Source organism: Cohnella fermenti (assembly GCF_004801405.1).
Lineage (GTDB): Bacteria > Bacillota > Bacilli > Paenibacillales > Paenibacillaceae > Cohnella > Cohnella fermenti.
Map to the genome: position 1 here is coordinate 1 of NZ_SSOB01000055.1, position 57,217 is coordinate 57,217.

General features: G+C 60.8%; 44 protein-coding genes. 10 read left to right on the forward strand and 34 right to left on the reverse strand.

Annotation, left to right across the window (positions count from 1 at the left end):
* Positions 1–729: 729 nt before the first annotated feature.
* Together E6C55_RS29030 and E6C55_RS29035 are read right to left on the reverse strand one after the other, a co-directional pair.
* Positions 730–1,209, reverse strand: a complete 480-nt coding sequence (locus E6C55_RS29030) for an RrF2 family transcriptional regulator (protein WP_136373336.1) — start codon at positions 1,207–1,209, stop codon at positions 730–732.
* A 151-nt stretch (positions 1,210–1,360) separates the two neighbouring features.
* Positions 1,361–2,581, reverse strand: coding sequence for an MFS transporter (locus tag E6C55_RS29035; protein WP_136373376.1), 1,221 nt, complete (start codon positions 2,579–2,581; stop codon positions 1,361–1,363).
* A 213-nt stretch (positions 2,582–2,794) separates the two neighbouring features.
* Here E6C55_RS29035 and E6C55_RS29040 point away from each other — a divergent pair, with 213 nt between their 5' ends.
* Positions 2,795–3,787 (forward strand): acrylyl-CoA reductase family protein, encoded by a 993-nt coding sequence (locus E6C55_RS29040; protein WP_211093668.1) that lies wholly within the window; start codon positions 2,795–2,797, stop codon positions 3,785–3,787.
* A 57-nt stretch (positions 3,788–3,844) separates the two neighbouring features.
* Here the strand turns inward: E6C55_RS29040 and E6C55_RS29045 are convergent, their stop codons facing one another.
* From E6C55_RS29045 to E6C55_RS29080, 8 genes are all read right to left on the reverse strand, one after another.
* The gene (locus E6C55_RS29045; protein WP_136373338.1) at positions 3,845–4,549 is read right to left on the reverse strand and encodes a queuosine precursor transporter; all 705 of its coding nucleotides are present in this window, start codon (positions 4,547–4,549) and stop codon (positions 3,845–3,847) included.
* A 206-nt stretch (positions 4,550–4,755) separates the two neighbouring features.
* Entirely contained in the window at positions 4,756–6,147 is a 1,392-nt protein-coding gene (locus E6C55_RS29050) for a hypothetical protein (RefSeq protein WP_136373339.1), read from the reverse strand.
* A 16-nt stretch (positions 6,148–6,163) separates the two neighbouring features.
* A complete protein-coding gene (locus E6C55_RS29055; RefSeq protein WP_136373340.1) occupies positions 6,164–7,741 on the reverse strand; it encodes an ABC transporter substrate-binding protein in 1,578 nt (525 codons plus the stop codon).
* A 100-nt stretch (positions 7,742–7,841) separates the two neighbouring features.
* Positions 7,842–8,753: a carbohydrate ABC transporter permease gene (locus E6C55_RS29060; RefSeq protein WP_136373341.1), complete on the reverse strand. Its 912-nt coding sequence runs from the start codon at positions 8,751–8,753 to the stop codon at positions 7,842–7,844.
* 23 nt (positions 8,754–8,776) lie between these two features.
* Positions 8,777–9,751, reverse strand: coding sequence for an ABC transporter permease (locus E6C55_RS29065; RefSeq protein WP_230986909.1), 975 nt, complete (start codon positions 9,749–9,751; stop codon positions 8,777–8,779).
* 105 nt (positions 9,752–9,856) lie between these two features.
* Positions 9,857–11,515, reverse strand: coding sequence for a cache domain-containing sensor histidine kinase (locus E6C55_RS29070; protein ID WP_136373342.1), 1,659 nt, complete (start codon positions 11,513–11,515; stop codon positions 9,857–9,859).
* 55 nt (positions 11,516–11,570) lie between these two features.
* Positions 11,571–13,217, reverse strand: coding sequence for a response regulator transcription factor (locus E6C55_RS29075; RefSeq protein WP_136373343.1), 1,647 nt, complete (start codon positions 13,215–13,217; stop codon positions 11,571–11,573).
* Positions 13,218–13,265: 48 nt separating this feature from the next.
* Positions 13,266–14,270, reverse strand: a complete 1,005-nt coding sequence (locus E6C55_RS29080) for an alginate lyase family protein (protein WP_136373344.1) — start codon at positions 14,268–14,270, stop codon at positions 13,266–13,268.
* A gap of 466 nt (positions 14,271–14,736) precedes the next feature.
* Here E6C55_RS29080 and E6C55_RS29085 point away from each other — a divergent pair, with 466 nt between their 5' ends.
* Positions 14,737–18,978 (forward strand): glycoside hydrolase family 9 protein, encoded by a 4,242-nt coding sequence (locus E6C55_RS29085; protein WP_168735932.1) that lies wholly within the window; start codon positions 14,737–14,739, stop codon positions 18,976–18,978.
* 115 nt (positions 18,979–19,093) lie between these two features.
* On the opposite strand, the gene E6C55_RS29090 is transcribed toward E6C55_RS29085, so the two are convergent.
* Positions 19,094–20,839: a glycoside hydrolase family 13 protein gene (locus tag E6C55_RS29090; RefSeq protein WP_136373346.1), complete on the reverse strand. Its 1,746-nt coding sequence runs from the start codon at positions 20,837–20,839 to the stop codon at positions 19,094–19,096.
* 177 nt (positions 20,840–21,016) lie between these two features.
* On the opposite strand from E6C55_RS29090, the gene E6C55_RS29095 reads away from it, so the two are divergent.
* Together E6C55_RS29095 and E6C55_RS29100 are read left to right on the forward strand one after the other, a co-directional pair.
* Positions 21,017–22,270 (forward strand): WD40/YVTN/BNR-like repeat-containing protein, encoded by a 1,254-nt coding sequence (locus tag E6C55_RS29095; RefSeq protein ID WP_136373347.1) that lies wholly within the window; start codon positions 21,017–21,019, stop codon positions 22,268–22,270.
* A gap of 66 nt (positions 22,271–22,336) precedes the next feature.
* Positions 22,337–24,928 carry a LuxR C-terminal-related transcriptional regulator gene (locus E6C55_RS29100; protein WP_136373348.1) on the forward strand — a complete coding sequence of 864 codons (2,592 nt, stop codon included), beginning with the start codon at positions 22,337–22,339 and terminating at the stop codon, positions 24,926–24,928.
* A gap of 11 nt (positions 24,929–24,939) precedes the next feature.
* Here E6C55_RS29100 and E6C55_RS29105 read toward each other — a convergent pair whose 3' ends face one another.
* Together E6C55_RS29105 and E6C55_RS29110 are read right to left on the reverse strand one after the other, a co-directional pair.
* Positions 24,940–25,485, reverse strand: a complete 546-nt coding sequence (locus E6C55_RS29105) for a chromate transporter (protein WP_136373349.1) — start codon at positions 25,483–25,485, stop codon at positions 24,940–24,942.
* A gap of 31 nt (positions 25,486–25,516) precedes the next feature.
* On the reverse strand, positions 25,517–26,158 hold the full coding sequence (locus E6C55_RS29110; protein ID WP_136373350.1) for a chromate transporter: 642 nt from the start codon (positions 26,156–26,158) through the stop codon (positions 25,517–25,519).
* A 275-nt stretch (positions 26,159–26,433) separates the two neighbouring features.
* On the opposite strand from E6C55_RS29110, the gene E6C55_RS29115 reads away from it, so the two are divergent.
* Complete coding sequence (locus E6C55_RS29115; RefSeq protein WP_136373351.1) at positions 26,434–27,636, forward strand: ROK family protein; 1,203 nt, start codon at positions 26,434–26,436, stop codon at positions 27,634–27,636.
* Between the two features lie 114 nt (positions 27,637–27,750).
* Here the strand turns inward: E6C55_RS29115 and lspA are convergent, their stop codons facing one another.
* Positions 27,751–28,209: a signal peptidase II gene (gene lspA, locus E6C55_RS29120; protein ID WP_168735933.1), complete on the reverse strand. Its 459-nt coding sequence runs from the start codon at positions 28,207–28,209 to the stop codon at positions 27,751–27,753.
* Positions 28,210–28,447: 238 nt separating this feature from the next.
* On the opposite strand from lspA, the gene E6C55_RS29125 reads away from it, so the two are divergent.
* A complete protein-coding gene (locus E6C55_RS29125) occupies positions 28,448–29,887 on the forward strand; it encodes an O-antigen ligase family protein (RefSeq protein ID WP_168735934.1) in 1,440 nt (479 codons plus the stop codon).
* 91 nt (positions 29,888–29,978) lie between these two features.
* A complete protein-coding gene (locus E6C55_RS29130; RefSeq protein ID WP_136373354.1) occupies positions 29,979–32,594 on the forward strand; it encodes an S-layer homology domain-containing protein in 2,616 nt (871 codons plus the stop codon).
* A 75-nt stretch (positions 32,595–32,669) separates the two neighbouring features.
* Here E6C55_RS29130 and E6C55_RS29135 read toward each other — a convergent pair whose 3' ends face one another.
* The 11 genes from E6C55_RS29135 to E6C55_RS29185 form a co-directional block, all read right to left on the reverse strand.
* Positions 32,670–32,900: a hypothetical protein gene (locus tag E6C55_RS29135; protein ID WP_136373355.1), complete on the reverse strand. Its 231-nt coding sequence runs from the start codon at positions 32,898–32,900 to the stop codon at positions 32,670–32,672.
* Positions 32,901–33,014: 114 nt separating this feature from the next.
* Positions 33,015–33,584 (reverse strand): GNAT family N-acetyltransferase, encoded by a 570-nt coding sequence (locus E6C55_RS29140; RefSeq protein ID WP_136373356.1) that lies wholly within the window; start codon positions 33,582–33,584, stop codon positions 33,015–33,017.
* 473 nt (positions 33,585–34,057) lie between these two features.
* Positions 34,058–35,131: an ABC transporter substrate-binding protein gene (locus E6C55_RS29145; protein ID WP_136373357.1), complete on the reverse strand. Its 1,074-nt coding sequence runs from the start codon at positions 35,129–35,131 to the stop codon at positions 34,058–34,060.
* Complete coding sequence (locus E6C55_RS29150) at positions 35,128–35,937, reverse strand: ABC transporter permease (protein WP_136373358.1); 810 nt, start codon at positions 35,935–35,937, stop codon at positions 35,128–35,130. Before E6C55_RS29150 ends, E6C55_RS29145 begins: the two co-directional genes overlap by 4 nt.
* On the reverse strand, positions 35,934–36,737 hold the full coding sequence (locus E6C55_RS29155; RefSeq protein WP_136373359.1) for an ABC transporter permease: 804 nt from the start codon (positions 36,735–36,737) through the stop codon (positions 35,934–35,936). Before E6C55_RS29155 ends, E6C55_RS29150 begins: the two co-directional genes overlap by 4 nt.
* Entirely contained in the window at positions 36,727–37,797 is a 1,071-nt protein-coding gene (locus E6C55_RS29160; RefSeq protein ID WP_136373378.1) for an ABC transporter ATP-binding protein, read from the reverse strand. The genes E6C55_RS29155 and E6C55_RS29160 overlap by 11 nt, the downstream gene beginning before the upstream one ends.
* A 276-nt stretch (positions 37,798–38,073) precedes the next feature.
* Positions 38,074–38,955, reverse strand: a complete 882-nt coding sequence (locus tag E6C55_RS29165; protein ID WP_136373360.1) for an ROK family protein — start codon at positions 38,953–38,955, stop codon at positions 38,074–38,076.
* A 224-nt stretch (positions 38,956–39,179) separates the two neighbouring features.
* Positions 39,180–39,668, reverse strand: coding sequence for a C40 family peptidase (locus E6C55_RS29170; RefSeq protein ID WP_230986910.1), 489 nt, complete (start codon positions 39,666–39,668; stop codon positions 39,180–39,182).
* A 212-nt stretch (positions 39,669–39,880) separates the two neighbouring features.
* On the reverse strand, positions 39,881–40,855 hold the full coding sequence (locus tag E6C55_RS29175) for an AraC family transcriptional regulator (protein ID WP_136373362.1): 975 nt from the start codon (positions 40,853–40,855) through the stop codon (positions 39,881–39,883).
* A 68-nt stretch (positions 40,856–40,923) separates the two neighbouring features.
* Positions 40,924–41,994, reverse strand: a complete 1,071-nt coding sequence (locus tag E6C55_RS29180; RefSeq protein WP_230986911.1) for a Gfo/Idh/MocA family protein — start codon at positions 41,992–41,994, stop codon at positions 40,924–40,926.
* Between the two features lie 97 nt (positions 41,995–42,091).
* On the reverse strand, positions 42,092–43,258 hold the full coding sequence (locus E6C55_RS29185; RefSeq protein WP_136373364.1) for a Gfo/Idh/MocA family protein: 1,167 nt from the start codon (positions 43,256–43,258) through the stop codon (positions 42,092–42,094).
* Positions 43,259–43,874: 616 nt separating this feature from the next.
* Between E6C55_RS29185 and E6C55_RS35495 the strand changes: the two genes are divergently transcribed.
* The gene (locus E6C55_RS35495; RefSeq protein WP_378050191.1) at positions 43,875–43,961 is read left to right on the forward strand and encodes a putative holin-like toxin; all 87 of its coding nucleotides are present in this window, start codon (positions 43,875–43,877) and stop codon (positions 43,959–43,961) included.
* A gap of 190 nt (positions 43,962–44,151) precedes the next feature.
* Here E6C55_RS35495 and E6C55_RS29190 read toward each other — a convergent pair whose 3' ends face one another.
* Genes E6C55_RS29190 through E6C55_RS29210 form a run of 5 tightly spaced genes read right to left on the reverse strand, consistent with a single transcriptional unit; the run spans position 44,152 to position 50,119 of the window.
* A complete protein-coding gene (locus E6C55_RS29190) occupies positions 44,152–45,168 on the reverse strand; it encodes a zinc-binding alcohol dehydrogenase family protein (protein ID WP_136373365.1) in 1,017 nt (338 codons plus the stop codon).
* Positions 45,169–45,183: 15 nt separating this feature from the next.
* Positions 45,184–46,128 (reverse strand): aldo/keto reductase, encoded by a 945-nt coding sequence (locus tag E6C55_RS29195; RefSeq protein ID WP_136373366.1) that lies wholly within the window; start codon positions 46,126–46,128, stop codon positions 45,184–45,186.
* Complete coding sequence (locus E6C55_RS29200; RefSeq protein WP_136373367.1) at positions 46,128–47,681, reverse strand: UxaA family hydrolase; 1,554 nt, start codon at positions 47,679–47,681, stop codon at positions 46,128–46,130. Before E6C55_RS29200 ends, E6C55_RS29195 begins: the two co-directional genes overlap by 1 nt.
* A gap of 3 nt (positions 47,682–47,684) precedes the next feature.
* Positions 47,685–49,292 (reverse strand): tagaturonate reductase, encoded by a 1,608-nt coding sequence (locus tag E6C55_RS29205; protein WP_211093669.1) that lies wholly within the window; start codon positions 49,290–49,292, stop codon positions 47,685–47,687.
* Positions 49,286–50,119 (reverse strand): amidohydrolase family protein, encoded by an 834-nt coding sequence (locus tag E6C55_RS29210; protein ID WP_136373368.1) that lies wholly within the window; start codon positions 50,117–50,119, stop codon positions 49,286–49,288. The genes E6C55_RS29205 and E6C55_RS29210 overlap by 7 nt, the downstream gene beginning before the upstream one ends.
* Before the next feature lie 148 nt (positions 50,120–50,267).
* Here E6C55_RS29210 and E6C55_RS29215 point away from each other — a divergent pair, with 148 nt between their 5' ends.
* A complete protein-coding gene (locus E6C55_RS29215) occupies positions 50,268–51,140 on the forward strand; it encodes a helix-turn-helix domain-containing protein (protein WP_136373369.1) in 873 nt (290 codons plus the stop codon).
* Positions 51,141–51,393: 253 nt separating this feature from the next.
* On the opposite strand, the gene E6C55_RS29220 is transcribed toward E6C55_RS29215, so the two are convergent.
* The 4 genes from E6C55_RS29220 to E6C55_RS29235 form a co-directional block, all read right to left on the reverse strand.
* Entirely contained in the window at positions 51,394–52,374 is a 981-nt protein-coding gene (locus E6C55_RS29220) for a Gfo/Idh/MocA family protein (RefSeq protein ID WP_136373370.1), read from the reverse strand.
* 406 nt (positions 52,375–52,780) lie between these two features.
* The gene (locus E6C55_RS29225) at positions 52,781–54,016 is read right to left on the reverse strand and encodes an IS110 family RNA-guided transposase (RefSeq protein WP_136373371.1); all 1,236 of its coding nucleotides are present in this window, start codon (positions 54,014–54,016) and stop codon (positions 52,781–52,783) included.
* A gap of 607 nt (positions 54,017–54,623) precedes the next feature.
* A complete protein-coding gene (locus E6C55_RS29230; RefSeq protein ID WP_136373372.1) occupies positions 54,624–55,574 on the reverse strand; it encodes a methylenetetrahydrofolate reductase in 951 nt (316 codons plus the stop codon).
* Positions 55,575–55,752: 178 nt separating this feature from the next.
* A complete protein-coding gene (locus E6C55_RS29235; RefSeq protein WP_136373373.1) occupies positions 55,753–56,664 on the reverse strand; it encodes a LysR family transcriptional regulator in 912 nt (303 codons plus the stop codon).
* Positions 56,665–56,744: 80 nt separating this feature from the next.
* On the opposite strand from E6C55_RS29235, the gene E6C55_RS29240 reads away from it, so the two are divergent.
* Positions 56,745–57,050: a hypothetical protein gene (locus E6C55_RS29240; RefSeq protein WP_136373374.1), complete on the forward strand. Its 306-nt coding sequence runs from the start codon at positions 56,745–56,747 to the stop codon at positions 57,048–57,050.
* The last annotated feature ends 167 nt before the right edge of the window (positions 57,051–57,217 follow it).

Genomic DNA, 57,217 nt, shown 5'->3' on the forward strand with positions numbered 1-57,217 from the left:
TTAAACGACTCTGTTGCCAGCTTCGCTCCAAGACTCGCTATTGGTGGCGTGGCTTCGCCTTTTCCAAGCAGGGTTTCCACCTGCTAAGTTACTCAACCTATGCTCGGTCGCTCTGGTTTTTCACATAAAATTCGGCAACCAGCGAGTTCGGCGGGGCGGTGGGATCGACGCGGGCGATAGGGAAGGTGGGGCTGGTGAGTTTGGTGAACTCAGTAAGTCCGACGGGGGCGGTGAGTTTGGCGGGGGCGACGAGTTCTATAAGGTGACGGGTCCAGCGAGTTGAGTGTTGGCGGGTTCGGTTGGTTTAGTGAGCTTGGCGAGTGCGACGAGTTGGTCGGTTTGGTTGGTTTTGGCTTGGTACGGTTGGTTTGGTTAGGTCGGTAAGTTTGGCGGATTCGATTGGTTTGGTTGGTTTGGTTGGTTTGGTTGGTTTGGTTGGTTTTGGTTGGTTCAGTTGGTTCGGTGAGTTTGGTGGGGCTGCTGGTTCAATGAGTTTGGCGGGTGCGATGGGCTCGGTTGGTTCGGTTGGTAGGGTAGGTTTGGCGAGTTCGGTTGGTTTAGTGAGTTTGGCGGTTGAGACGAGTTCGATGAGGTTGACGGGTTCGGCGAGTCCGGTTGGTTCGGTTGGCTCGGTTGGCTTGGTTGGTTCGGCGAGTCCAGTTTGTTTGCCAGGCTGGAGAGTTCGACAGGTTCGATGGGCGCCGCTGCGGAATCAAAAAAGAGAGTCCCTCAGGACTCTCCCCTAGTCGCCAGCTCGCAATCGGCGTAAACTTTCTGCACGAGATCGGCGATTGTTTTCTTCTCCAGGAGCTCCATCATGAGTTGCTCCGTCTCCCTCATGATCGTGCTGAACGCGCCCTTGATGTCGGTGCCGATCGCTCCGTTGGCGGTGTCCATCAGGCCCGTGCAGAGCGGCTCCGTCATCTCCAGTGCGCGATACACCTCGGCGAGCGTGATGCTCTCGGGGGACTTGCGCAGGTAGTAGCCGCCGTCCCGCCCTTCTCTCGCTTCCACGATATTCGCCTTCGCCAGCTTCGCCAGAATTCTTCGCATGAGCGTCGCTTCCGTGCTGATCTTGAGGGCGATCTCCCCGCTCGGGCAACGGACGTCGTTCCGGGCGTGATGAGCGAGATAGACAAGCGACTGCAGCGCGTAGCCGAACCAACGCGGTGTCGCAATCGACGCCGTCGCACACTTATCGTTCCTCATCGAACCGTCCTCCATTCCCGAGTCCGTACGCCGCGGCGCAGGTCTGTTGCTTCTATTGGCTTCATTATACCTTAACGCGGCCGAATATTCGATTCCCAATTGCTCTTGGGCCGCCGTTCCGATATTGCCGTTCCCCAAACCGCCGTTGCCGTCAGGCCCGCTTCCTCCTGTCCGACGGGAGCAGCAGCGCGAGCAGGCCGATAAACGGAAGGAAAGCGATGCTGCGCATGACGTCCGTCATGCCGACAATATCGGCCGCCTTGCCGAGCACGACGGCTCCGATCGCCCCCATGCCGAACGCGAGGCCGGTCGTCAGGCCCGAAGCGAGGCCGACCTTGGACGGCATCAGATGCTGCGCGTAGACGACGGCGACCGAGAAGCCCGACAGCAGAATAAAGCCGAGCACCGCGATGTCCACGTATGCCCACGCAAGCGGCAAGTACGGCAGAGCGAGCGAGAATGGGATCGCTCCCGCGATGGAGAGCACAATCATTTTTTTAAGACCGATCCGGTCCGCGAAGACGCCGCCGAAGTAGGTGCCGAGCACGCCGGTGATGAGGAAGATAAAGACTGGCACCTGTGCTTGCCGAGCCGTCAGGCCATAATGGTCGATCATAAAGAACTGGTAATAGTTGCTGATGCCCGTATGGTACCAGGAGCGGCCGAATACGATGAAGACGAGCAGCGCCATCGCCCAGGCGACCTGCTTGCCCGAGAGCGACAAGGAGGAGGAGATCGTCTTCTTGCCCGCCTTCCTCTCGCCTTGCTCCCTGAGCCTCGACTTGTACCACGGAAGAATGCAGATCAGCATGGCCGCGATGGCCGCAGCCGCGAACAGGCAGCCCCACAGCGCGCCGATCTGGCCGAGCGGGACGAAGATGGCAAGCGCCATCAGCGGGGCGAGCGAGCTGCCCGTGTTGCCTCCGACCTGGTACACCGATTGGGCGAAGCCTCGGCGGTTGCCGGCCGCGAGGTAGACGACCCGGGAGCCCTCGGGATGGAAGATCGCCGAGCCGAAGCCGATGAACATCGCCGCGACGAGCACGTACCAGAACGAGGGAGCGAGCGCGATGCCGACCATGCCGAGCAGGCTCAGCACCATCCCGACCGTCATCAGATAGGGCTTCGAGCTGCGGTCGGTGAACGAGCCGACGACAGGCTGCAGCACCGACGAGGTCATGTTCAGCACGAAGGTGATCCAGCCGACTTGCACGTAGCTGAGATGAAGCGATTGCTCCAGCACGGTGTACAGCGCGGGCACGACCGCCTGCATGGAATCGTTCATCATGTGGGAGAAGCTTACCGCAAGCAGAACGGGCATTACCGTAAGCGTCGCGGCGGCCGCCGACCGATTCGCCTGGGAAGTTGTCATTGAAGTCATGTCTGGCCTCCGATTGCCGTGGCGCCGAAGCGCCGATCCGAATTCAAGTCAATAACGCTAAGTGTAGAATCGGATTGTTCATTCGTCAACAGTCAATCCCTAAGACAACCGGGAGGATCGGCGAACCCCAGCATCTTGGAAAACAATTCCGACGGGAGTATGATGAAGCGGACAGGTACTTGCGATAAGGAGGAGATGGACGAGATGGAGTCTTATCTGGCCTTGACGATCGATTGGCAGGAGTCTCTGCTGAAGTCGGAAGTGCGGGAATACCCGAGCGATCGACTGCCGGACGGAGAAGTGACGATTCGGGTTGCCTGCTCGGGAGTGAACTACAAGGACGGGCTTGCCAGCGTGCCGAACGGGAAGATCGTTCGCAGCTATCCGCATATTCCCGGCATCGACCTCGCCGGGACGGTCATCGCTTCCGCGAGCCCGAGGTTCCGCGAAGGAGACGATGTGCTCGTCACGGGCTACGGCCTCGGCGTCACGCATCCCGGCGGCTTCAGCCAGCTCGCCCGCGTACCGGCGGACTGGGTGGTGCCGCTGCCGCAGGGGCTGACCGCCTTCGAGGCGATGGCGATCGGAACCGCGGGCTTCACCGCGGCGCTCTCGGTGTCGGCTCTTGAAGCGAATGGCTTGCGGCGAGACTCAGGCCCCGTTCTGGTCGCCGGAGCGACCGGCGGCGTCGGCAGTTGGGCGGTCGCGCTGCTGGCGAGGTCCGGCTACGAGGTCGTCGCCAGCACGCGCAAGCGCGAGGAGATCGGCTTCCTGAAGGAGCTCGGGGCGGCGGAGATCATCTCGCCCGAGGAGCTGCTGCTCCCTTCCGGGAAGCCGCTCGGCTCCGAGCGCTGGGCCGCAGCCGTCGACCCGGTCGGAGGCGCCTACCTGCCGTCCCTGCTCGGGACGATCCGGTACGGGGGCGCGATTGCGTTAAGCGGCTTAACGGGGGGCGTCTCGTTCGACGGGAGCGTTATGCCGTTCATTCTGCGGGGGGTGAGCCTGATCGGCATCGACTCGGTGCTGTGCCCGATGGAGAAGCGGCTGGCCGCGTGGGAACGTCTCGGCGGGGAGTGGCAGCCGGGCTCCGTCGCCGAGACGATCGCGCACCGCATCTCGCTGGCCGAGCTGCCGGGCGAGCTGCAGCGCATTCTGCAAGGGCAAGCCCGGGGACGCGCCGTCGTCTCGCTCCTATGAATGCAGCAATCCCCGCCGGGACGTTGCTCCCTGGCGGGGATTGCTCTTAAGCACGGATTAGGCCGATGTAGAGGTTGAAGCCGCTTCTTCCTTGAACTTGAAGCTTCTTGCGATATAAATAACAGGCGTGGAAGCCGCCGAGATGACGAACTTGAGCACATACGTTGTCAGCGCGATCTCCCACCAGACCTCCCACGAGTATTCGCCGATGAAGGCGATCGACGTGAAGACGAGCGTATCGACCAGTTGGCTGAGCATCGTGCTCCCGTTGTTCCGAATCCATAGCTGGCCCCGTCCCGGATAGGCCTTCTTCAACCGGCTGAAGATCTTGACGTCGAGGAACTGACTAATAAAATAAGCCGCCAAGCTTCCGAGCGCGATTCTCGGCATGAGCCCGAAGATCGTCTCGAGCGATTCCTGCGCGAAATCTTCCGTTCCCGGTTCGAACACGAGCACCATCTGCATCAGCACGAGCGACATCAGCATCGTGAAGAAGCCGAACCAGACCGCCTTCCTCGCTTCCTTCTCGCCATACTTCTCGTTGAGCAAGTCCGTCGTCAGATAGATCGACGTGTAGATCGTATTGCCGAGAGTCATCGCGATGCCGAACATCTCGATGTTCTTCACCACCTGAATGTTGGCCAGAACCGTCGCGGCTCCGATCCAGGCGTACAAGCCGTTTTTTCCCAGCAGCCGATAGCAGGCCAGGAAGAGAGCGAAGTTGACGATAACGAACAACACGCCCCAGGTCAAATTAAACATGCCAAATACCCTCCTAGTTTTGATAACGCGGGATGGTTACGAACCGCGGCCCGAGCGCTGCCGGACAATGGAATGAATTATAGCACAAATTGGCGGAACGTCCAGCGCTAAGTTATGGGTATTGGCATTGATCCGAAGGGGCGGGGAGGGAGGTCAAGCGCTCCCCTGTTCGCGGGAACGGCCGCATCGCCCGGCCGTCCGCCGCATCAACTGCGCTTGCGCAGCACAAGCCGGAGCTTCGTCTTGGCTCCCGAGAGGGCAAAGCGCAGGAACACAAGCTCGCCGCCGATCAGCCTTGCGTCCACCTCCGCCTGCGCCTCTGCCTGCAGTTCTGCCGCCGCCGCTGCGATCTCGCACGACTCGATCTCATAGCCGGCGAGGTCGTCCCAGTAGGCGAGGCCGAACGGGATCGGCTTCCAGATGCCGATCTCGTAGATCAGCTCGATTGTCGTCGCGGTCCGCTCGTACCGGGTGACGAACAGCGGCGGGATCGGCTCCGTGAACTCGCTGCTCATGTCCCACTGGCCGACATAGCTGCGCAGCATCCGGGGCTTGCATTCCCCTCTGACGAAGGCCATCTGGCACCGGCTGTCGTAGTACAGGAAGGTGTCCGGCCACGGCCCCAGGCCGACGCCGCCAAGTGTCATCGTATAGTCGTTGAGAGCCGGGGCGAACGGCTTGTCTCGGGTGAGCATGTAGACCGGGGCCGTCGCGGCGGCGTTGTGCGCCTTGTAGCGGGCGACCGCCTGCGGCAGTGTAGCGAGCGTGGCTCCCGAGCCGGCGACATAGGCGAAAAACAGGTCCAGCATCTCCGCGCACGCCTCGACGTCGGCTGCCGGGAATACGGCGAAGCGCTCGCCGTATTCCATCTCGTGCCCTTCCTGCTGCTGCAGGAAAAACACTTGCTCGTTATGCTCCGTATTGTCCATATACTCGTCGAACAATCTTTTCCAATACTCGATGTTCTGTCCCGTACACAGCCCCGCGCGCAGCACGTCGTTCGGGTCGGTCGAGTACAGCACCGGGCTGCCCGTATGATAGGTCAGATGGAGATCGCGCGCCGTCCATTCGAAGGCGACGACCTGCCCGCGGCCGGGATGCGGCACCTTGTAGCGGCTGCCGTCCACGTACCAGGAGCCCCAGGGGATGCCCTTGTGCGTGATGCCGTCCCACCAGACCTGTTCCCAGCAGTAGCCCCACATCCCCTCGAAGCCGAGCTCCTCGAGCGTCTCGATCACTTCGTTATAAATCTTGCCGCGCCCGGCGATCTTGGTCTGCGCCCACGGGAACGTCTCTTGAAGCAGCCGCCAATCGCTCGCCAGCGTCTCCTTCAGTTTGTCCTTGGACATCCCGGCATCCTCGATAAAGAACGGGCACTGTAAAATAACGTCGTCGCCATAGGCTTCGTGCCACTCGGAGATGCGCGCCGCCAGCACGGGGATCGAGCCGCGGTTGACGATCCAGGTCACGGGGATGCCGTGCCGGTGCGCGATGGCGGCCGTCCGCTCGATGCCTTCGACCGCCGTCCCCCGTCCCCATGGCGTATCGTAGTGGGAAGCGTAGCTGACAAAGGTGTAGATCAGATTCCGGGGGTTCAAGCGCGCTCACCTCAACCTAGTTTTTGTTCTGCTGCAGCCAGGCGTCGATCTGGCTCTGCAGCTCGTCGCGCACCTTCTCGATGCCTGCGGACTTCAGCTTCGCATTGCGCTCGTCGATCAGCTTCGACGCATTCGGCACCGCGCCCGTGCCGATCACCTTGTACTCGCCGACGATCGTCGTCAGCTCGGCGATAATATCCTTGACGTTGGAATCGTCGAACGTAAAGCCGAGCAGCGGGAACCGCGTAGCGTCCCGGTTAAACTGCTTCCAACTGTCGTACAGATCGTCGGGCTGCCCCGGCTTCAGGTAGTTGAGGAACTGGTTGCCGAGCACCCAGAAGAGCGCGGTGTCGCCATAGCCGGAATCCGCGATCGGCTCGATGCGGTTGTCGCTTATCTTGGTGTAATGCTTGTTCTCGATGCCGTTAACCAGCAGGTTGATGACATACGGGTCCGTGTGCAGGATGTTCAGCACCATCATCGCCCGCTCCGGATTCTTGGACGTTCTGGAGATGGAGAGCATCGAGCCGGTGGCGAGGTCGGTCGTGACGATCGGCTCCTCGACGACATGGGACACCCAATCGTAGCCGTCGGCGATCTTCATCTCGATATCGGCGCCCGGCTTCCAGACCGTCGTCTGCATCCAGATCTTCCCTTGCTTGCGGAGATCGGCGACATTGGTCGTCGTCGTCGCGACGTCGGCGTTGGTGTAGCCTTTCTCATAATAGCTGCGGAACATCTCGGCGTCGGCCTTGTTCAGATCGACGATATCCTGGTCGATGACGGTCTTCACCTTCATGTCCTGCGACTTGTAGTCGACGAAGAAGGTCGGCATCTTCTCCGGCGTCGGGCCGATCGGACGGTAGTTCGACTTGGTCTCGTACTCCATGAAGCTAAGCGGGCTGGCCGTCATATAGTTGTTGATCATGCCGGGCTCCGCTTCTTTGATCGTCGCGAAGTAAGGCTCCAGGTCTTCCATCTTGTTGATCTGATCGATCGGAATGTTGTACTTGTCAACGATATCCTGGCGGAAGGTGAACGCCTTGCCCTGGGTGATCTCCTTGTCGGTCGGGATCGCATACAGCTTGCCCTGGAACCGGGGCGCCTCCAGGTACAGCGGGCTGCTGAGGGAGTCCTTGATGCCCTGGCCGTATTGATCGAGCAGCGAATCCAGCTCCAGGAAGGCGCCTTTGGTGACGTTCGCGGCAAAATCCAGCCAGGAGGCGGTGAAGACGAGGTCCATCTTCTCCCCGGTGTTCATCATCAGCTCGGTTTTTTTCTTGTAGTCGCTCGGCGCGATCGGCTGCAGCGTCACCGTCGTATTGATCTTGTCCTGCAAATACTTGTTAAGCTCCTCCTGGACAACCGCATCGTCCTTCTGCGGCTTGCCGTAGTACACGATCGAGACGTTGTACGGCTCGAGCTTGGACGCCTCCGGGCTGGCGGCGGGAGACGACGGGGCGGCGGTGCCGGACGACGATGACGAAGGTGCGGGAGACGAGCTGTTCGCATTCTTCTCTCCGCTCGAGCAGGCGGTCAGCGCTGCCGACAGTCCGATGACCATCGCGAGCATTGCAGTAGTATGACGCTTCATGGAATAACCCTCCTGTAGTATCTATTGAATTTATCAAACGGGATATATAAAACGGCTGCCAGATCCGGTGCACTCGGCCGGCCGCCGGCCTTGCCGCTTGTTAGCCCTTGACGGCTCCGACCGTCAAGCCTTTGACGAAGTACTTCTGGAAGAACGGGTACACGATCAGGATCGGTCCCATCCCGATGACGGCAAGCGCCATCTGCAGCGATTCGTTGGGCAGGTTGCGCAGCAGCTCGGGGTTCTGCAGGGACAGGCTCATATTGTCGCGCACGTACTGGACGTCGTTGAGCACCCGCATCATCAGGAATTGCATCGGATATTTGGCTTCGGTGTCGATATACAGCAAGGCGTTAAACCAATCGTTCCAGTACGCGATAGTAGAGAACAGCGCCATGGTCGCCATCACCGGCAGCGACAGCGGCAGCACGATACGGATAAAGATCAGCATCTCGCCCGCTCCGTCGATCCGGGCCGACTCGATCAGCGCGGGATGAATCGTTGTCTGGAAGAAGGTGCGCATGATGATGACGTTAAACGGAGCGATCAGCAGCGGCAGAATAAGCGCCAGGTACGAATCCTTCAAGCTGAGCATCTGCGTATAGACGATGTACCGGCTGACCATCCCGCCGTTGAACAGCATCGTAAAAAACAGGAAAAACGTAAAGAACGTGCGAAGCGGATAGTCCCGGCGAGAGAGCGGGTAGGCGTACAGCGCCATCAGCAGCACGCTGGCCAGCGTCCCTCCGACCGTAATGCCGATGCTCACGCGGTAGGCGGAAGCGATCGTGTTGAAATCCTCGAACAAGGTATCGTAAGCGACGCTTGACCAGCGGCTCGGGAAGAAGCTGTAGCCGTTATCGATCAGCGAATCGTTGTGCGTAAAGGAGACGATGATGACCAGCAGCACCGGCAGCACACAGGCCAGCGAGAACAGAACGAACAGCGTATTCAGCAACACGTTGGATAGGGGCGAAATCCGGTTCTCCCGGCGGGATACTCTGACTTCCATACGAAAAAAACCTCCTGTCTGCTCTAGAACAATGCCTGCTCCCGGTCAATCTTGCGGACGGCGCCATTGGTGAGCATCACAAGGACAAAGCCCAGCACCGACTGCACCATCGCCGCGGCGGACGAACGGCCGATGTCGTTCAATTGCGTCATCACCCGATACACGTAGGTATCGACGGTATCCGTGACCGGGTAGAGCATCCCCGAGTTCATCGGCACCTGATAGAACAAACCGAAGTCCGAATTGAAGATATGGCCCATGTTCAAAATCGTCATAATGATGATGATCGGCCGAATCGTCGGCAGCGTGATATGGATGATCTGCCGCCACTTGGACGCGCCGTCGATGACCGCCGCTTCGTAATATTCCGGGTCAATCCCGGCGATGGCCGCGATGTAGATGACCGCCCCGATCCCGACGCCCTTCCAGGCGTTGACGAAGGTCAGAATAAACGGCCAGTAGGTCTTGTCCATATACCAGGAGATCGGCCCGTGGCCGAGCGGCTGCAGAACGGAGGTGTTGATAAAGCCGATCGTCGGGTGCAGGAAAGCGTAGACCAGATAACTCACGACGACCATCGACAAGAAATTCGGCATGACAAAAAAGGTTTGATAGCTTTTGGCCGCGAGCTTGCCGCGAAGCTCGCTGAGGGCGATCGCGATGGCGACCGACAGGACGAGATTGAGGGTCATAAATACGAGGCTGTACGACACGGTGTTGCGCACGATTCGCCACATGGACCCGGTGTTAAACAGAAACTTGAAGTTGTCGAAGCCGGACCACGGACTGTGCAGAATACCGTCGATGTAATTGATTTTCTTGAAGGCGATGAACAGCCCGAACATCGGCAGATAGTTATGCAGCACGAGCAGCACGGCCGCCGGCAAAATCATCAGCGTTAAAAAACGGGACTTCCAGATTTCGCGCCACAGCTTGCGGCTTCCGGTCCTCGTCCCGATCCGCGCATCGCGCCGGGGAGATACGGACGCATCCCTCACTTGCTCCACTCCTTTCTCTTATGAAGCAAGTATAAGACAGCGCCCCCCGCAAAACGATGATATATCCTAGGTTCAGGATGATGCATTCCGGCAAACGTCGGCCCGCTATTCCCCCGTCCGGACCGGCATCTCGATCGTCGCCGACAGCCCGCCGCCTTCGCGGATACGGTAAGCAAGCCCGTAGGCTTCGCCAAAATGCAACTGAATGCGCTGGTGGACGTTGCGGATGCCGTAGCCCTTGTCCTGCAGCTCGCCGCGCACGATCAGACGCAGCTTCTCGAGATCGACGGGGATAAAGCCGTTGTCCTCCACCGTCACGCGCAGCGTCTCTCCCTCGCGTGCGAGCCGCACCCACAGCATCCCTTCGCCGTCCATGCTCTGAATGCCGTGGAAAATCGCGTTCTCGACGAGCGGCTGAATGATCACCTTCGGCACCAGACATTGCTCCACGCCCTCGCCGACGTCCCAGCTCACCTCGAACGTCTCGGGATAACGCTTCATCTGAAGCCGAATGTAGGCGCCGACATGCTCCAGCTCCTCCGCCGCCGTGATCATCGTCCGTCCCTTGCTCAGGCCGATGCGCAACAGCCTGGACAGATCCTTGACCATCTCCCCGACATCCCGGTTGCCGCTGCCGATCGCATACCAATAGATCGAATCGAGCGTGTTGTACAGCAGATGAGGCGTGATCTGGGAATGGAGGATGGACAGCTCCTGCTCCTTCTGCTTGATCTGCATCCCGTAGTTCTCCTCGATCGATTGATCGAGCCGTTCGGTCATACGGGTGAAGGCATCGTACAGCAGGCCCAGCTCATCCGAGCGGAACCGGGTCGGGCGCCGGCCCAGATCGAACGGCTTGCCCGGCTCGTACAGCCGTGTGAACGACACGAGACGCCCAAGCGGCTTGACGATATCCCGCAGCAGATACAGCAGAAACAGCAGCACCAGCAGCAAATAAATCGCCAGGCTCGCCATAATCGTGCGCTGGAACGCTGTCTGATTGCCCATGATCGACTGAACCGGCACTTGGTAGACGAGCCGCGTATGGAAGACCGTGTCGTACGACACGGCAAAGAGATCGCCGCTTTGGCGGCGATCTTCGTAGGCGTAGCCGGAGTAGCCGCCGGCCAGCTTGCCCGGCAGTGCCGCGGCGTTCCATTCGTCCGGCCCGTCCTTGATCAGCAGTTCGCCCCCTTCGTCGAGCAGGAAGATCGTCGCTCCTTCGGGAAGCTGGACGGAGATCAAATTTTTGGCGAGCAGCACCTCAAGCTTGGATACCGAGAGGAAGCCGATCGACTCGCCGTAATTTCTCGGATTGAGGATCGCGCGGGTGAACGTAATCGTAGGCTGCCCGCTGTCCGAGAGTGCCGTCTGGACGATGCCCGCTCCCTTCTCCTCCAGCGCCCGCGCCCCCCAGGAGGGGACATTGTTCGTGTCGAGGAACACAATTCCCCTGCTCCGATACAGTCCGGCGGCAATGGCCGTATCGGCCCCCTCGCGCAGATACAGCGTATACAGGGTGCCGTCCGACGACCAGCGATCGAGCAGCGTATCCGCCTCGCTCTGTTCGCTGACGCTGTCGATATGGGTCCAGAATGAGAATTGCGCGGGGTTGCTGAAGAAGTGGTTGTCCAGAAAAGTCGCTGTCTTGTCTCTGACCGACGACAGCGTATTCTCCATCGTCACATGGTTCTGTTCCACCAGTTGGAGCATCGTCTTGCCGACCTCGTCCTTGATCGTCTCGGCGGTGCGGACAGCCGACACCCAGCCGACGAGCAGAAACGGGCCGATAATGAACAGGCCGAACGCCGCAATCAGCTTATAAGGAAGCTTCAGGTTGATTCCCCCTGACGTCTTTGCGATAATCTGCGGGCGAGATGCCGGTCAGCCGCTTGAACATGCGGCTGAAGTGCTCGGGCGACTGGTAGCCGACCTTGTACGACACCTCGTACCGCTTCAGATCGGTCGCGGCGAGCAGGCGTTTGGCCTCCTCGATGCGGATGCGGGAGACATAATCCCATATATTCTGGTTCGTCTCCTTCTTGAACAGATAGCTGATATAGGCGGCGCTGAAGTGCACCTCGCCCGCGATATCCTGAATCTTCAGTTCACAGTTGCCGTAATGCAAATCGATATAGGCGATAATCTGGGAGACGACGGTCCGGTTCTGCTCGTCCTGGCGCGTCTGCAGCAGACCGGCCAGCTCGGCCATATAGCTCTCCAGCCGTTCGAGCTTGGCATCGGGCGCCAGTCCGCGGAAATAAAACTCCGGGTCGAGATGGCGCATCGTCTCCCCGCCGCCCGGTCCGTAATCGAACAACAGGCCGTACAGCCGATACACGAGGATGCCGAAGCAACTGTGGAACAGTCCCTCCGAGCGGAGCAGCAGGCCGAGCGAGCGGCAGGCATCGCGCATCGACTCCGCCGCCAATTCCTCTTCCTCGCTTCTCAACAGAAGCGCCAGGCTGTCGACCTTGCCCGCCCATTCCATCATCCGCACGCTCTCGAGCGCGGCCATATCGGCATAATAATGGAAGGGATTGTCCGGATGCAGCCGGCTCCATTCCAACGCCGCCTCGGCCTCCTCCATCAGCCTGGGCAGCAGCGCGAGGTCGGTGCAGAGCGTGCTCATGCCGACCGTCGTCTCGACGTTCAAGTATTGCTTCAGGTTCATAACGATCGTCTGCCCGATCAGGCTCACCCGCGAGTTGGCCTGCCGGCCGGAATCGCCCGCTTCGGAAGCCTCAAGCTGAATGACGCACACAAGCCGGCTGCCGAAGCCCTCGAACGCCACGCCGCACCAGTCGGACAGGCTCTCCTCGAGAATGTTGACGGCGGCGTACTTGAGCAGCTTGCGGTCCTTGCGGGGAATCATCTCGTTGTGCAGCCCGCCCCGGCTCAGCACCAGATTGACGACCGCGACCCCGTAGCTGCAATCCGCCTTCAGCGAGCCCCCGATCTCCCGCAGCAGCTCGCGGTAATCCCGCTCCCGCAGATTCCTCTCGGTGACCAGCTCCATAAGCGCCTCCTGCCGCCTGCGCCGGGGATCGTCGTCGGCGGGAGACGACTGCCGCATCGTCCTTTGGCCCGCTTCTTTCTTCTCCCGCAGCGCCTTGTCGACGACCCGGATCAGCTCGTCCAGTTCGACCGGCTTGATCAGATAATCCTTGGCGCCGAGCCGCAGCGCCGTCTTGGCGAACGCGAACTTCTCGTAGGCGGAGATGACGATGACCGGCAGATGCGGCTGCTCCAGCAGGATCGCCTCCATCAGCTCGATGCCGTTCATCATCGCCATCTGAATATCGGTGAGCACGAGATCGTAGGCGTCCATCCGCAGGCAGTCCAGCGCCTCGAAGCCATTCGAGGCGGCTTCCACATGCGCGATCGGCAGCCCGGACTGGAGGAGATGGCCGCGAATCCCCGCACTGACCCGCGGTTCGTCGTCCACAACCAGAATTTTGTACATCCGGCACACTCCCTTTCTGCCGCTTCGGCATATCGAAGCAAGCTTGAGCTAGATCGTGGGGAAGCGGATATGCTTCAGCAAGGTCGGATACACCCAGGCATAGGACAAATAATAGCCGCTCGCCGGGTTGCGATGTCCGACAACCGGACGATGCGGCGCCGCGAACCGTTCATAGTCGGCATCGGCATAGATCCCCGCCATCGCCTCGTACAGCTCTGCCGGCCAAGTATCGGGCGCCGGAGCCGGGACATTCTGCTCCGGCGCGAACGGCCACTCGTCCGCTCGGCCGTCCACGTAATGGAACAGCCGATCCAGCGCCCGCTTCAGGCTTCTGCCGCGCGGGGATTGCCAGCGGTACAGATCCTCTCCCGTCACGTCGCGGATCAGCCCGGCTGCCGCCGCGCTCGGCGCGAGCGCGAAGTAGTGGTACCACATTCCGTTCGCGCCGCGCACCGTCTCCTCCGGCAGGAACCCCTCCTCGTCGAGCGAAGCGTCGAGAAACGCCTTGAGCTGCTCGACCTCCGACCGGAAAGCGTCCATATCCTCCAGATAGGCATAGGCGGTCAGTTGCGCAAGCAAGCTCCAGTTCCACCAGTTGTTGCGTCCGGGGATGCCGTCCCAGGCCGGAAGACATACGTCCGTTAGCCAGCGGGCCCAGGCCGCGCGGCGCGCGGCCGTCCAGCCGTCGAAGGGCTTCAGCAGCAGCGCGGCCCGCAGCAGCCCTGTGCCGAGATAGGCGGACACCAGCGGCCCGTCATTCTCCGCGAACGCACGGTTGACGCTCGCCCAGCCGTCCAGCAGCTCCGCGGCCTTGGTCGCATACCGGCGCTCGCCGGTCAGCCGGTAAGCGAGCGCCGTCGCATAAGCCGCTTGCGCGTCCGCCTCCATCAGCAGCTTGGCCGCCCAGTGCCCCTCCCGGTCGTCGTAAAATCCGGGGATGCGCCATACGGGCACGGCATGGCAATCCGTCGTCATGCCGGCCTCCGCATCCTGTATCAATTGCTCCCAGCCTAACGGCCTGCTGTCCGGCTCCGGCCTGCTGTCCTGTTCCATCTATTCTTGGCCCCCATCCGTCTGTTCTCAAGAATCTGTCCGCCCCCATCGTAGTACGGCGGCGGGGCCGTGAATATGACGTTTTATCGCGAGTTTGTGATGGATCATAGCGAGTTGTGCAGGCGAGCTGTCCGAGTTATCCGGCAAGCGGTTAAGGCAAATGAATTTTATATTCGACGGACGGGAGCGCGAACCCTTGCCGCGGCATGATTTTGTGCGGCAGGCGCGCCGAACGTCAGATCGACGGATGTAAGGCCGACAGATGTCCGGTCGACGGATGTGAGACCGATGGATGGTAGGCCGACGAATTCGACCGGCGCCGGATCGCGGCTTTGCCGTTCCGCTTCCCCCTCCAATCCGCTTGAATAGATCACAAATTCGCGAGATTACATCCTCGTTAAAGCGTTTATTCGCCGTTACGATGTAGCTGTAAGCGATTCCAAATTATGAGATGGAGGAATGTTTGATGAGAAGCTTTCCCCCTCGGCTCCGCCTGCGCCCGGCAGCCCGGGCGCTATCCGGCTGGCTGTGCCTCGCGCTGCTGTTCGGCCTGCTCGCGCCGCTCGGCACAGTCTCGGCGGCGGTCGCGCCGCTGCCGGGACCCGGCAACCCGCTGCTGTACGACGACTTCGCGGGCGGCGGCCTGTTCAAGCAGAACTGGACGAACTGGTACAACCAGGACGGCGGCAGCGGCACCTTCGCCAAGACGACCGTCGATTCGCGCCAGGTCGGCAAGTTCGCGCAGACGCCCGCCTCCGGCTCGTCGTGGGCCAAGTTCCAGCCGATGAACGAGTCCGTGAACCTGGAGCCGTATCGCTATCTGAATGTCACGCTGAAGAATCCGGGCTACCCGGACTCGCTTATCCGGATCATGGCGAACGACGGCACGGCCACCTACAACCTGACCGGGGGCTGGGCCGCGGTGCCGACGAGCTGGACGACCAGTCAATACGACCTGAATACGCTCGCGCCCGCGCTCAAGAAGAGCTCGGTCAAGCTGGAGATCTGGCTGCGCCAGTCCGGCGGCGCCTACGGCGAGACGCTTATCGACGACATCTCCGCCTTGACGGACGTCGGCGGCACCGCGCCCGTGCTGACCGGCGGCATGACCGCCAACTCGGTCGTCTACACCCAGAATACGTCGTTCACCTTTACCGCGTCGTATACGGACGCCGACAACCAGAAGCCGTACGCGATGCAGCTTGTCGTCGACGATACCGTCTACGATATGCTTGAGGCCGACGGCAACGATCATACCTATACGGACGGCAAAAGCTACTATTATATTACCAAGCTGCCCGCCGGCTCGCATACGCACTTCTTCCGCGCCGGCGACCTGACCTCGGACGAGGTGCGCACCGCCGTCCAGTCGGGTCCCGTCGTAACGCAGTCGAATGAGGCCGTCGACGTCGTCGTCAGCCAGGCCGGCTACAATGCCGGCGGCTTCAAGAACGCGCAGGTCGTGTCGACGCAGCCGCTGACCGACCTGAGCTACCAGGTCAAGGACGGCGGCGGCGCGGTTGCCGCCTCCGGCACGCTGACCTACGAGGGCTTCGTCTGGGACCGCCATGTCTACAGCGCCGACTTCACATCGGTGTCCGCGACGGGCGACGGCTATACGGTCGCGAGCAACGGCGTCTCGTCCTATCCGTTCCCGATCAAGACCAACGTCTGGACCGACTACAAGGACGAGATGACCGCGTTCTACCGGCTGCTGCGGTCGGGCACGGCAACGGAGGACGCCTATCCGGCCGGCTACAGCACAGCCGCGCCCTCCGCCAAGCTCTATCACGAGGCCGGTCATCTTGACGACGCCGCCTCCGAGGACGGCACGACGCATTATGATCTGACGGGCGGCTGGTACGATGCCGGCGACTACGGCAAGTATGCGGGCAACCAGTGGGTCGCGGCCGAGCTTGCCCTCGCCTATGTCCGCCACGCGGACGCCGCCGCCGTCAAATACGACAACGACAGCAACGGCATTCCCGATCTCGTCGACGAAGCCGTGTTCGGCAGCGAATACTTGATCAAGTTCGCCGACCAGCTCGGGGGCGCGCTGTACGATCTGAAGAACAACGCCTCCTTCGTCCATCCGGAGAAGTCCACCGACAATGTGAACGGCACCGCCGACGATCGCCGGTTGAGCGGGCTCGGCGTCGCCGGCTCGGCCAAGGCGGCGGGCGCGCTCGCGGCGACGGCCCGCGCGATCCGCGAGGCGATCGCCCAGGGCGATGTCGCCTCCGCACAGGTCGCCGCGCTGGAGAACTTCGCGGACGATTGCGAAGCCGCAGCCGTCGTCTTCTACAACTATGTCGTCGCTCATCCGGACGGCCCGGTCGGCTCCTACGCGACGCGCGGCGGCATCCCGAACGCCAAGCTGCTGGCCGATGTCGAGCTGTACCTGCTGACCGGCGATCCGGACTACCGGGATGCCGCGGCATCCAACATCGCTACGCTGAGCTTCGCCGACCTGCAATCGACGAACTATTGGGATATGCGCCCGATGTCGCTGGCGGAGTTCTATCCGGTCGCCGACAGCGCGACGCAGACCCATATTCAAAGCCTGCTCAAGCAGCAGGTCGACTTCTTCCTGTCGTCTGCGGACGATACGCCGTACGGCGTGCTGAACCAGTTCAAGAACTTCGGCGTCAACGAGCCGCACGCCTCCTATCTCGGCGACATGATGCGCTACTACGAGCTGTTCGGCGATCCTGCCGCGCTGCGCGCCGTCGAGAAGGGCATCTACTGGATTTTCGGAGAGAATCCGTGGAACATCAGTTGGGTATCGGGCATCGGCACCGACTTCGTCACCTACCCGCACACGCGCTATGACGAGGGTGCGAACGGCAATGCGAGCAACCCCGGCATCGTCTTCCCCGGCGCGATGGTGAGCGGGCCGAACATGAAGGATACGAAGGACAAGACCAGTGTCAGCCCCTGGTATGAGGACCGCTCGCTGTATGCGGACGATACGAACCAGTGGCGGTACAACGAATTCAGCATCAGCATCGAGGCGGGGCTGCTGTACACGATCATGGGCCTCGGCAGCCAGCCTTCGGCCAGCTCGGCCGGCGCCTCCGCACCGCCGCGGCTGCCGGCGCTGTCTCCCGTCATCGGCGACTATGTGCGCGGCGATGTCACCGTATTCGCCGGTTCGGCGACAGGGCTGACCGATGTGTCGTACTCGACGTCCGGCCAAGGCGGTCCGTACGTCCCCATGTCCGTCTCCGGCACCGTCTACGCCGCAACGGTCGACGAGAGCGCGGCGGCGCCGTACACGAACAAGCGCATCGACATTCGGGCCGCCGACGCCGCGGGCAGCTACACCTACAGCTCGACGCACTATACGGTCGCCGCGCCGCTGCCCGATCCATCCCACCCGCTCCTGTACGACGACTTCGGCGGAGGCGGCCTGTGGGGCTCGACCGGCGGCAACAACGAGTGGGTGAACTGGTACACCCAGAACGGCGGCACGGCGACCTTCGCCAAGACGACCGCGGACGGACGCACGGCCGGTCTGTTCACGCAGACGCCGACCGCGACCAACTCGTACGCCAAGTTCCAGCCGTGGCACGATTCCGTCGACCTGTCGGGCTATCGCTATCTGGACTTCACGGTCAAAAATCCGGGCTACGCCAATCTGCGCATCAAGATCGAGCTGTCGGACGGCTCGCGCACGTACAACCTGACCGGCGGCTGGGCGACCGTGCCGACCGAGTGGACCGACCTGACGTATAATTTGGATACGCTGACGCCGGCCGTCAACAAGAAGCAGGCAACGCTGTCCATCTGGCTGAACCAGGCCGCCGTCGGCTACGGCGAGCTGCTCATCGACGAGATCAAGGCGACCAATACCGCGGCAGGCAGCGCCCCGACGCTGACCGGCGGCGGCGTCGACCATGCCGATGGGGATACCGAGACGGACTATACGTTCAGCGTCACCTACACCGATGCCGACAATGAGCCGCCGTTCGCGGTCGAGCTGCTGCTGGACGGCGTTGTCCATGCGATGGGCGCAGCCGATCCGGGCGATACGACCTACACGGACGGCAAAGTCTACACATATACGGCCAAGCTGCCGCTTGGCGTCCATTCGTACTACTTCCATACGACCGATACGACGTCGGATGCGGTGTCGAGCGCCGTGCAATCCGGGCCGAATGTCGGCGGCGGCACGGGGACAGCAATGCTGCTGGAGGAGGACTTCGAGGACGGGGTCGCGGACGGCTGGACAGCGACGAGCGGCACCTGGTCGGTGCAGGCGGGGCAATATGTCGGGCAGGCGGGCAGCGGCAACAGCTTCTCCGTGGCGGGCGATGCCGCCTGGACGGATTACACGCTGCAGGCCGATGTCAGCGTCACGAGCAACACGAACGGCAACAAGGACGCCGGCCTGCTGTTCCGCTACACGGACAGCGACAACTACTACGTGCTGTACTTGAAAAACAATGACCGGACCGGCCGCAAGCTGGAGCTGGTCAAGTCGGTCGGCGGCGTCAAGACGACGCTGGCCTACGCCAATCCAAGCGTGGCGGCCGATACGTTCTACACGTACAAGATCGTCGGGGACGGCGCCGACATCTCGGTTTACCAGAACGGCACGCTCCAGTTCGCCGTCACCGACACCGCGCACGTCTCCGGCAAGATTGGCGCACGCGTGTACGCCAATACGAGAGCCTACTTCGACAATGTGACGGTGACACCGTAGCCTTTAATAGGAAGAGGAGCTCGCCCGACAGGCGGCTCCTCTTTTGGCGTTAACTTTGGGCTTTGACGCTTGGCTTTGGGCTTTTGACGCAGCGCCTCTTCTTGGGGGCGGCCCCTTACAGCAAATACACCCGATCCTCGTAAGGCCGAAGCCGAATTACCGGCTCCAACGGCCGCAGCCGCCTCTCCGTCCCCGTATCCGCTGCCGTCTCCGCCCCCGTCGCCGCTTCCGGCGCCCCCTCGGTCTCCGGAGCTTCCGCGTAGTTCCCGATCAGCAGCTCCGCCTCGCAGCCGACCGCATCCGCGGGCGGGCTCCACTCCGGCTCGCCGCCGTAGAAGTTCAGCGCCACGAGCAGCCTGCGCCCTTCCAGCGTCCGGACGTAGGCCATCACCTCCGGATGATCCCAATCGAGCATGTCGAAGTCTCCGTAGACGATGATGTCGTGCTTCTTGCGCAGTGCGATCAGGCGGCGATAATAATGGAAGATCGAGTCTTGATCCGCCAGCGCAGCCGCTGCGTTCACGTCCGGATAGTTCGGATTGACCGCAATCCACGGCTCGCCCGTCGTGAAGCCTGCCTGCAGGCCGGCATCCCATTGGAACGGAGTTCTCGCGTTGTCGCGCCCCTTCGCGTGAATCGAGCGCAGCACGACACTCTCGTCCGCGCCGCCCTCCATCGCCTCGCGGTAGTAGTTCAGCGTCTCGATGTCGCGGTAATCGTCAATCGACGGGAAGCGCACGTTCGTCATCCCGATCTCTTCTCCCTGATAGATGTATGGCGTGCCTTGCTGCATATGGAGAAAAGTCGCCAGCATCTTCGCGGACGCCACGCGGAATTCCCCGTCGTTGCCGAACCGCGACACCACACGCGGTTGATCGTGGTTGTTCAGGTACAGGCTGTTCCAGCCTCGCCCCATCAAGGCTCGCTGCCACTTGTACGTAACTTCCTTCAGCGCCTTCAGGTGCCACGGACGAACGTCCCACTTGCCGTTGCCGGAATCGAGGTCCATGTGCTCGAACTGGAACACCATGTTCACCTCGCCGCGCTCCGGCGCCGTATAGAGCGCCGCTTCGTCCGGCTGCACGCCGGGCATCTCGCCGACCGTCATGCAGTCGTACTTCGCCAGCACCTCGCGGTTCATCTCCTGCAGAAATTCGTGGATGCGCGGACCGTCCATGAAGAACTGGCCGCCCCATTGGTAGCGCGCGTCCGCTCCGCCCGGAGCGTCCGGGTACGCCTCGTCCTTCGAGATGAAGTTGATGACGTCCATCCGGAAGCCGTCTATCCCCTTGTCCAGCCACCACGTCATCATGTCGTACACTTCCCGCCGAAGCTCCGGGTTGCTCCAGTTTAAATCCGGCTGCTTCTGGGAAAAGAGATGGAGAAAGTACTCGTCCGTTCGCTCGTCGCGCTTCCACGCAGAGCCGCCGAAGACGGACACCCAGTTGTTCGGCTCTTTCCCGTCCTTGCCGGGCTTCCAGATGTAGTAGTCTCGCTTCGGGTTGTCGCGGGAAGAGCTTGATTCGACGAACCAGGCGTGCTCGTCCGAGCTGTGATTGACGACGAGGTCCATGATGAGCTTGATGCCTCGCGCGTGCGCTTCGGCAAGGAAGACCTCCCAGTCCTCCATCTTACCGAACTCCGGCAGGATGGCCCGGTAGTCGCGGATGTCGTAGCCGTTGTCGTCGTTCGGGGAGTCGTAGACGGGACTGAGCCAGATGACGTCCACGCCCAGCTCCTTCAAGTAATCCAGCTTGCTCGTCATGCCCTGCAGGTCGCCGATGCCGTCTCCGTTGCTGTCCATGAAGCTTCTCGGGTAAATCTGATACACGACGCTTTCTTGCCACCATTGCCGTTCCATCGCGATCGCCTCCATCAAGAGAATAAGAGATGGAGCGGCTGTTGACAATGACGAATTCGGTCATTGCTGTTCCAGATTGTGTTGTCCGATCGGCAACCCTGACGGCCTTCGCTGCGTCTAATGGGTAATGTCTTATTGGTAAGATGAAAATACTTCTGCGAAGGCGGTGCACAACTCATGATTAGAAAAGTCCATTGGTCAAATCTCGGCCTGCCGCTGCTGGCAGCCTCCCTCTTGTTCGCTTCCGGCTGCCAAGGCTCGGGCGGGAATGCAAATACGACGCTGCCGAGCGAGTCGCAGACGGCCTCGAATTCCGCTTCGGGCTCCGTCCCGTCCTCCTCTCCGTCCGATACGTCCTCTTCTCCCGCCGCTTCCCCGTCGTCTCCCGCGGAGCCCTCATCTTCATCCGCTCCCTCCTCGTCTGCCGGGCAGCTCCCGACAGGAGCGGTAACGGCGCTGAGGCTCGCGAACGACCGGATCGGCTGGGCCGGAGGAGACGGCTGGATCGCGAGAACAGACGACGGCGGCAAGAGCTGGAAGGTGCAATATTCGCAGTCGTCCCCCGTCGTCCAGATCTTCGCGTTGAACGACCGCCAAGTATGGGCGACCTTGGATACGGAAAGCTCCAAGGGGCTGCAATTGATCCGTTCGACGGACGGCGGAGACAGTTGGAGCGAGGCCGGCGTCGTGCCGGACAACGGCTTCCTTCACTTCCGCAGCGAGAAGGAAGGCTTCAGCGGCAGCTCCCGCACGACCGACGGCGGAGCGACCTGGGCGACGCCGCGAGAGCCGGAGGGGCTGATCGGCGATGTTTACTTCCATGATGCGAAGAACGGCTGGGCGGTGCGGAAGGGCAGCGGCAAGTTCGAGTTCCTGCACAGCGCGGACGACGGCAAGACATGGACGGTCGTCTTCACGCGGGAATCGGAGGTCGTGCCGACGAACGCCGTCATTCGTTCGACAGGCGGGAACGACGTCTGGATCGAGCTGATCGGGGACTCCGGCATGACCCAGACGTCGTATTCGCTGTTCCACACGTCGGACGGCGGCAAGTCGTGGACACCCGTTCTCGTCAAGAACGGCGCCGGCTCGGGCCCCGCTCCCGGATTCACGATGGACGACAAGAACAAGCCGGCCGACGGCCTCGGCACGTCTCCCGGCGATCTCTATGTCGTCGATCCGAAGACGGCGATCGCGGGCGGCCAGTGCCAGGCTTGCGATACGCCGAACACGCTCGTCCGCACGACGGACGGCGGCAAGAGCTGGACCGCGGTCAAGGACGAATTCCCCGGCTACGGACAGCAGCTTCTCGCGGCGACCGATGCCGATCATATCTGGCTGGTCGCCAATGACTCCTCCGAGCCGTCCGCCTTGTTCACGTCGGACGACGGAGGAGCCACCTGGAGCCGGGTTCACGAGTTCTCCCGGTGATGCTATAGTGTAACAATAGGAACCGAACCAGGAACCGAATCGAGTCGAAGAAGGCAGGGATATGCAATGCCGGGCAATGTCGTGCTCCTAACGAAAATCAGAACCCCCGTTCCAAGGCGCGAAGAGATTCGCCGGGAGCGTCTGCTGAGCACACTCGCGCTTGTCCCGGAGCGGCGGCTGACGCTCATCAGCGCTCCCCCCGGATACGGCAAGACAACTCTTGTCAGCCAGTGGGCGGAGAGCGCCTCCCTTCGCGTCGCCTGGTACTCCCTCGACGAGACGGACAACGATCTGATGAAGTTCTGGCGTTACCTGATCGCTTCCGTCTCCCGCATCGTGTCCGGCGAGCTCGACAAGAGAATGGCTCCGCTGCTCGGCGGCTACCCGAGCACAACGATCGAGACGATCGTAGACGTTCTTCTCGCCGAGCTGGAGCCGCTTGAGGGGGATTCGATTGCCATCGTGCTGGACGATTACCATTCGATCGCTGACCCTTCCATTCACGCCAGCATCGACTACCTGATCGAGCGAATGCCAGGCCACGTTCGCCTGATCGTCGCCAGCCGCCACGAGCTTCCGCTGTCCGCGGCGAAGTGGCGGGTGCGCCGGCAGTTGCTCGACATCCGGCCGGACCAGCTTCTGTTCACGGAGGACGAGATCCGCCGGTTCTGCGACCAATCGGCGGCCATCCCGCTCACCGAGGAGCGGCTCGGACTGCTGTGCAAGTGGACCGAAGGCTGGGCGGCCAGCTTGCAATTGATCGCCTTGACCTTGAAGGAGCACGACGACCCCGACCGCTTCTTCCGGCAGTACGCAGGGACGGACCGAAGCCACGTCCAATACTTGCTGAACGAGGTATTCGGCCGTCTTCCTTCGAAGCTGCGGGAATTTCTGCTGCGGACGTCGGTGCTCTCCCGCTTCGACGCCGCGGCCGCGGAAGCGCTGGCGCCGGAGCATAACGGCCGGGAGATGCTCGAGCGGCTGCTGCGGCTTAACCTGTTTCTCGTCCCGCTTGACGACGCCGGAGGCTGGCACCGCTACCACCACCTGTTCGCGAAGTTCCTGAGAGAGCAGCTTGAGCAGGAAGACGCGGCGCTGATTCCCGAGCTTCACCGCCTGGCCGCACGCCATCTCGCCGAGCGCCGATTGCCGGAGGAGGCGCTGGAGCATTCGCTCGAAGCCGGAGATGCCGCTCTGTCCGTGCCGCTGCTGGGAGGGCAGATCGCCTCCGTCCTCGAGCGGGGCGAGTGGAGCACCTTGCTGCGGTGGATGCGCCGAATTCCGCAGGATGCGCTTCCCTTCGAGCTGAGCCTGCTCTGCGCGTTCACGCTGATCGTAACCGGCGAGTTCGCGGATGCCGCGGAGGAACTGCGGCGGCTGGAGCGGCTGACCGAAGCGATGGAACCGGGCGACGCCCTTCAGGAGAGCAGAAGCGGCCTGTTCTTCGCGAAGATCAACCTGGCCTTCTCCACCGGCGACTACGAGCAGTGGTACGCCTATGCCGATCGAATCCCGGACATGCTCCCGGAGAGTCCCTGGCTGTATCGCTTCAACTACAACACGAACGAACCGTTTGTCCGGCGAACGGCATTCGGCCTGCGAGGAATGCAGAATGCCGAGACCGATGCGATTGCCCTGCGGATCGTCGGGATTCTGGAGGAGCACGGCTGGGGGGATTCACTGTTCACCCAGTACATCCTCCAGTCTCTCGCCGAAGGGTACTGCGAATGGAATCGCCTGGCCGACTGCTCCCGGCTGCTGCGCAGAGTCGAGCCGATCGCCCGCCGAAGCCGGACCGGAGGCCTGTTCGTGCCGAACCGGCTCACCCGCGTTCGTCTGCTGGCGGCGGAAGGGCGCTTCAAGGACGCCCGCTCCGAGCTCGATCAGGCGATTGAGCTTGTCCGGGAGGAGCTGGAGGAGACGGTCTGGCTGGGTTCGATGCTTGCGTTCAAGGCGTGCCTTGATCTGAAGGAGGGGAACGTCTTCCGGGCGGAGAAGGCGCTGGCTTCCCTGAAGCTGTCCGCTTACGACAGTCCTTCCCTTCTTCGTTATTCCGAATATATCGCCTATGCCCGGCTGCTCGGCATGAAGCGCAAGGAGAAGGAAGCGCTCGGCCTGCTCGGGAAGCTCGGCCGCTTAAGCCATCGCGAGAACTGCATATCGGGAATCGTGGAGGTCGCAATTCTGCAGGCGCTGCTCAATGCGCAGCGCGGCTTCCGCGGCCAGGCGTTCGAACGCCTGCGGGAGGCTCTGGAATACGGAGCGGACAACGGGTACATCCGGTCGTTCCTGGATGAAGGAGAAGCGATGCTCTCCTTGCTGTCCCAGTTCAAGGAAGCGCTGGAGCGCGGGGAGATCGATTGCGAAGGAGCCAAGCGCGCGCCGGGGCCTTACGTCGCGGCCTTGCTGGAGTTGTTCCCCCGGAAGGCGCAGCGGCAGCGTCCGGACGAGCTTCCGGAGCTCCTGTCTCCGAAGGAGACGGCCGTGCTGCTGGAGGCCGCCCGCGGAGCGGTCAACCGGGAGATCGCGGAGAGGCTTCACCTGACCGAAGGGACCGTCAAGGTGTACCTGAGCCGCATCTACGGCAAGCTCGGCGTCGCGACGCGGGTGCAGGCGCTGCGCAAGGCGGAGGAGCTTCGGCTGTTCGAATCGCTCTAACCCGCTTGGGGTCAGAACAGAACAATGCCGGTAAGCCCCGAGGCAACAATCACAAGCACCGGGTGCAGCTTGTAGCGGAGCATGCCGAACACGCAGCCTCCGATAATGAGCAGCGTCGCGATGAACGTCCAGTTCAGCCCTGCGGCTCCGCCCCCGCTGCCCCCGCCGATTCCGAGCAGGCGAATCGCCGCGTACAGGATCAGCATCGTGATGATCGGACGCAGGCTGTACAGCACGTAGCGCATCCACTTGCTGTCCCGCATTCGATAGAAGAACATGGCGACCAGAACGATCAGAACAAGAGACGGCAGCAGAATGCCGACCGTCGCGGCGAGCGCTCCTCCGAAGCCGTCGATCCGATATCCGATCAGCGTGGCGCCGTTGGTCGCGATGGAGCCGGGGGACATCGCCGCGATCGAGATGGCACGGGCGAAGTCGTCCTGCGTCAGCCACCCGTGCCCCTCCACCTCCGCCTGAATGGAAGGCAGAACCGCGTACCCTCCTCCGAAGGAGAACAGCCCGATTTTCAGAAACGCAAGCAATAAAGCCTTAAGCATATCGTGCCTCCTCCCTAGATATACATTCCCGCTAGATGTAATATTCCGGACCGACCGCCTCCGGCTTGGCTCTCTTCGCCTTCCTGCGGCTCTCGGTCGCAATCCGATGACCCAGCTTCTCCTCCACGAACAGATAGGCGACCCCGATCAGCGTGCCGCCGGAGATGACCCAGAGCGGATTCAGCCCGAACACCGTCAAGCCGAGCAGCGACAGGCAGGCCAGCCCGATCGTCATCTTGTCGAAGATGGCCGCCTTGGACATGCGGTACGCCGTCGTCACCATCAGTCCGATGACCGCGCCGTGGATGCCCTGCAGCGCCGCCTGCACCTTGACGTTGTTCTCCAGCAGCGAATAGAACAGGTAGAACAACAGCCCGATCGCGAACGTCGGCAGCGTCACGCCGATAACCGCCGCAATCGCACCCGCGACGCCCGCTCTTCGATACCCGATGAAGGCCGCCGCGTTCACCCCGACTCCCCCCGGAGCCGCACTTGCCACGGACAGCATGTCGTCCAGCTCCTTCTCCTCCAGCCACTCCCGCTTGGCGACCACCTCTTCGGAGATCAGCGGAATCATGGCGAAGCCTCCTCCGAACGTCATCGGCCCGATTCGCAGGAAGATTCGGAACAGCTCCGCGAGCTTGCTTGTTTGTTCTCTCATGGTTGTCGGCATCGCAATTCCCCCGTACGTCATTAAGTCCTTCTATCATACCATCTTTATTCCGTTTTGGAATTAAGTTTGGCGAAAATGGGGAATAAAAGTTTCTGATGCCTGAAAAACGGCCATCTTATAGATGGGATTCCGAGTGGATTAGAGGGAGTTCTATAACAAATGAAACAAAGTGGGGTCGGAACGAGATCGCACTAGCCATATCGCGGTCCGTCAACTATAATAAGTACGATTGATAAATCCTATCATTTTAATCGGCTTAAGAGGAGGGACTTCCGATGAGCACGCTCCCCGCTCCGCCTGCTCCATCCCCCAAGAAACGCATATTCGACCGGTTGCTGGACCGAGGCATCGTCTCCAAGGGAGAGCTGATGGAAGCGTTGTCCCTCACGAGCACAAGCCTCACCCGGCTGCTGGAGGAGATGATCGCCGAGAACGTGCTGCAGTTGAGCGGCCACGGCGATTCCACCGGCGGCCGAAGACCGCTGCTCTATCGGCTTGATCCCGAATACGGCTATGCGGCAGGGCTGGAGATCTCGCGCAGCTATTCCTCCGTCGCCGTCTTCGACATGAATATGAACAAGCTCGCGTTCGACCGCTGGAGAATGGACGAGCGAATGACCCCCGATCAGTTGATCGGCCGGGTCGAATCCTTCCTCGAGAAGGCGCGCCGCGAGCACGGAATCGTGACGGAGCGTATTCTCGGGCTCGGCATCGGCGCCGTCGGGCCGCTCCATTCGGGCGAAGGCGTCATCCAGAAGCCGCTCCACTTCCCTTCGCCGGGGTGGACGAACGTGCCGATCCGCCGGCTGCTCGAGGAGCGCCTCGGCATTCCCTGCGCGCTCGAGAACGGCGCGAACGCTGCGCTGCTCGGCGAGCATTGGGCGCTGCGCGACGAGAACGTGAAGCATATGCTCTACGTTCACGTCGGCGTCGGGCTGCGCTCGGCGGTCATGTCGGGCGGCCACATCGTCTACGGCGCCACCGACATGGAAGGCTCCATCGGCCAGATGATCATCCAGGTCGACGGGCCGCGGCTTCAGGAGAAGGGCAACTACGGCGCGCTCGAGGCGTTCGCGTCGATCCAGGCGCTCGAGAAGCAGGCGCGCAGCCGTCTGAAGCTGGGCGGGCAGTCGGTGCTGAACGCCATCGCAGGCGGCCCGGACGAGCTGAACTTCGACCATCTGCTCATCGCCCTGAATCAGGAGGACGTCTTCGTTCAGGAGCTGTTCGCCCAGTCCGCCTCCTACCTCGGCGTCGGACTCGCCAATCTGGTGAACGTGCTGCACCCGGAGAAGGTCATTCTCGGCGGCGCCCTGCTGTCCGCCTACGAGGACGCCTTCGCCATCGCGACGCAGGTAGCGGCGCGAAGCGTCTACCATTCGGACGAATACCGGCCCGAGTTCAGCAAGGGGACGCTTCAGGAGGACGCCGTCTCCTTCGGGGCCGCGCTGATGGTGTACCGGAATCTCAGAGTGTAATCCGGAGCGCAACGGAATCCCGAGCGCAACGGGAAGAAGAAGAGGCAGTCTCCGCCGGTCGCCCGGACCGATGAGACTGCCTCTTGATTGTCTATGCCGCTTATTGCCTGCCGCTTATGGAAAATGCTTCGCCGGCTGCCCCGCCTTCTTCCGCCCGAAGAACATCGCAACCAGAATGACGATCATGCCGACGTTCAGGCACAGGTCCGCGATATTGGCGACGATGCCTTCCCTGAACTGGATGAAGTCCGTTACTCCGCCGTACAGCAGCCGATCGATCGCGTTGCCGACCGCCCCGGCGACGAACAGCCCCGTTCCGATCTCCATCGGAACCGACCTCAGCTTGCCCCGATACCGGCTGTACAGGACGACGGCGAGCACGACGACGGCGACCGGGACGAACCATTGCCCGTAGCCCTGGAAGAAGCTCCCCGACGCCCCCGTATTGTTGTAGTGAATCATATGTACGCCTGCTACCTGCGTTGTCTCTTCGATGTCCAGGTTGCTCCTTACCCATGCCTTGGTCAGTTGATCGGCCGCCAGCATGACGACCGCAAGTATGTAGAACAGCACCTCGCAAGCCCTCCTCGACAAGAAGTTCATGGTCTCTACCCCGAATTGTAAATCATAACGGGATGGAACGCCAGTTCGGCTCCGTTCGCCCGCCCGAAATTTCCGAAGTGAAGTAGGAATAGGCAGAATACCGTCGAAACTCATTAGTATGACAATCACCAATTCTCGATTATCCTCTCGTTCTCCTGCCGAGAGATTTGCTTTTTTTGTCCTTGCCGCCTACTTGTGGGCAGGGGTCTTGCTTGCGGGCTACTTCTACGAAGCGGTCTTCCTGCCGGCGAATGCCTTGCTCTGCCTGGCTGTCGCCCTCTTCCTCCGGAACGGCTCGCTCAGCCGGTCCATCAGCCGGACGCGCGCATGGATTGTCGCCGTGCTGCTGTTGCTTGCCCTCTATTGGCTGTCCGTGTTCTATGCGGCGGATGTCGAAGCGGCCGTTGTCGAAGCCTCCCGGCTGTCCGGGCTGCTTCCGGTCCTGCTCTTGTTCTCCTCTCTGCCCGAGGAGGCTGCCGCCAAGTTCATTCGGCAATGGGCGTGGGCCGGTTCCTTCCTCGTGCTGTGGGGGTGGGCCCTTCATCTGTTCCGCAACGGACGGCTGGAGTCAACGTTCGGTTACGCCAACGCGCTCGCCGCCCTGCTCGCGGTCGGCTGCTGGATCGCTGTCGCGGCTTACCGGGAGCATCATGGGAAAATCTATCTGGCTCTCGCAGCCGTTCAGGCGATCGGACTGATTCAGACGGGGTCGCGGGCCGTTATCCCGTTGTTCGTCATCGGCAGCCTGGCGATGCTGTTCATGGGCCGCAGCTCGGCGGTTAACCGCCGACGCCCGGTATGGTTAAGCTTGGCCGCCGCGGCGGTGCCGGTCGCCGCAGCCGCCGTCCTGATCGCCTCGGACAATATTCGGCAACGCTTCTCCGAGTTGGGCTGGAACGCTCCCGAATTCGTTCTGAGGCGAATGTACTGGGCGGACGGCTGGAGCCTGTTCTCCGGCCATTGGCTGTTCGGTCTCGGCGCCGGGGGCTGGGAGACGGCGCATCCGAACCGTTACTTCGTTCGTTTCGTGCACCAGTTCTACCTTCAGACGGCGCTTGATGTCGGAATCGTCGGATTGCTTGTCCTCGGTCTTCTGATCGTTTGGCCCCTCGTCCGATACGCCAAGTCCGGGATAAGGAAGCCGCTTCCCTTGCTTGCCGTCTTGCTGCTCCTCGTCCATGCCGCCTTCGACCTCGACTTGATTTTCCCCCTCTGCTCCGCTTTGCTGTTCGTGCTGCTCGATTGGACGGGAAGACCGGCGGGACACGACTCCTCCGCGGCTCCGGCGTCCCCTCCTCTGCGCGGATTCAGAACGGCGGCGATATGCGCGTGTCTGGCGGCGACGATCGGCTTCGGCTGGCTGGCCGCAGGCTACGGAATGAAGTCGGCGGCGATGCGGCTGGCCGCTTCCGACCCGGCAGAAGCCATTCATTGGATGCGGCAGTCCGCTCGCTTGATGCCTTGGACGCACTCCGCGCATTTTCAGCTCGCCAAGCTCTATCAATCCGAAGCGCTAAGGACCGGTTCTGCCGGTTACAAGCTCATGGCTCTCGAAGAGATGGACTCGGCCCTGCGCGCCCTCCCCCATTACTCCGTCTATGTTCATTGGAGCGATACTCTGAAGGCGATGGATATTAAAGCGAAATAAGCCGGTATCAAATTTAACTCCTTGAAAATGGCAGATATTGTCGTATCATAGATATGGTAAGTTTAGGGAGTTACTTAGGAGGGAATCACGCTTGAATCGCCATCTTATTCGCAAAATCAGCATCGCGCTGCTCGCCAGCCTCCTGCTGTACGTCAGCTTTCCATTGATCTCCTACGCCGCCAGCTACATCAAGCTTGTCTACGACTCGGTCAGCGGCAATATTTACGGAGTCATCTACTCCGACCGGTCCTCGGTCAATCTCTCCGTGTACGACGGCGAGGGCAATCCGACGGACATGACCTCCGAGCTCGTGGGTTCGGCTAACCGGGCGTACCAAGGAGCGCAATATTACTATGATGTCAATGGCAACATAGGGGCCAACCGTTCCATCGGCAACATAACGGTAACGGACGACAGCGTGCACGAGCTGCTTCCGGAATGGCAGGGGCTGAAGGCCGTGTTCGCGAGGAACGATTCGTTGCCAGCTCCAATATTGTGGTCTTATACTGATCTGTTGAATGTTGGCCCCGATTCTGCCCAGGTCCTTCTTTACTGGAATCGTCTTACGATACCTAACTTAGTCGAATATAGAATTTACCGGGACAATCAACTAATCGACAGCACCAGTTCTAATCATTATTTGTATAACGCCCCGCTCCTGTCCCGGGTGAAGAATATCGGAGTGTCCGCCGTGGATAGCTTCGGTCAGGAATCTCCGATTTCGCCGATGCGTCAGTTCTATGTCCCGGGTTATTTAAACGTTGGCTTCAGCGGCAAGCCGAGCGGTTATACTTTACAAAGAAACGATAGCTTGTTTACGTTCCGCCCCGACACTAACCCGGCGTTATCTCCGCCCGACAACGCTTTTACATCCCTATCCTTCATTCTAAAGTCGGCTTATAAACAAGAGAATGGCGGTTATACTTACCAACCTTATCAGATCGATTTGAGCGAATTATCCGCTTCCGACTTCGAACTTGTCGATAGCAGCGGGACAGCGATCCCTCTTGACACGTTCCATGCCGAGCCTTTTGTGTCGTCGGGAACTCCCGGCTATTCCGTTTATAGTTTCGAATTTAATTACAAAACCGCTTTGGATCGCACCAAGAACTACACCCTTCGGCTGTCATCTACAAGCTCCGGAGACGAAATCAAGCTTCCCGACGCGAATACCGATAAGGGTAATTTTATCTTGATTATGAATTCCAATGCCTATGAGTCATCCTACAATACATTCCGTTCCGGCCCCGTTATTATTGGAGATGCCAATCCGCCGGCCAAGCCATCCGGCTTCTCCGCAACCGCGGGAGACCAAGCCATCAGCATCCAATGGTCCCCCAACACGGAGAGCGACCTGGCCGGCTATCTCGTTTATCTGGATGGAGCGCTGATGACGCCGAACCCGATAACGGCGACTTCTTACCAGTTGACGGGCCTTACGAACGGCAAGACCTACCACGTGAACGTAGCGGCCGTGGACGAGGTCGGCAATCGCTCGCTTCAGGCTTACGCATGGCCGACTCCTGTCGCTGCCAGCGGCGGCGGGGGCGGCGGTGGTGGTGGCGGTGGTGGCGGTGGTGGCAGCAGCGACGCGGAAGCGACCGATCCTTGCCTGGAGCCGATTACCGCCGAGCAGATGAAGAACGACAACGGCTACGTCAAGCTTAGCGTCTGCGAGACGATCGAGCAGATCGACGTTCCCGCCGTCGCGGACGCCTTAAGCGGAGACAGCACACTCTCGCTCAGCAACGGCCCGGTCACCGCCGAGCTTCCGGCCGAGGTTGTGAAGCAGTTGCTGGCCCTGATCGACGAGAGCGAGAGAGCGGACGCGCGCATCGTGTTCGATCTGTCGAAGCTGACTTCCGACGAGCTGAGCCAGGCGCTGTCGGACGCTCAGAAGAAGCTTGCCAACACGACGCTCGGCGCGGCGGGCGAAGCGTACGACTTCACGCTGTCGATCCGAACCAAAGACGGTGCGGAGAAGAAGCTGACGACCTTCAGCCAGCCTGTCCAGCTTAAGCTGAAGCTCTCTGACTCTGCGGACCCCAACAAGACGGGGCTGTACTATCTGGGCGACAACAACAAGCTGGAATATGTCGGCGGCCGGATCGCCAACGGGTACCTGACGGCGTCCGTCGATCACTTCAGCCGTTATGCCGCCGTGGAATACAGCAGACAATTCGACGACCTTCCTTCGGCCCACTGGTCGTTCCAAGCCGTCTCGAACTTGGCTTCCAAACATGCGATCGAAGGGATCGACGAGAGGAACTTCGCTCCGTCGCGCAACATCACAAGAGCCGAATTCGCCTCGCTGCTCGCCAGGGTTCTCGAGCTGAAGCCCGGCAGCGGCTCCGCGTTCTCCGACGTGGCGAACAACGCCTGGTACGCCGAAGAAGTCCGGGCGGCCGCGGCTGCGGGAATCGTCTCCGGGAGCCCGGACGGCCGCTTCCTGCCGAACGATAAGATCACGCGCCAAGAGATGACGGTCATGTTTATGAAAGCTTACGAGCTGAAGAACGGCAAGACGCAAGCTGCCGAGCTGAGCAAGCCGTTCGCGGACAGCGAGCGGATCGCCGCTTGGGCCGCGCCGTATGTCAACGCCGCCTACGGCCTCCGTCTCGTCTCCGGTACGGGAGACGGGCAGTTCCAGCCGTTAGGAACGGCCACCCGCGCCGAAGCTGCGGTCATTCTCTCGAAGCTGCTCTGACCGCCGACCCACAAAAGCTCCGATCCCCTGTTATGACAGGAGACCGGAGCTTTTTGGCATCGCCAGCGATAATGTTCAGGAAGCCACCACGTAACCGAGCAGCAAGAGAAGCGGAATGAGCCACAGCAGCGGGATCTGGTTTACCCACACGGCCGCTTTGAACTTGCGGAGATGGTAGAGCGCCCAGGCCGTCCCTGCGGAGATCAGAAGCGCAAGCGGGTAGAGCCAGTTCGCGATGTACAGCGCCAACAGCCAATGATAGGAGGCCGAGTCCGTGTCCGGGTTGTCGAAGCCCATCGTCGCCATCAGCGCGACGACGAACCACGGTGCTGCGAGAAGAAGATAGATGACGTGCGCGATCCATAAGTAAGTGTTGACCTTAACGTTCTTCAGAAGAAAGCCTCCGATCGTTTAATAATTCTATCTCCTCCGGAACGCCCGCTCATGGAAGCCGGTGATCCACTTGAACAGCTTCTTGCCATCGGCGGGCAGCGGATTGTCCGAATCGAAGCTCAGCGTCATCGCCCGGTACGGCTCCGGCACCCAGATGTAGGAATGCACGTATTCAGTCGGCCGGAAGCCGCAGCGCTCCCAGAACCGGATGCGCGCGAGATTGTCCGGCGTCGCTTCGGCCTCCACCTCGATCAAGAGCCCGTCCAGGCTGCGCCGCCGGGCCTCTCCTTCGATCTCGCGCACAAGCCTCCGGCCCAATCCTCGCCCCCGCAAGGAAGCGCGAACGGCCAAGTAATCGATCAGGATCACCTTCGCGCCGGACAGCACGCCCGTGAACGCGATCGCCTGAACCTCGCCGCTCTCCCCGTCGGTCAGCGCATGAAGAAGACCTTGCCCTTCGCCGAACATGCCGGCGATGATTCGGTCCGGCTTGCGCCCCTTCACGTCCGGGAACGCCTCGTGATAAAGCTCGAGCGCAGCCGGCCACAGTTCGTTGTTCGTATCGGTTACGGTACGGAAGGTTGCGGATGATGTCATAGGTGTTGCGATGTCTCCTTGGTCACGAAGTTTTATGTGATTTTTAGCATTCGTTGGCCGGGATTTCGATGGAATCGCGGTGTTTTATGTGATTTTTCGCATACATGCGGCAACTCGAGCCGGAATTTTCTTCATTTATGCTATTTTTCACATAAAAGTGGTCGTCCGTGGCGGTTGGGCAGCGATTGTATGTGGTTTTTCACATAAAAGTGTCCTCTGGCGGCGGTTGGGCAGCGGTTGTATGCGGTTTTTCACATAAAAGTGGTCGTCCGTGGCGGTCGGGCGGCGGTTGTATGCTATTTTTCGCATAAAAGTGGTCCATCCACTCGCAAACTATGCGAATGCCGGCACCCGCTGCCCCTTGCGCCAACCGCCAACCATACGAACGCCGGCACCCGCCTCTCCGCGCGGATATCGGCGTCCCAGGGGCTTGTCGCGCCGCCGAGTGCCGAGTGCCAAATGCCGAGTCCGGGCTACTTGCTGTGCATCTTGAACTCGAGGAACAGCTCGTTGTAGTGCGCGAGCATCTTCTTGCCGAGGTTGTCGTACACCTCGAGCTTGTCGGTCAGCTCCGCGTTCGGGTAGAAGCGCTCGTCCTCCGCGATGTCGGCGGGCAGCAGCTTGAACGACTCCGCGTTCGGCGTCGAGTAGCCGACGTACTCCGTGTTGCGCTCGCCGACCTCGGCATCCAGCATGAAGTTGATGAACTGGTGGGCGGCCTCCAGGTTCTTCGCCGTCTTCGGGATGACCATGTTGTCGAACCAGAGGTTCGAGCCCTCCTGCGGAACGACGTAGTCGAGCTTCTCGTTCTCGCTCAGAATCTCCGAGGCGTCGCCCGACCAGACGAGCCCGACCGCCGCTTCCTCGTTCGCCAGCAGCATCTTGATCTCGTCGCCGACGAGCGCCTTCACGTTCGGCGTCAACTGCTTGAGCTTCGCGAGAGCCTCCTGAAGATGAGCTTCATCGAGGTCGTTGAGCGAATAGCCGAGGCTGTTCAGCCCCATGCCCATCACCTCGCGGGCGCTGTCGACGAGCAGGATGTCGTTGCGAAGCTCCGGGCTCCACAGGTCGTTCCAACTGTCGAACGTCAAGTCGCCGACGAGCTCGGGGTTGTACACGATGCCGACCGTCCCCCAGAAGTAAGGCACGGAGTAGACGTTGCCCGGATCGAAGCTGAGGTCGAGGAAGCGCGAATCGACGTTCGCAAGGTTCGGCACCTTGGCGTGGTCGATGGGAAGCAGCAGGTTCTCCTCGACCATCTTGCTGATCGCATAGTCGGAAGGAACCGCGACGTCGAACGTCGTGCCTCCCTGCGCGACCTTCGTCAGCATCGCCTCGTTGGAGTCGAACGTCTGATAGATGACCTTGACGCCCGTCTGCGCCTCGAATTCGGCGATCAGCTCGGGGTCGATGTAATCGCCCCAGTTGTAGACGGTCAGCGTGTTCGCGCCGGAGTAGCCCTGCTCGGAATTGAGGTACGAGGTCAGGTACATGAGAGCGAAGGCCGCGACCAGAACGGCCGCTCCCAATCGGACAAGCTGCTTCATAGACGGGCACCCGCTTCCTGAATTCGTCCGTTGCGCCGGGTAATGAGGTAGTAGCCCACAACGAGCAGGATCGTGAACAGGAACAGCAGCGTGGAGAGCGCGTTGATGTTCAGCGCGACGCCTTGGCGAGCCCGGGAGTAGATCTCGACGGACAGCGTCGAGAAGCCGTTGCCGGTCACGAAGAACGTCACCGCGAAGTCGTCGAGCGAATACGTCAGCGCCATGAAGAAGCCGGCGAACACGCCGGACTTGATGTACGGCAGAATGACCTTGGTCAGCACGTCCCAGCCGTTCGCGCCCAGGTCCTTGGCCGCATCGACAAGCGAAGGGTTCATCTCCTGCAGCTTCGGCAGAATCATCAGCACGACGATCGGGACGCTGAAGGCGACGTGCGAGATGAGCACGGAGCCGAAGCCGAGCTTCAGGCCGATCATCGTGAACAGAATGAGGAACGAGGCGCCGATGACGACGTCCGGGTTAACGATCAGCACGTTGTTGAGCGACAGCAGCGCGCTCTTGGTCCGCTGGCGGCGGACGCGATGAATCGCGATGGCGCCGACGATGCCCAGAATCGTCGAGAGGAGCGAGGAGAACAGCGCAACGACGAACGTGTTCAGCACGATGATGAGCAGCCGGGTGTCGGAGAACACCTCGCCGTACCACTCCAGCGTGAAGCCGTCGTACCCGTGCATCGTCCCGCCGCTGTTGAAGGAGTAGACGACCAGATAGAGGATCGGGGCGTACAGGACAACGAAGACGGCGATCAGATACAGATGGGACCACTTCCAGCCACCGTTTGCCTTCATCTCGCTCCCCTCCTTTTGCCGCCGGTTGCCAGCATGATGATCGCCATTACAATAACAAGGAACACCGCAATCGTCGCGCCCATGCCCCAATCCTGCGTCACGAGGAAGTGCTGCTCAATCGCCGTGCCCAGCGTAATGACGCGGTTGCCCGCGATCAGCCGGGTGATCATGAACAGCGACAGCGACGGGATGAACACCGCCTGGCAGCCCGACTTGATCCCGTCGATCGTCAGCGGAAGAATGACCCGGCGAATCGTCGTCCAGGCGGAAGCTCCGAGATCGCGCGCGGCGTGAAGCAGCGACGGGTTAAGCTCCTCCAGCGAATTGTAGATCGGCAGCAGCATAAACGGGATAAAAATATACACCGACACGAACACGAAGCTGAAGTCGGTAAACAGAATCTGATGGCGACCGAGGCCGACCGCTTCCAGCAGCTCGTTCGTCAAGCCGTACGTCCCGAACAAGCCGATGAACGCGTACGCCTTGAGCAGAAGGTTGACCCAGCTCGGCACGATGATGAGCAGCAGCCAGAGCTGCTTGTGCTTCGTCTTCGTCAGCAGGTAGGTGGTCGGATACGCGATCACGAGCGAGAAGAAGGTGATGAGCAGCGCGTACCAGAAGGAGCTGACCGTCATCTTCAGGTAAACGGATGTGAAGAAGTGCGAATAATTGCCGAGCGTCCAGCCGCCCTCGATGTCCCGGAATGAATAGTACACAATCAGCAAGATCGGCGCCGCGACAAAAAGAACGATCCAGAGCAGGTACGGAGCCAAGTAGAAGTTACGGGACTTAGTCCTCATCGCCGCTCACCTCGGTGAATTGCTCGATTCGCTTGTCGAACTCCTCCTCCGTCTCGTTGAAGCGCATAATATGGATCGCCTCCGGATCGAAGTCGAGCCCGATCTCCTCGCCGACGGTCGCCTTCCGCGTGGAATGGACCAGCCAGCGATTGCCCGCTTCGTCGATGCCGACGATCTCGTAGTGCACGCCGCGGAACAACTGCGAGTCAACGCGTATCTTCAGCTTGCCTTGCTCCGGCGAAGTGATCTCCAGATCCTCCGGCCGGATGACGACCTCGACCGGCTCGCTCTCGTGGAAGCCTCCGTCGACGCACTCGAAGGTGCGGCCGGCGAACTTCACGAGGTAATCGCGGACGATCGTTCCTCCGATAATGTTCGACTCGCCGATGAAGTCCGCCACGAAGCGGTTGATCGGCTCGTCGTAGATGTCGGTCGGCGTTCCGCTCTGCTGGATCGTTCCCTTGTCCAGGACGAAGATCTCGTCCGACATAGCGAGCGCCTCTTCCTGATCGTGTGTGACGAAGATAAACGTGATGCCGAGGCGGCGCTGCAGCTCGCGAAGCTCCGCTTGCATCTCCGTGCGCAGCTTCAGGTCGAGCGCCGAGAGGGGCTCGTCCAGCAGCAGCACGTCCGGCTCGTTCACGATCGCGCGGGCGATCGCCACCCGCTGCCGCTGGCCGCCGGACATCTCGGAGATCTCCCGCTTCTCGTAGCCGGACAGATTGACGAAGCGCAGCGCCTCGGTTACTTTCTTGTCGATCTCGGCTTGCTTCAGCTTCTTGATGCGGAGCCCGAACGCGACGTTCTCGAACACGTTCAGGTGCGGGAACAGCGCATAATCCTGGAACACCGTGTTCACCTGGCGCTTGTTCGCCGGCACGTCGTTGATCCGCTTGCCCTTCAGGTAGATATCGCCCTGAGACGGAGTAAGGAAGCCCGCGATCAGGCGCAGAATCGTCGTCTTGCCGCAGCCGGACGGCCCGAGCAGCGTGTAGAACTTGCCGGGCTCGAGCTCGAAGCTGACGTCCTTCAGGATGGCGTTGTCGTTATCGTACCTCATGGTGACTTGCTGGAATTGGATGATGGCGTTGCTCACCGGCCTATCCGTCCTCCCTTGATCGGCATCCGCGAATTGGCATGCGCACTCTGTATTGGCATAGCTTGAATCGCCTTCCGTACTTCTATACCCCGTCCGGTCCGTGTCGAAGAAGTCGGTTAGTCGGTTATAGTGTATACAGGCAAGTCCCGGCTTTCAACAGAATTTCGTAAAATATCGCGGTTTGCGCGGAAAAAGCACAAAATCCGCCCCCAGAAGGAGCGGATTCCGTCGAATGCCTTATCTATTCTGGTTCCAAGCCTGGAGCCCGAGCGCGATCGAGCCGCACAGGCCGGCGTTGTCGCCGAGGCCCGGGGGCACGATGTAGTCGTCCAGCCCCGAGACGATCGCCTGCGCGTTCACGTAACCGTTCAAGTTGCTGCGCACTTCCTCGCGGATGAGCGGGAACAGTTGCAGTTGATGCATGACGCCGCCGCCAAGGATGATCTTCTTCGGCGATATCATCAGGATGGCGTTCGCGAGCGCCTGCCCGATGTAGAACGCCTCCATCCGCCAGGCCGGGTGGTCCTCCGACAGCTCGCTGCCCTTCACCTTCCAACGGCGCTCGATGGCCGGGCCGGCCGCGATGCCTTCGAAGCAGTCGCCGTGGTACGGGCAGAAGCCTTCATACGCATCGTCCGGATGCCGCCGCGTGAGCACATGCCCTCCCTCCGGATGGACGAGCCCGTGGACCATTTTCCCCTCGGCATAGACGCCAACCCCGACTCCCGTCCCAATCGTGTAATACAGCACGCTGTCGAGTCCCTTCGCCGCGCCCCAGGTCGCTTCGCCGAACGCCGCCGCGTTGACGTCCGTGTCCCAGCCGAACGGAACGTCGAACTCTCTCTTCAGCGTGTCCAGGAACGGATAGTTCGACCAGCCCGGCTTCGGGGTCGTCGTTACGTAACCGTACGTCGGGCTATTCGGATCGATATCGATCGGGCCGAACGTGCCGACGCCAATCGCTTCCACTTGCTTATCCTTAAAGTAGGCGATCACTTGGCCGAGCGTCTTCTCCGGCTGCTCCGTCGGGAAGCTGACCCGATCCAGCACGATCCCGTTCTCGTCGCCGATCCCGCAGACGAACTTCGTGCCGCCCGCTTCGATTGCTCCAATGCGCATGCGTATGTTCCTCCAACTCGTTTATCTAGTCCAGTCTCTATTGTAGCGGCATTTGGCGGTCGAAGCTACATCCTGCTATCCTGCCGCATCCCGAGTCGGATGCCGAGCGGAAGCGCAGAAGCACGAACGGACTCTCCTTGGCCTGTGCCCGGAGAATCCGCCGTGGTTCATTCTTCTATATGTGCATGCCTATGCGCATGCCGCCATGCAGGCAACCGTGCCGATTACAGAATCCGTCTCGCCGTTACGTAGGCGTTCTTCCAATAAGTGCTGTTCATATCGGAGAGCGTAACCCCTTGGCTGCTGCTCGCGTGGAGAATCTTGCCTTCGCCCGCGTAGATGGCCACGTGGCTGATCCAGCCGCTTCCCGTCCGGAAGAACACGAGATCCCCTACGCTCAGATAAGCTTTATCGACCTTCGTCCCCATGTACGCCTGTTCCGACGACGTTCGCGGAAGCGAGACGCCGAGCTGGCGGAACACGAATTGCGTGTAGGAGGAGCAATCGAACGAGGTTCCCCAGATGCCGGACGCGCCGTAGACGTATGGGGTTCCTATGTAGTTTTTGCCAATGGAGAGCAATTCCAGCGACTCGGCTGTCGCGGCGCTCGCTCCGGTAGAGTGAACGGCCGTCATCCCGAACCAACCTATGCTTGCGAGCAAACCGACCATCATAAGCTTCTTCTTGACTGCGCCTGCTTTCCCTGCTTTCACCGAGTGCCCTCCCTGCGTTCCTCCGTGCCTTCTTGCAGAACGAATCGTCATGCATTCTTGCCGAGCGAACGGTGTTTGTCGTTGGGAACACTATAGCACAGGCGAAACACCCTAATTTTTTCCAAGGTGAAGCGGACCTCGCGCGAGTCAACGCCCTAAAGCGTTTTCTTAGAAAAGGATGAGAATTTCCTCATGTACGCAACCTTGACTTCTCATTTATCGTAACGGTGCGGCAGCGGCACGGGTTCAGCGTTTATTCGGACGGGTTCTCGGGCGGCTCCCGGAACCTCGCGAGAGCTGTCGTTTATCCTCCCCCGATACTGCTGCGGGCTCATGCCGACGGTCGTCTTGAACAGCCGGCTGAAGTGCGCCAGATGAGAGAACCCGACCGCCTTGGAGACGGAAGATACGGAACGGTGAGGCTCGAAGCGGAACAGGATCTTCGCCTGGTTGATCCTGCGGTTGTACAGGTACTTGAACACGGTTGTCCCCGTCACCCGCTTGAACAGATTCGACAGGTACGGCTTGGTCAGATGAAGCGCGTCCGCAATCGCGTCCAGCGTCAGCTCCTCCGCATAATGCTCTTCGAGGTACGAGAGCACTCCCTGCACATGCTCCTCCTGCTGCGGCCGCTGTTCGCCCTCTCCCGCCGGAGACTCGAACCACCCCCGGATCAGCAGAAGCAGCTCCAGGAACAGCACGTCGAGCTTATCGAGCGCAGCGGCCGACCCGGCTCCGCCCTCCCGCTTCCTCTTCTCCGCCAGCTTGGCCATCTGCGCGTAGAGGCGTTCGACCTCGGCCCGCTGCTCCGGGTCGAGCGACAGCCTCGCGTTGCGCAACTCCTCGAACGGGCCAAGCAAGCCGGCGGCCGGCTCCGACCGCAGCAGCTTGTGCACGTACGCCGGGTTGAAGTGAAGGATGGAACGAACGTACGGCTTATCCGGCGAAGGATTCGCGCAATGCAGCGTCATGCCGTGCATCAGAATGAGATCGCCGGGCTGAAGCACCATCAGCTTGTCCCCAATCAGGTACGTGCATTCGCCTTCCTGGAAGTAATAAACCTCATAATGGGCATGCGAATGGAACGGCGCCCCGTGAATCGGGGAGTCGTTCCGGTAAGAGCATTCGATCGGATGCTCGATCTGATAGATGTATTGGTTCGGATTCTGGCTATCGTCCGGGCGCATAAGCGGCTCACACGCTCCTCCAGCAACGTTCTCGCTTGGATAACTCGCTAGAGACCATTGTAGCACGCTCAGCCCGTTACGCGAACCGCCCGCTCCTGGGCGATCAGACACAGCTCCGCCGCCTTGAACGCATGTTCCTGGGTCATCGCATTCTCGGTGCGGTTCAGGCAGTCGAGAATCAGCTCGCCGAAGAACGGATAACCGACCCGCCCGGCCACCGAATAATGATACTCGCCGCTCTTATTGACCAGATAAACGTGATCCCCCGCCTTTTCCCGGCCGACATCGACGTACTTGCGCAGCTCGATATACCCTTCCGTGCCCAGGATGAACAGGCGCCCGTCGCCCCAGGTCGAGAGTCCGTCCGGCGTGAACCAGTCGACCCGGAAGTAGTGCGTCGCCCCGTTGTCGCCGACCAGCGTCGCATCCCCGAAGTCCTCGAGCTCCGGCTTGTCCGGGTTCGCGTAGTTGCCGACCTTGCTCGCTTGCACCGTCGCGTCCTTGCACCCCGCGTAGTACAGGAATTGCTCGATCTGGTGGCTGCCGATGTCGCAGAGGATGCCCCCGTACTTCGCCTTCTGGAAAAACCACTCCGGACGAGATCCCTTGTTCAAGCGGTGAGGCCCCATTCCCATAACCTGCAGAACGCTGCCGATCGCTCCCTCCTTGATGAGCTGACCGGCGTAGACGGCGCTCTCGACGTGCAGCCGCTCGCTGTAGTACACCATATACTTGCGTCCGGTTCGGGCGGCCGCTTCTCTCGCTTGCGCAAGCTGCTCCAGCGTCGTGAACGGGCTCTTGTCGGTGAAGTAGTCCTTGCCGCTCTCCATGACGCGGATGCCGAGCGCGGCGCGCTCCGACGGAATCGCCGCGCCCGCGACGAGCTTCACCTCGGGGTCGCTTAAGATCTGCTCGAGGGACTCGGCGGCTTGAACCTGCGTCTGCGGGTAGGCGGCGAGGAACGCCGCTACCTTCTGCGGATCGGGGTCGTACACCCACTTCAGCGTCGCGCCCGCTTCGAGCAGTCCGTTCGTCTGGCCGTAGATATGGCCGTGATCGAGCGCCGCGGCGGCGAAGACGAATTCGCCGGGCCGGACGACCGGCTGCGGCTTGACCGCCGACACCGGAGCGTAGTTCATGCCGTCGGCGCGATCGGGCTGCGGCTGCGCGCCGGTTGGCCGCCCGGAAGCTTGCGGATTCGAGTTGTTCGTCATTGTGTTGTCCCTCCCTTGATTGTCAGAAAGTCCGGCTGAGATCGACCGGCAGCGCAGCCTCGGCGGGCTCGCTCTTGCGGAAGGTCGACGATTCGATGCGTTTGGTCAATTCCTCGTAATGCAGTTGCTCGTCAAGCGGAAGCTCGACCCAACCGTCCGTCCACGTCGACAGGTGGATCGCGTTGGAGATCGTCAGGCCGAGCAGCCCTTCTTCGCCCGGAGCGACAAGCTCGGTCCCGTTCAGGATGGCGTCGGTGAAGTTCCGCATAATGCCCGCATGTTCGGGGCTCGGTCCTTGATCCGGAATCTCCACCTTCCATACCTCCGGCGTGCCGAACAGAATTTGGTTGCTCGCATTGAATTCCGTCTCGGATTGGCGCAGCCGCCAGAACGTCATCTTGCCGTCTTCGATGACGATTTTGCCGCGGTCGCCGGTCACTTCAAGGCGGTTCGTGCCCGGCGCGTCCGACGTCGAGGTGATGAACACCGCTGTCGCTCCGTTCCCGTATTCCGCGTAAGCGGTCACATCGTTCTCCACTTCGATGTTCCGGTGCTTGCCGAACTGGCAGAACGCGCGGATGCGGGTCGGCATCATGCCGATTGTCCACTGCCACAGGTCAAGCTGGTGCGGACACTGATTGATCAGCACGCCGCCGCCCTCGCCCGCCCATGTCGCGCGCCACGAGCCCGAATCGTAATACGCCTGCGACCGATACCAGTTCGTGATGATCCAGTTCGTGCGGCGAATCTCGCCGAGTTCGCCCGATTGGACCAGCTCGCGCAGCTTGCGGTAGAGCGGGTTCATCCGCTGGTTGTACATGATGCCGAACACCTTGCCGCTCTGCGCCGCCGCATCGTTCATCTCGCGCACCTGCTTCGCGTAGACGCCCGCCGGCTTCTCCACGAGCACGTGAACGCCGGCCGCGAACGCCTTGATCGCCTCGGCCGGGTGGCCGTAGTGCGGATTCGCGACGATTACCGCGTCGACAAGTCCGGAAGCGAGCATCTCGTCCGTGCTGCCGAAGACGGCGACGCCTTCCCATTGCCCTTGCGCCCACTCGCGCTTCGCTTCGATCTCGTCGCATACGGCAGTCAGCACGGCCCCCGCAATCTCCCCGCGGTAAATCGCGCCCGCGTGCGAGCTGCCCATGTTGCCGATGCCGATGATTCCGTACCTTACTTTGCTCATTCGAGTCCCTCCCGGTATTGACTGTCGTTAATATCCACCGTCGTTAATCCGCCTCGCTGCTTGAATGTCGCTATTGTAGCACACGCCGCAGCGGCTGAGCGGCTTGCCGGAGCGGAAGTTAACGACAGTCAACGGGAGGGTGAGAGTGCTCAATGAGAGTTAAATCGCAGCGGGGGCCGCCGGGGAGATGCTGCCTCCGCGATTTATATGATTTTTCACATTCGTCGGCCTTGGATTGGCGGCAATTGCGGCATTTTATGCGATTTTTAGCATATATACAGGAATTCGTGTGCGAATTCCCTCTATTTATGTTATTTTTCACATATAATCGCCCAAACTGCCCGTTATCACGCCGCACGAATGTGAATTTTCGCATAAAATCCGGCAGCCGAATGAGGAGCCGCGGCTCAGCCTGAAGCTTTAAGCGAAGGAATCGGGCCTATTATCCAACAAGCCCCGACTGCCGCATTTCTGCGATGGCCGGGGTTTGGATACGGTCATAACGAAGACTGGATTTTCTTTGTACTTATATAAAAAAATAACAAAACATGATATAGTTAGACAAGCACATAGAACGGCTTGAAAGGGCGGTCGGCTACCTCTCGCGAAGGGAGGGATGCCCGTGACAGTGTACGAAGCCTTAATGATCATGCTGACTTTCGGTTTGCTGATCGTTGCGCTGTTGTCCACAACACGAAAATAGACCGCCCCATCGCAGGGAACGCGGTCTATTTCCATACCCGTTGTACCTGAAGCCGACCGCCTTTGAAGCGGCTACTGTGCAGGGAGGAGTCGTGTTACCAGCACGGCTCCTTCTTTTAGTTTTATTATACTTACACGCCCTTATTCACGCAACCATTCCACCATAGCTTTTCCGTCTACAATTCTTCTGTCTACAGCTCCAGAATCGCCTTGATCACCTTCGCCTCCGGCTTCAGCCAGCCGTCGAAGCGCTCGATCATCTCCGCGAACGGAGCGCGGTGGGTGATGTAGCGGTCCAGATCGACCGCCCCGGTGCGGATCGTGTCCAGCACATGGGCGAAGTCCATCTTCGTCGCGTTGCGGCTGCCCATGAGCGTCAGCTCGCGCTTGTGGAACTCGGAGTCGTCGAAGGCGATGTCGCCCTTCACCAGACCGACGTAGACGAGCGAGCCGCCGTGGGCGACATATCCGACCGCAGCGCCCATCGACCTCGCATTGCCCGTCGCGTCGAACACGATCGTTGGATAGTCGCCGCCGGTCAGCTCGGCGAGCTTCTCCTTCGGCTGCTCAAGCGCGTTCACCGTGGCGTCAACGCGAGCCCAATCGGTGCAGAAGCGCAGCCGCTCCTCGTTCACGTCCATCGCGATAACCCGCGCGCCCGCCACCTTCGCGAACGCCATGACGCCGAGGCCGATCGGGCCCGCGCCGATGACGAGCACGGTCTCGCCGGCGACGGCGCCGGAACGGCGAACCGCGTGGGCGCCGATCGCGAGCGGCTCGACGACGGCCGCTTGATCGGCCGTCAGCCCTTCCGCGCGCACGAGGTGGCTCACCGGCACGGAGATTCGCTCCCGCATGCCGCCGTCGACATGCACCCCCATCACCTTCATGGCGGTGCAGCAATTCGTTTGGCCTCTCCGGCAGGCCACGCATTCCCCGCAATGCAGATAAGGAATAATGCTGACCAGGTCCCCCGCCGCGAAGCCTTCCTCATTGACGCCGACCTTCTCGATAATTCCTGCCAACTCGTGCCCAAGCACGCGCGGATAGGAGAAGAACGGCTGATTCCCCTTATACGCATGGAGATCCGTTCCGCAGATTCCGATGCGCCGGATTGCAACAATGGCTTCTCCCTCGCGCTCCTCCGGCTCCGGCAGATCGTTCCTTAACTCGAACCTCTCCACCTTTTCCAACACGATGCCCTTCATCCCGCCAGCCCCCCTCTATCGATGAACGCGCTCGTTGTAACGGGCGATTCCGCTCTCCCACGAACGGTTGTGCACGGGAGCCAGCAGCTCCAGCACCTCGCGCAGCAGCTCCTCGTCGATCGGCTCGTCGACCCAGGCGGCATTCTTCGCCACGTTGGCCGGATTCGCCGTGCTGATCAGCGTCGTCGGGATGCGCTCGTTCGAGGTGGAGAACTGGACCGCCAGCTTGGCGATGTCCTCGCCCCGCGACGCGCACAGCTCCGCCGCCGCCCGACATGCCCGCTTCAGCTCTTCGTCCGCCGGATGCCAGTCGGGAGCCCCGCGCGTGCCGAGCAGGCCCATCGAGAGCGGGGATGCATTGACGAGTCCGATTCCCCGCGATTCCAGCAGAGGAAGCAGATCGAGCAGTTGCGTATCGTTCAAGGAGTAGTGGCAGTACGAGAGAATCGCATCGACCTCGATCTGCGGCAGAAGCTGCTCGAACAGTCCGATCGGCAGCCCGCTGATGCCGGCGAAGCGGATTTTGCCTTGCTGCTTCAGGCGCACCAGAGTCGGCAGCGCCTCCTCGACAATGATCTCGGGGGACACGAATTCGATATCGTGCAGGAACAGCAGGTCCACATACTCAACGTTCAGCCGGACCAGACTCTCTTCCACACTCGCCGCGATCCTCCGGGCCGAGAAGTCGAATTCCCGCTCCCCGTAGCGCCCCGCCTTGGTGGACAGCAGATAGCGGTCCCGGGGCAGCTCCTTCAGCGCCTTGCCCAGAACGGTCTCCGCCTTCGTCAGCCCGTAGTAGGGCGAGACGTCGATCAGATTCATGCCGGCATCGACCGCCGCGTGCACGGTGCGCACGCTCTCCGCGTCGTCCGTCTCCCGGAACACCGACCCCAGCGACGAAGCTCCGAAGCTGAGCGCAGGCACCCGAAGCCCCGTTCGTCCCAATTCCCGGAAGCGCATCAGAGAATCACCCCATCCTTGAAAATCGCGATCTCGCGGAACCCGTTCCGCTCGTTATTCGTCCGGTTGTCGCCCGAGGCGAGACCGAGGAGGTAATCCCACAATTCGTCGGTCAGCTCGCCCATCGTCTTGCCCTCCAGCAATTGACCGGCGTTGAAGTCGATCCAGTTCTTCTTGCGGCCGGCGAGCTCCGAATTCGTCGCCAGCTTCACCGTCGGCACCGGGCCGCCGAACGGCGTGCCGCGTCCCGTCGTGAACAGAACGATGTGCGCTCCGCTCGCCGACAGCGCCGTGACGGACACCAGGTCGTTGCCCGGCGCTTCGAGCAGGTTGAGCCCCGGCTTCGACACGCGTTCGCCGTAAGGCAGAACGCCGGTAACTATCGCATGGCCGCCCTTCTGCGTGCAGCCGAGCGACTTCTCCTCGAGCGTCGTAATGCCGCCCGCCTTGTTGCCCGGCGACGGGTTCTCGTAGATCTCCTGGTCGTGGCGCAGGAAGTAGCGCTTGAAGTCGTTGACCAGATCGACGATCTGGCCGAACACCTCCTCGTTCTGCGCGCGGTTCATCAGGATCGTCTCGGCGCCGAACATCTCCGGCACCTCGGTCAGCACCGCCGTGCCGCCGTAGCCGATCAGCCGGTCGGAGATCGAGCCGACGAGCGGGTTCGCGGTAATGCCGGACAAGCCGTCGGAGCCGCCGCACTTCAGCCCGATGCGCAGCTTCGAGACGGGAATCGGCTCGCGCTTGAACGTGCCCGCGTACTCGATCAACTCCTCGATCAGCTCCAGCCCTCTCTCCAGCTCGTCTTCCTCTTCCTGCGACTTCATGAACTTCACGCGGCGAGGATCGTACTCCCCGATCGCTTGCTTAAACAAGTCGATCTGGTTGTTCTCGCAGCCGAGACCGACAACAAGCACGCCGGCCGCGTTCGGGTGATTCACGAGCGAAGCGAGCAGCTTCTGCGTATGCTCCAGATCGTCGCCGAGCTGCGAGCAGCCGAACGGATGCGCGAAGTGGAACACGCCGTCCACCTCGTCCCCGTCGATCGCCCGGCCGCGGTTCGCCAGAATCTCGCACGTCTTGTTGATGCAGCCGACCGTGTTGATGACCCAGATCTCGTTGCGGATGCCGACGTCTCCGTTCTCGCGCACGTAGCCTTGGAACGTCGGCACGCTCGTGTTCGCAGAGGCGGCCCATTCCGCAGCTTGGGTTGGAGCCGCCGCAGCAACAATAGCAGCAGTAGCAGCAGCCTCAACCGCCGCCGTCGGCTCGTATTCGTACTCCAGAATGCCGCTCAGTCCGGTGCCCAGGTTGTGCGTATGCACCCATGCGCCCGGCTTCAGGTCTTCCTTCGCCTTGCCGATGGAATAGCCGAACTTGAGCACGTCCGCACCCTGCACGACGGGAACCGTCACGATCTTGTGCCCCTTCGGCACCGCATCCGCAAGCGTCACCGTCTCGCCGTTCTCCAGCGTCACCGTCTCGCCCGCCTCATACGGACGAAGAGCGATGACGACCTGGTCCTTCGGCGACAATCGAATCCAATCGCTCATCGGTTATGCCTCCTCTTGGTTGTCCAATGCCTTGTTATCCCATGCTGCGATGATCTTCGCCGTCCGTTCCGCAAGAGACGGCCAGCCCGACAGATCGGCGCCCCAGATCGCGGTCTGCGCGAGCAGCTTGCGCACCGCGGCCTCCGTCTGCGCCGTCGATGCCGCTCCCTGCGCCGCCTCCGCCCAGATGCCCGCGACAAGCTCGAGCAGCGCCTGATCGTCGCGCACCGCGTATGTCCCGCCGCCGGCGAGCGTCGTCCCGACGAAGCTGCCGTCCTCGGCGCGGCGAACCCGGTAGTAGCGGAGCAAGCCCGCCAGGCCCAGCGCCAGCCGCTCCGGCACCGCCTCGCCGCGCTCCGCGTAGAACGCCAGCGTCGGCAGCAGCCGCGTGCGGAACTTGCTGAGGCTGTTCATCGCGATGTCTGCCAGCCGGTGGCGAATGAACGGATTGCCGAATCGCTCGAACACGGCCGCCGCATAGTCCGCAAGCTCGCTCCCGTCGTACGGCAGCGTCGGCAGCACGTCCTCCCGCACCGTCTCGCGCACCGCCCGGCCAAGCGTCTCATGCTCCAGCAGCTCGCGGACGTGCTCCACGCCGTGCAGCAGGCCAAGCGGCGCCATCCACGTGTGCGCGCCGTTCAGGATGCGAACCTTGCGCTGTGCGAACGGCTTCAGGTCCGTCGTCCAGAACACATTCAGCCCCGCCTTGCGCAGCGGCAGCAGCTCCTCCAGCTCCGGCTCCGCCTCGATCGCCCACAGATGATACGGCTCGGCCGTCGTCAGCATCGGGTCGCGATAGCCCCACTCGGCGAACCACGCCTCCGCCTGCTCGTCTCCCGGATAGCCGGTCACGATCCGGTCGACGAGCGAGTTCAGGAAGCGATTATGCTCAAGCACCCACTGACGGAACGTCTCGGGGAAGCCCCAGTCGGCCGCATACTTCAGCACGACGTCGCGCAGCGCGTCGCCGTTCCGGTCAAGCAGCTCGCACGGCAGCAGAATCAGCCCCTTGTCCGCCGCGCCCTCGTACTTCAAGTACCGCTGGTACAGCAGGTACGCCAGCTTGCCCGGGAACGAGACGATCGGCTCGCCCGTCAGCGCTTCCGGCCGGTAGGCGATGCCAGCTTCCGTCGTATTGGATACGACGAAGCGCAGCTCCGGACTGACCGCGAGCTCCATAAGCCGCGTCCAGTTCGTGTACGGATCGAACGCCTCGGCGAATACGGAGATCATCTCCTTGCGTTCCACCGCCTGCCCGTTCTCCAGCCCGCGTGTCACCAGCGTGTACAAGCCGTCTTGCGCGGCCAGCGCGTCGATCTTCGGCTTGCCGGACGGCCGCGGCTGCGTCACCGCGATGCTGCCCTGGAACAGCCCCTGATCGCGGCACGATTGGATCATCCAGTCGAAGAACCCGCGCAGGAAGTTGCCTTCCCCGATCTGAAGCACCGTCACCGGCGCGCCGCCCGCCGCCTTCTGCTCCCCTCCATTTTGCCCGCTCCGCCCACCGTTCTGCTCGCTCTGTTCGCTCAGTCCGTTCCGCCCGCTCAGTTCGCTCTGTCCGTTCCGCCCGTTTAACCGCTCCAATGTCTTCTCGCTTAGCAGATTCAGCATTTGTAGAACTCCTTCGCATTGCCCCCGTACAGCTTCTCGCGGTCGGTCGGGCTCCATTGTTCAGGTATCGCTCTCTCCACAATATCCATCACCTCGTCGTACTCCGCCGCGAGCAGGCACACCGGCCAGTCGCTTCCGAACAGCACGCGGTCCGGACCGAAAAGCTCCAGCACATGGCGGATATACGGCGCGAATTGCTCCGCCTTCCATTGCTCATGGTCCGCCTCCGTCACCATGCCGGACAGCTTGCAGCGCAGCTTCGGATGCCGCGCCAGCTCGCGCATATGACCGAGCCACGGCTCAAGCTCTCCGGAGCGGATCGGCGGCTTCGCCAGATGGTCGATGACGCCGCGCAGCCCCGGCACCTGCTCGAGCAACCGCACAAGCGGCTCCAACTGATCGTGCCGCAGCAGCAGGTCGACCGGCACGTCCTCCGCCGCGAACCGCCGCAGCGCTTCCGCATAGGCCGGCTCCAGAATGCGGGACGCGTCCGGCATCTCCTGGATCATCGTCCGGAAGCCGACGAACTTCGGATGGCGGCGGAACCGTTCATAATGGCGGACGTGCTCCGGATCGAACAAGTCCAGCCAGCCGACCACGCCCAGAATCGTCTCCTCCCGCTCCGCCAGCGTCAGCAGATAATCCGTCTCCTCCGTCGTCGGGGCGGCTTGGACAACGATGCTTCCGTCCATCCTATGCTTTGCCAGGCTGGGCCTCAGATGTTCGGGCTGGAAGTCCCGGTACAACCGCTCCACCTCGGGCGTGATCCATCCGTAATCCCCGCGATCGATCTTCCAATAATGCTGATGGGAATCGATTCTCGGCATCGCGCTCTTCTCCTCCCGGCCGCAGCCGCTTGTTCTCATGCTCTCATTGTACTAGCGCAAATATGCTTGCAGATAGTGCTTGCAATTGCAACTTTGTAACTTATTTTGATATTCTGAAGAGGGAGAACAAGGAGGAGGAGAGAGTTCGATGAATCCCTACCGCAAGCCATTCTTCGGGGACCCGCTCTTCCCCTTCGAGCTCGTGTACCACGACAAGAAGAGCCGCGCGCGCGAGCTGCCCGACCATCTGCACGACCGCTACGAGCTCGTGTACGTTCACCGGGGCTCCGGCACTTTTTTTATCGATAAGACGTTCTACGAGAAGAAGCCGGGCGACCTGTTCGTCATCCCCGGCAATACGATCCACCGCTCGACGCCGGACGAGAGCGATCCGTACGTGACCAGCGCGCTGTTCTTCTCGCCCGCGTTCGCCAAGACCGAGTCGCTGGACGACTCGTATTCGCCGCTGCGCAGCTTCGAGACCGCCCGCAAGCTCAAGAGCTACAAGCTGGAGATGCCGGAGGAGCTGCGGGATGCGTTCGAGACCCTATTGGGGAAAATAAACCTGGAACTGCGGAACAAGGAGCTCGGCTACCGGGAGGCGGTGCGACTGTCTCTGGGGGATCTGCTGCTGCGGCTTAATCGCCATGCCGCCTCCGTCCTGACCGAAGAGACTTCGGTCGATTACGGCGTCGGGCCAGGCTGGATGAAGGAGGCTCTCCGCGCAATCGACGAGTCTCCCGAGCGGGACGCCGGCCTCGCGGAGATGAGCCGAAGGTCGGCGGTAACGCCGCCGCACTTCTCGCGCGTGTTCAAGCAGCTCACCGGCATGAACCTGACCGACTACGTGAACGCCAAGCGGATCATTCTCGCCAAGGAGCTGCTGACGGGCACCGACGACAGTGTCGGGGTCATCGCGGAACGATGCGGCTTCGGCAGCCTGCCGCACTTCCATCGGGTGTTCAAGTCGCTCACCGGCCTGTCCCCCGCCGCCTACAAAAAAAGCCTGGGCGCTCGTTAGCCCAGGCTGTTCATCGATAGGGTGCGGGCTCCCTTGACAGGACGGCGCGACTCCGACGATTTTATATGATTTTTCACATTCGTGATGGCCTCGAAACGGCCGGTTTAGCGATTTTATGCGGTTTTTCACATCTATCCAACGCCTGGCAGGGCCGAAGACGCTCATAAATGTGGTTTTTCGCATAAAATGCTCAATTCCGCCCATTGCACCGAGAACGAATGTGAAAAATCACATTCGTACGGCGCACGTCGCCTCAGTAGCTCAATCCCCACTGACCGCGAATCTCGTCGAGCGTCCCCATGATGGCAAGCGTCTCGGCGAGCGGCATATCCGCGCTCTCCGTGCGGCCTTCGCGCAAGCAGTCCATCGCCTCGATCGCTTCGAACGCATGCCCGTTGAACTCGCGGTCGTCCGTCACGGTAACCGGCTCTTCCCCGTTCGCATACAGCGTCGCCTTCTTCGAGAAGAGGAAGCCTTCGACATAAATCTTGCCCTTCGTGCCGTAGATCCACGCGTCGTTGTTCATGCCGAGCCGGACGGCGCCGTGCAGGGAAGCGACCCGGCCGCGATCGTATTCGAACAGCAGCGAGAACCGCTCGTCCACGCCGGTCTCGCCAATGTATGCCGTGCTCTGGATGCGCTGCGGACGCGCTCCGTACACCATCGAGGCGAACGAGATCGGGTAGATGCCCGCGTCGAGCAGCGTGCCGCCGCCCTTCGCCTTGTTCAGCAGCCGACCGTCCGGGTCCCAGCCGACATCGAAGCCGAACTCCGCCTTCAGCAGTTGCACCTCGCCGATCGCATCCTCCGCCAGCCATTGTCTCACCTGCCGGATAACCGGCAAGTAGCGCGTCCACATCGCCTCCATGACGAACAGGCCGCGTTCCTTCGCTTCGTTAACGATCTCGTCGGCTTCCTCCTTGTCCATCGTGAACGGCTTCTCGACGAGCAGCGACTTGCCGCCGCGCAGCAGCTCGATCGCGTTCTCCTTATGGACCGGATGCAGCGTTCCGATGTAGACGATCTCGACGTCCGGATCGGCCGCGAGCTCTGCGCAGCTTCCGTATGCACGCGGCACGCCGTACTTCTCCGCGAACGCCTCCGCCTTCTCCTTCGATCTCCCCGCGACCGCGACGAGCTCGGCTCCCGGCGCGTGCTTCAGCTCGGACGCGAAGTTGCCGGAGATGCCTCCCGGTCCCATGATGCCCCACTTGACGTTACGCTTGTCAGACATGAATGATGGCTCCTCTCCGAATCCTAGTCTTCCTCTACGATACCCCGAAGCGAACACGATTGCAAAGACGGCCAGGGAGGAGCGGATTTGCACGACATTCGTCGCGCTCCCCGATCCCGGCGGATCATGCGGGTTGTCGCTCCTCCTGCCCCAGTGCGGTTCGCGCGAGTCGCCGTGTCTCCGCCCCAGCGCGATCCGCACGAATCGTCGCTCCCCCTGCCCCGGCGCGGTTCACGCGATTTTATGTGGTTTTTCACATTCGTTGGCGGGATTCCGGGGGGATTGAGAGGTTTTATGTGGTTTAATACGAAAATTAACCCCCGCTAATGGCGGTCTGTACCGGATTTAGACAAAAAAAGTCCCACCACCCCAAAAAATCCGCTTGGATTTTTAAAAAATGGATAGACTATTCGCTAACGGGTTGTAACGAAACCTTGTATCCCATTTGACGGATGTACGTCAAATAACTTTCCAACTTTCTTTGCTCAGACGTTCCTTCGCCTAGGGGAACGTCTATTTCTTTGTATAGCGTTTTCTCTCGCATCATCGCATGCAAGATCCGTGCCATCAAATGTCCGGTTGCTACACTCGCCTTTTGCTCGCCTCTCCTCTTCCGTATTCTTCGGAAGAATCGACCGATCCGATTGTTTGACCGGTAGTTCGCCCATCCCGCTTGGCACAGGGCCCGTTTGAGATGTTTGTTCCCCTGCAACGCTTTCGTTTTCTTCCGCTTTCCCGCACTTTCGTTATTCCCAGGGCTCACTCCTGCCCACGAGGCGAACTGCGCGTCCGTCGGGAACATTTCTGCTACGTGCGGTCCCATCTCCGCTAAGATTGTTATCGCCGACGTTCGCTCGATCCCCGGTATCGAATCGATTTGTTCAATCATCTCCTCGTACGCACCGATCCGCCACTCAATCTTCTCTTCCAATCGCCCGATCTTTTCCTCCAAATACATCAGGTGTTCCCAGTGCTCGCTTATCATCTCCCGGTGATGCCGCCGCAACTTCCCATTAAGCGCATCCAGCAATTGGGGGACTTTCTTCTTCAGTTGCGTTTTGACCAGACTTCGCAGTTCCGCTTCCTCCAACACTTCTCCAGCCATAATCTTCTGCAGCAACGCTCGCCCCGACACCCCGAAGAGGTCCGACATATACGTGGTCAATTTGATGTTCGCATCCTGCAGAATCTTGTGAATCCGGTTCTTCTCCGAGGTTGCTGCTTGCACCAGCTTCGTCCGGTACCGCGTCAAATCCCTCAAGTCCCTTATGTTCTGCTCCGGCACCATACTCGGCTCGATTAGCCCACACCGATGCATCTCCGCTAACCGTTCCGCGTCCTTCTTGTCCGTTTTTTTACCAGACCTGCTCTTCACGCTTCGAGCATTCACCAACACTAATTCGCAGGTCCCCTCCAAGATGTTCCACACCGGCTTCCAATAGACTCCGGTACTTTCCATAACGACCTCTTTGCAACCTTGCTCCTGCAGCCAATCCTGAAGCTCCATCAACTCCCTTGTGGTTGTCCCGAATGTCCGGATCACGCATTGTGGCTTGTTCTCTAACGGTCCGTTCAGCACACACGCCACTACCGTTTCCTGATGGACATCCAACCCTCCGCAGCACCTTCGTACAGCATCCATCTCGACTCTACCTCCTACGTTTTCATACAAATCATGCGCCTGAGAGTGTGTAATTTAATACACGTACTATATGGGTCTACAATAGGCGATTCTCGACGGCGCAATAGAACGGTTTTTCGCACGGGGTATCTCCCAATAATCACTCGTCCTTTGATTTGTATCTTCAGTGTTCACGCTAGGGTAGCGTCTTCATAACTGCGGATGACCTCATACGAATAATTTTCATGGTAGGGGGTGACAACTGTCCTTGTTGTCATAGAGGTTTTTCGCATATATACGGAATTTCGAGGCGTAGTTGCGGCCATGTATGTGGTTTTTCGCATATAATCGTCCAAATGCCCCGTTATCGCCCTGCGCCAATGTGAAATTTCGCATAAAATCCGTAAATCGCCTGCACAGGGCCGGAGCGCGCATAGGGTCCGGAGCACGAGGGCAAAAGAAAAGCCGGAGCGCAAGCGCCCGGCCGATAAATCGTTGCGACAATCTATTTGCGCCTGCCGACACTTGTTTATCGCCTGCCCGACGACTATTTGCGCTTGTTCGACGGCTTTGGCGCCCGTTCGACGCCCAGCGCGAGGCGGTTAAGCCGCTTGCCCCGCCAGCTTCCTCATCTGCGTCCAACGCCGATCGTCCCGCGCAGCCTTCCGCGCATGAACGCCTTGATGTCCTTGGCCAGCTCGACCGCCGCCTCGATCTCGACCCTGCGGGTCGACACGCTCTCGATGCTGCAGCCGATCGGAATGCCCTTCTCGAGGCCGAAGTCGAACAGCTCCCCGAACACCTCGCACGACGAACGGATCGAATTGTCCAGAATATCCTGCGCGTGAAGCAGCTCGTTCTCGAGCCATCTCGGGATGCTGATGCCGAGCCACTTCATGAACTCCAGCGTCTTCAGCGAGCCGCACGGCGCCAGATTAAACAGAATGGGAACCATCGGGATGTCGTTGTCCGAACAATAATAGTAATAGTCCGACAGAAAATTCTTCGAAGCCTCCACATCGTAAGTCGCTTGAGAGATGAAGAACGAGCACCCGTTCTGCTGCTTGCCCGCCACCCGGAGATGCTCGTCTCCCTTGGCCTTGTGGCGCTCCGGAATGACGACTCCGCCGAAGCGGAGCTTCTCGTTCCGCTCCTTGCTGATCCTGTAGGCGTCCGGAAGCCGCATCGTTACTTCCTGCTTGCTCGACGAGGCGCCTACGAACACCGAGAAGCGATCCTCCGTCCGATCCGACTCGATCCACCTCGCAAGCTCCTCCGGCGTCTCCTTGCCGACGACCTTGTAGATGATCTTCGGCACATCGAACGCGTCGAGGTAATTCTTGCTGTATTCCGTCGGGTCCATCGCGGACAGGTACGGGAACGGGCGGTCCTGGTCGGTGCGGTCGGCCTCGTCCTGAACGTCGTACAGGACGAGCCCGTCGATGCCGATATCCTGAATTCGTTCGATCTGCCTCCGGGCGATCTCGGCGATCTTGCCCGGCTCGTGATTCGTCTTCGGCGGCGTCAGCCCGTAAGTCAAGATGCCCGGCTGCCGATTGTCGATTTTATGATTAAGCATAAAGCGATTCTCCCTCACCAAGTTCTATATCCCAGTTTAGCACCTCGGAATGTCGACTAGAAGCCCTATTCGTCCCGAATGCGAATCTCAATTGCTATAACTGGGTATAGCCTCAAGCTATATCGAGAGACATATGCCGCCAATTCGGATACATTCGCCCGTCCGCCTCTATTATCCTCTACTCGTCGATCGCCTGAATCGCCTGCTTCAGCGCGTCTACGTAAGCCGCCCCCAGCTTCGAGAGCGGAACGCTCTTGTGCGCGATCCAGCCGACATGGATCGTCTCGTTGATGTCGAGCGGCACAGGAATGATGTCGTTGCCGTTCAGATCCGAGCTCAGCACCCCCGTCGATATCGTATACCCGTTGAGCCCGATCAATAGATTAAACAGGGTCGCCCGGTCGTTGACCCGGATGCTTTTCCTATGGGACAATGTGCTGAGAATCTCTTCCGAGAAGTGGAAGGAATTGTACTCCCCTTGATCGAAGGACAGGTACGGATACTCGTCCAACTGCTCGATCGCGACGCTCTTCTGCTTGGCGAGGGGATTGTGCACACTGATAAAAATATGCGGCCTCGCCACGAACAAGCTATGGAACTCGAGCCCTGCGGACTTGAACAGCTTGTGGAGCACCTTGGCGTTGAACTCGTTCACGTAGAGGATGCCGATCTCGCTTCTCATGCTCCGGACATCCTCGATGATCTCGTACGTCTTCGTCTCGCGCAGCGCCAGCTCGTATTCGTCCAGCCCGTGCTCCTGCACAAGGCTGACGAACGCGTTGACCGCGAACGCATAGTGCTGCGTCGACACGGAGAAGTGCTGCGGGGACGGCTTGCCGCCCAGATAACGGTTCTCCAGCAAGTCCGCCTGCTCGACGACCTGCCGCGCGTAGGAGAGGAACTCGGTTCCTTCCTTCGTCAGCGTGATGCCCTTGTTCGTCCGCTCGAAGATCGTCACGCCGACCTCCTCCTCCAGCTCGCGGATGGCGTTGGACAGGCTCGGCTGGGAGATGAAGAGGCGCTTCGCGGCTTCGTTCATCGAGCCCCGGCCGGCGACCTCGATCACGTACTTCAGTTGTTGCAGCGTCAAGGGGCGGCCCCTCCGTTCGGCGATAGTTACGTCCATTATAGCTCATAACCAACACCGGGGGAAAAGGGGGAGAGGCGCTCATGAGCACAAAAGTGGGGAGATACGCAACGTTCTGGCTTGCGTCCGCCAGCTTGGCGATCTGTCTCGGCGACGCGTTGGGCAGCGGCCTGGCGAACATCGTCCTCATCGGGCTCAACCCGCTGATCGATGCCATCAAATTCGCCGAGCCGTTCCAGAGCTGGATCGTGGACACAGACGCTCTGCGCATGGAGCCGAGCAGTGCCCTGATTCCGCTGAAGCTTCCGGCGTACCTGATTCACTTCAGCAGCTACGCCTTGACGGGACTGCTGGCGGACTGGGCGATTCGGAGGACGATGAGCCGATGATTCGCCGTTCCGACGCCCCTCGGTCCCCCGATCCACGCGATTTATGGTCGAGTAGGTAGGGCCTCTCCTTTCGAGGATTGTGCCCGTCCCCCTCACAGATCCGTACGTGCGGAATTCCCGCATACGGCTCTTCGACGCATCTTTCACAGAATGGTTATTTGTAGATA

Bases quoted from the DNA above. Each gene is read 5' to 3' on its own strand.
- E6C55_RS29160 (WP_136373378.1), bottom strand. From the start codon at position 37,797: ATGAGGTACGATAACGACAACGCCATCCTGAAGGACGTCAGCTTCGAG.
- E6C55_RS29110 (WP_136373350.1), bottom strand. From the start codon at position 26,158: ATGCCGACAACCATGAGAGAACAAACAAGCAAGCTCGCGGAGCTGTTC.
- E6C55_RS29075 (WP_136373343.1), bottom strand. From the start codon at position 13,217: ATGTACAAAATTCTGGTTGTGGACGACGAACCGCGGGTCAGTGCGGGG.
- E6C55_RS29165 (WP_136373360.1), bottom strand. From the start codon at position 38,955: ATGCGCATTGGAGCAATCGAAGCGGGCGGCACGAAGTTCGTCTGCGGG.
- E6C55_RS29220 (WP_136373370.1), bottom strand. From the start codon at position 52,374: ATGTCTGACAAGCGTAACGTCAAGTGGGGCATCATGGGACCGGGAGGC.
- E6C55_RS29195 (WP_136373366.1), bottom strand. From the start codon at position 46,128: ATGCGCTTCCGGGAATTGGGACGAACGGGGCTTCGGGTGCCTGCGCTC.
- E6C55_RS29030 (WP_136373336.1), bottom strand. From the start codon at position 1,209: ATGAGGAACGATAAGTGTGCGACGGCGTCGATTGCGACACCGCGTTGG.
- E6C55_RS29210 (WP_136373368.1), bottom strand. From the start codon at position 50,119: ATGCCGAGAATCGATTCCCATCAGCATTATTGGAAGATCGATCGCGGG.
- E6C55_RS29205 (WP_211093669.1), bottom strand. From the start codon at position 49,292: ATGCTGAATCTGCTAAGCGAGAAGACATTGGAGCGGTTAAACGGGCGG.
- E6C55_RS29215 (WP_136373369.1), top strand. From the start codon at position 50,268: ATGAATCCCTACCGCAAGCCATTCTTCGGGGACCCGCTCTTCCCCTTC.
- E6C55_RS29190 (WP_136373365.1), bottom strand. From the start codon at position 45,168: ATGAAGGGCATCGTGTTGGAAAAGGTGGAGAGGTTCGAGTTAAGGAAC.
- E6C55_RS29240 (WP_136373374.1), top strand. From the start codon at position 56,745: ATGAGCACAAAAGTGGGGAGATACGCAACGTTCTGGCTTGCGTCCGCC.
- E6C55_RS29095 (WP_136373347.1), top strand. From the start codon at position 21,017: ATGATTAGAAAAGTCCATTGGTCAAATCTCGGCCTGCCGCTGCTGGCA.
- E6C55_RS29105 (WP_136373349.1), bottom strand. From the start codon at position 25,485: ATGCTTAAGGCTTTATTGCTTGCGTTTCTGAAAATCGGGCTGTTCTCC.
- E6C55_RS29145 (WP_136373357.1), bottom strand. From the start codon at position 35,131: ATGAAGCAGCTTGTCCGATTGGGAGCGGCCGTTCTGGTCGCGGCCTTC.
- E6C55_RS29100 (WP_136373348.1), top strand. From the start codon at position 22,337: ATGCCGGGCAATGTCGTGCTCCTAACGAAAATCAGAACCCCCGTTCCA.
- E6C55_RS29185 (WP_136373364.1), bottom strand. From the start codon at position 43,258: ATGAGCAAAGTAAGGTACGGAATCATCGGCATCGGCAACATGGGCAGC.
- E6C55_RS29135 (WP_136373355.1), bottom strand. From the start codon at position 32,900: ATGGCGACGATGGGCTTCGACAACCCGGACACGGACTCGGCCTCCTAT.
- E6C55_RS29200 (WP_136373367.1), bottom strand. From the start codon at position 47,681: ATGAGCGATTGGATTCGATTGTCGCCGAAGGACCAGGTCGTCATCGCT.
- E6C55_RS29085 (WP_168735932.1), top strand. From the start codon at position 14,737: ATGAGAAGCTTTCCCCCTCGGCTCCGCCTGCGCCCGGCAGCCCGGGCG.
- E6C55_RS29115 (WP_136373351.1), top strand. From the start codon at position 26,434: ATGAGCACGCTCCCCGCTCCGCCTGCTCCATCCCCCAAGAAACGCATA.
- E6C55_RS29045 (WP_136373338.1), bottom strand. From the start codon at position 4,549: ATGTTTAATTTGACCTGGGGCGTGTTGTTCGTTATCGTCAACTTCGCT.
- E6C55_RS29150 (WP_136373358.1), bottom strand. From the start codon at position 35,937: ATGAAGGCAAACGGTGGCTGGAAGTGGTCCCATCTGTATCTGATCGCC.
- E6C55_RS29180 (WP_230986911.1), bottom strand. From the start codon at position 41,994: ATGAACTACGCTCCGGTGTCGGCGGTCAAGCCGCAGCCGGTCGTCCGG.
- E6C55_RS29140 (WP_136373356.1), bottom strand. From the start codon at position 33,584: ATGACATCATCCGCAACCTTCCGTACCGTAACCGATACGAACAACGAA.
- E6C55_RS29035 (WP_136373376.1), bottom strand. From the start codon at position 2,581: ATGACAACTTCCCAGGCGAATCGGTCGGCGGCCGCCGCGACGCTTACG.
- E6C55_RS29080 (WP_136373344.1), bottom strand. From the start codon at position 14,270: ATGGAACAGGACAGCAGGCCGGAGCCGGACAGCAGGCCGTTAGGCTGG.
- E6C55_RS29230 (WP_136373372.1), bottom strand. From the start codon at position 55,574: ATGCTTAATCATAAAATCGACAATCGGCAGCCGGGCATCTTGACTTAC.
- E6C55_RS29225 (WP_136373371.1), bottom strand. From the start codon at position 54,016: ATGGATGCTGTACGAAGGTGCTGCGGAGGGTTGGATGTCCATCAGGAA.
- E6C55_RS29055 (WP_136373340.1), bottom strand. From the start codon at position 7,741: ATGAAGCGTCATACTACTGCAATGCTCGCGATGGTCATCGGACTGTCG.
- E6C55_RS29090 (WP_136373346.1), bottom strand. From the start codon at position 20,839: ATGGAACGGCAATGGTGGCAAGAAAGCGTCGTGTATCAGATTTACCCG.
- E6C55_RS29155 (WP_136373359.1), bottom strand. From the start codon at position 36,737: ATGAGGACTAAGTCCCGTAACTTCTACTTGGCTCCGTACCTGCTCTGG.
- E6C55_RS29040 (WP_211093668.1), top strand. From the start codon at position 2,795: ATGGAGTCTTATCTGGCCTTGACGATCGATTGGCAGGAGTCTCTGCTG.
- E6C55_RS35495 (WP_378050191.1), top strand. From the start codon at position 43,875: ATGCCCGTGACAGTGTACGAAGCCTTAATGATCATGCTGACTTTCGGT.
- E6C55_RS29175 (WP_136373362.1), bottom strand. From the start codon at position 40,855: ATGCGCCCGGACGATAGCCAGAATCCGAACCAATACATCTATCAGATC.
- E6C55_RS29060 (WP_136373341.1), bottom strand. From the start codon at position 8,753: ATGGAAGTCAGAGTATCCCGCCGGGAGAACCGGATTTCGCCCCTATCC.